Annotated in this window: 43 protein-coding genes; 27 read left to right on the forward strand and 16 right to left on the reverse strand. The window is 73.5% G+C overall.

Annotation, left to right across the window (positions count from 1 at the left end; genetic code table 11):
* Positions 1-89 precede the first annotated feature (89 nt).
* The gene (locus tag ACLQ2N_RS03565; protein WP_425808995.1) at positions 90-659 is read right to left on the reverse strand and encodes an NADAR family protein; all 570 of its coding nucleotides are present in this window, start codon (positions 657-659) and stop codon (positions 90-92) included.
* Between the two features lie 168 nt (positions 660-827).
* Between ACLQ2N_RS03565 and ACLQ2N_RS03570 the strand changes: the two genes are divergently transcribed.
* Positions 828-1,286 carry a hypothetical protein gene (locus ACLQ2N_RS03570; protein ID WP_425808849.1) on the forward strand — a complete coding sequence of 153 codons (459 nt, stop codon included), beginning with the start codon at positions 828-830 and terminating at the stop codon, positions 1,284-1,286.
* Positions 1,287-1,455: 169 nt separating this feature from the next.
* Positions 1,456-3,285, forward strand: a complete 1,830-nt coding sequence (locus ACLQ2N_RS03575; RefSeq protein ID WP_425808851.1) for a chitinase — start codon at positions 1,456-1,458, stop codon at positions 3,283-3,285.
* Here the strand turns inward: ACLQ2N_RS03575 and ACLQ2N_RS03580 are convergent.
* A complete protein-coding gene (locus ACLQ2N_RS03580; RefSeq protein ID WP_425808853.1) occupies positions 3,239-4,057 on the reverse strand; it encodes a phosphatase PAP2 family protein in 819 nt (272 codons plus the stop codon). The genes ACLQ2N_RS03575 and ACLQ2N_RS03580 overlap by 47 nt on opposite strands.
* A 102-nt stretch (positions 4,058-4,159) precedes the next feature.
* Positions 4,160-5,500 carry a 4-aminobutyrate--2-oxoglutarate transaminase gene (gene gabT, locus ACLQ2N_RS03585; protein WP_425808855.1) on the reverse strand — a complete coding sequence of 447 codons (1,341 nt, stop codon included), beginning with the start codon at positions 5,498-5,500 and terminating at the stop codon, positions 4,160-4,162.
* A gap of 248 nt (positions 5,501-5,748) precedes the next feature.
* Here gabT and ACLQ2N_RS03590 point away from each other — a divergent pair, with 248 nt between their 5' ends.
* From ACLQ2N_RS03590 to ACLQ2N_RS03640, 11 genes are all read left to right on the forward strand, one after another.
* Positions 5,749-8,184 carry an ATP/GTP-binding protein gene (locus ACLQ2N_RS03590; RefSeq protein ID WP_425808857.1) on the forward strand — a complete coding sequence of 812 codons (2,436 nt, stop codon included), beginning with the start codon at positions 5,749-5,751 and terminating at the stop codon, positions 8,182-8,184.
* 181 nt (positions 8,185-8,365) lie between these two features.
* A complete protein-coding gene (locus ACLQ2N_RS03595) occupies positions 8,366-9,934 on the forward strand; it encodes a PucR family transcriptional regulator (protein WP_425808859.1) in 1,569 nt (522 codons plus the stop codon).
* Positions 9,935-10,041: 107 nt separating this feature from the next.
* Positions 10,042-11,487, forward strand: a complete 1,446-nt coding sequence (locus ACLQ2N_RS03600; RefSeq protein ID WP_425808861.1) for an aldehyde dehydrogenase family protein — start codon at positions 10,042-10,044, stop codon at positions 11,485-11,487.
* Between the two features lie 197 nt (positions 11,488-11,684).
* On the forward strand, positions 11,685-13,631 hold the full coding sequence (locus ACLQ2N_RS03605; RefSeq protein ID WP_425808863.1) for an acyl-CoA dehydrogenase family protein: 1,947 nt from the start codon (positions 11,685-11,687) through the stop codon (positions 13,629-13,631).
* 80 nt (positions 13,632-13,711) lie between these two features.
* The gene (aroA, locus tag ACLQ2N_RS03610; protein ID WP_425808865.1) at positions 13,712-14,947 is read left to right on the forward strand and encodes a 3-phosphoshikimate 1-carboxyvinyltransferase; all 1,236 of its coding nucleotides are present in this window, start codon (positions 13,712-13,714) and stop codon (positions 14,945-14,947) included.
* A gap of 76 nt (positions 14,948-15,023) precedes the next feature.
* The gene (dxr, locus tag ACLQ2N_RS03615) at positions 15,024-16,286 is read left to right on the forward strand and encodes a 1-deoxy-D-xylulose-5-phosphate reductoisomerase (protein ID WP_425808867.1); all 1,263 of its coding nucleotides are present in this window, start codon (positions 15,024-15,026) and stop codon (positions 16,284-16,286) included.
* Entirely contained in the window at positions 16,283-17,593 is a 1,311-nt protein-coding gene (locus ACLQ2N_RS03620; RefSeq protein WP_425808869.1) for a M50 family metallopeptidase, read from the forward strand. Before dxr ends, ACLQ2N_RS03620 begins: the two co-directional genes overlap by 4 nt.
* 186 nt (positions 17,594-17,779) lie before the next feature.
* Positions 17,780-18,934 (forward strand): flavodoxin-dependent (E)-4-hydroxy-3-methylbut-2-enyl-diphosphate synthase, encoded by a 1,155-nt coding sequence (gene ispG, locus ACLQ2N_RS03625; RefSeq protein WP_164399522.1) that lies wholly within the window; start codon positions 17,780-17,782, stop codon positions 18,932-18,934.
* Between the two features lie 170 nt (positions 18,935-19,104).
* Positions 19,105-19,950 (forward strand): GNAT family N-acetyltransferase, encoded by an 846-nt coding sequence (locus tag ACLQ2N_RS03630; protein WP_425808871.1) that lies wholly within the window; start codon positions 19,105-19,107, stop codon positions 19,948-19,950.
* A gap of 178 nt (positions 19,951-20,128) precedes the next feature.
* The gene (locus tag ACLQ2N_RS03635) at positions 20,129-20,698 is read left to right on the forward strand and encodes a GNAT family N-acetyltransferase (RefSeq protein WP_425808873.1); all 570 of its coding nucleotides are present in this window, start codon (positions 20,129-20,131) and stop codon (positions 20,696-20,698) included.
* A 69-nt stretch (positions 20,699-20,767) separates the two neighbouring features.
* Positions 20,768-22,471, forward strand: a complete 1,704-nt coding sequence (locus ACLQ2N_RS03640) for a proline--tRNA ligase (protein WP_425808875.1) — start codon at positions 20,768-20,770, stop codon at positions 22,469-22,471.
* Positions 22,472-22,531: 60 nt separating this feature from the next.
* Here ACLQ2N_RS03640 and ACLQ2N_RS03645 read toward each other — a convergent pair whose 3' ends face one another.
* From ACLQ2N_RS03645 to ACLQ2N_RS03655, 3 genes are read right to left on the reverse strand one after another with little or no spacing between them, the layout of a single operon-like run.
* Complete coding sequence (locus tag ACLQ2N_RS03645; protein WP_425808877.1) at positions 22,532-23,455, reverse strand: aminoglycoside phosphotransferase family protein; 924 nt, start codon at positions 23,453-23,455, stop codon at positions 22,532-22,534.
* Positions 23,456-23,497: 42 nt separating this feature from the next.
* Positions 23,498-23,980 carry a ferritin-like domain-containing protein gene (locus ACLQ2N_RS03650; protein WP_425808879.1) on the reverse strand — a complete coding sequence of 161 codons (483 nt, stop codon included), beginning with the start codon at positions 23,978-23,980 and terminating at the stop codon, positions 23,498-23,500.
* Positions 23,977-24,489 (reverse strand): hypothetical protein, encoded by a 513-nt coding sequence (locus tag ACLQ2N_RS03655; RefSeq protein WP_425808997.1) that lies wholly within the window; start codon positions 24,487-24,489, stop codon positions 23,977-23,979. The genes ACLQ2N_RS03650 and ACLQ2N_RS03655 overlap by 4 nt, the downstream gene beginning before the upstream one ends.
* Before the next feature lie 175 nt (positions 24,490-24,664).
* Here ACLQ2N_RS03655 and rimP point away from each other — a divergent pair, with 175 nt between their 5' ends.
* The 9 genes from rimP (at position 24,665) to ACLQ2N_RS03700 (ending at position 36,509) form a co-directional block, all read left to right on the forward strand.
* Positions 24,665-25,162 (forward strand): ribosome maturation factor RimP, encoded by a 498-nt coding sequence (rimP, locus tag ACLQ2N_RS03660; RefSeq protein WP_383301147.1) that lies wholly within the window; start codon positions 24,665-24,667, stop codon positions 25,160-25,162.
* A gap of 2 nt (positions 25,163-25,164) precedes the next feature.
* Entirely contained in the window at positions 25,165-26,205 is a 1,041-nt protein-coding gene (gene nusA, locus ACLQ2N_RS03665; RefSeq protein WP_018102330.1) for a transcription termination factor NusA, read from the forward strand.
* Between the two features lie 119 nt (positions 26,206-26,324).
* Positions 26,325-26,603, forward strand: a complete 279-nt coding sequence (locus ACLQ2N_RS03670; RefSeq protein ID WP_328902681.1) for a YlxR family protein — start codon at positions 26,325-26,327, stop codon at positions 26,601-26,603.
* 147 nt (positions 26,604-26,750) lie between these two features.
* Positions 26,751-29,819: a translation initiation factor IF-2 gene (gene infB / locus ACLQ2N_RS03675; RefSeq protein WP_425808882.1), complete on the forward strand. Its 3,069-nt coding sequence runs from the start codon at positions 26,751-26,753 to the stop codon at positions 29,817-29,819.
* Positions 29,820-29,956: 137 nt separating this feature from the next.
* Positions 29,957-30,253, forward strand: a complete 297-nt coding sequence (locus ACLQ2N_RS03680) for a DUF503 domain-containing protein (protein WP_018521454.1) — start codon at positions 29,957-29,959, stop codon at positions 30,251-30,253.
* Between the two features lie 38 nt (positions 30,254-30,291).
* Positions 30,292-30,744: a 30S ribosome-binding factor RbfA gene (gene rbfA, locus ACLQ2N_RS03685; protein ID WP_018521455.1), complete on the forward strand. Its 453-nt coding sequence runs from the start codon at positions 30,292-30,294 to the stop codon at positions 30,742-30,744.
* Positions 30,741-31,637, forward strand: a complete 897-nt coding sequence (gene truB, locus ACLQ2N_RS03690; protein WP_425808885.1) for a tRNA pseudouridine(55) synthase TruB — start codon at positions 30,741-30,743, stop codon at positions 31,635-31,637. Before rbfA ends, truB begins: the two co-directional genes overlap by 4 nt.
* Positions 31,638-31,843: 206 nt before the next feature.
* Complete coding sequence (locus ACLQ2N_RS03695) at positions 31,844-35,506, forward strand: trypsin-like peptidase domain-containing protein (protein WP_425808887.1); 3,663 nt, start codon at positions 31,844-31,846, stop codon at positions 35,504-35,506.
* A gap of 43 nt (positions 35,507-35,549) precedes the next feature.
* Positions 35,550-36,509 (forward strand): bifunctional riboflavin kinase/FAD synthetase, encoded by a 960-nt coding sequence (locus tag ACLQ2N_RS03700; RefSeq protein ID WP_425808889.1) that lies wholly within the window; start codon positions 35,550-35,552, stop codon positions 36,507-36,509.
* A gap of 47 nt (positions 36,510-36,556) precedes the next feature.
* On the opposite strand, the gene ACLQ2N_RS03705 is transcribed toward ACLQ2N_RS03700, so the two are convergent.
* The 8 genes from ACLQ2N_RS03705 to eccE form a co-directional block, all read right to left on the reverse strand.
* Positions 36,557-37,558 (reverse strand): ABC transporter ATP-binding protein, encoded by a 1,002-nt coding sequence (locus tag ACLQ2N_RS03705; protein WP_425808891.1) that lies wholly within the window; start codon positions 37,556-37,558, stop codon positions 36,557-36,559.
* Complete coding sequence (locus tag ACLQ2N_RS03710) at positions 37,555-38,583, reverse strand: ABC transporter ATP-binding protein (protein WP_425808893.1); 1,029 nt, start codon at positions 38,581-38,583, stop codon at positions 37,555-37,557. The genes ACLQ2N_RS03705 and ACLQ2N_RS03710 overlap by 4 nt, the downstream gene beginning before the upstream one ends.
* A complete protein-coding gene (locus tag ACLQ2N_RS03715) occupies positions 38,580-39,530 on the reverse strand; it encodes an ABC transporter permease (protein WP_425808895.1) in 951 nt (316 codons plus the stop codon). The genes ACLQ2N_RS03710 and ACLQ2N_RS03715 overlap by 4 nt, the downstream gene beginning before the upstream one ends.
* Entirely contained in the window at positions 39,527-40,606 is a 1,080-nt protein-coding gene (locus ACLQ2N_RS03720; RefSeq protein ID WP_425808897.1) for an ABC transporter permease, read from the reverse strand. The genes ACLQ2N_RS03715 and ACLQ2N_RS03720 overlap by 4 nt, the downstream gene beginning before the upstream one ends.
* 101 nt (positions 40,607-40,707) lie before the next feature.
* Positions 40,708-42,591 carry an ABC transporter substrate-binding protein gene (locus ACLQ2N_RS03725; protein WP_425808899.1) on the reverse strand — a complete coding sequence of 628 codons (1,884 nt, stop codon included), beginning with the start codon at positions 42,589-42,591 and terminating at the stop codon, positions 40,708-40,710.
* 196 nt (positions 42,592-42,787) lie between these two features.
* The gene (locus ACLQ2N_RS03730; protein ID WP_425808901.1) at positions 42,788-45,631 is read right to left on the reverse strand and encodes an SCO5717 family growth-regulating ATPase; all 2,844 of its coding nucleotides are present in this window, start codon (positions 45,629-45,631) and stop codon (positions 42,788-42,790) included.
* Between the two features lie 323 nt (positions 45,632-45,954).
* On the reverse strand, positions 45,955-46,677 hold the full coding sequence (locus ACLQ2N_RS03735) for a hypothetical protein (RefSeq protein WP_425808903.1): 723 nt from the start codon (positions 46,675-46,677) through the stop codon (positions 45,955-45,957).
* On the reverse strand, positions 46,677-47,846 hold the full coding sequence (gene eccE, locus ACLQ2N_RS03740; RefSeq protein WP_425808905.1) for a type VII secretion protein EccE: 1,170 nt from the start codon (positions 47,844-47,846) through the stop codon (positions 46,677-46,679). The genes ACLQ2N_RS03735 and eccE overlap by 1 nt, the downstream gene beginning before the upstream one ends.
* A 268-nt stretch (positions 47,847-48,114) precedes the next feature.
* Here eccE and eccB point away from each other — a divergent pair, with 268 nt between their 5' ends.
* The 4 genes from eccB (at position 48,115) to ACLQ2N_RS03760 (ending at position 51,639) form a co-directional block, all read left to right on the forward strand.
* Positions 48,115-49,641, forward strand: coding sequence for a type VII secretion protein EccB (gene eccB, locus ACLQ2N_RS03745; protein ID WP_425808907.1), 1,527 nt, complete (start codon positions 48,115-48,117; stop codon positions 49,639-49,641).
* A gap of 1 nt (position 49,642) precedes the next feature.
* Positions 49,643-50,827, forward strand: a complete 1,185-nt coding sequence (mycP, locus tag ACLQ2N_RS03750; protein ID WP_425808908.1) for a type VII secretion-associated serine protease mycosin — start codon at positions 49,643-49,645, stop codon at positions 50,825-50,827.
* A 117-nt stretch (positions 50,828-50,944) separates the two neighbouring features.
* The gene (locus tag ACLQ2N_RS03755; RefSeq protein WP_425808909.1) at positions 50,945-51,295 is read left to right on the forward strand and encodes a hypothetical protein; all 351 of its coding nucleotides are present in this window, start codon (positions 50,945-50,947) and stop codon (positions 51,293-51,295) included.
* A 38-nt stretch (positions 51,296-51,333) separates the two neighbouring features.
* Positions 51,334-51,639, forward strand: coding sequence for a WXG100 family type VII secretion target (locus ACLQ2N_RS03760; RefSeq protein WP_425808910.1), 306 nt, complete (start codon positions 51,334-51,336; stop codon positions 51,637-51,639).
* A 90-nt stretch (positions 51,640-51,729) separates the two neighbouring features.
* Here ACLQ2N_RS03760 and ACLQ2N_RS03765 read toward each other — a convergent pair whose 3' ends face one another.
* Both ACLQ2N_RS03765 and eccCa read right to left on the reverse strand, forming a co-directional pair.
* A complete protein-coding gene (locus ACLQ2N_RS03765; RefSeq protein WP_361029265.1) occupies positions 51,730-51,963 on the reverse strand; it encodes a DUF397 domain-containing protein in 234 nt (77 codons plus the stop codon).
* 99 nt (positions 51,964-52,062) lie between these two features.
* Positions 52,063-55,983: a type VII secretion protein EccCa gene (eccCa, locus tag ACLQ2N_RS03770; RefSeq protein WP_425808912.1), complete on the reverse strand. Its 3,921-nt coding sequence runs from the start codon at positions 55,981-55,983 to the stop codon at positions 52,063-52,065.
* Positions 55,984-56,191: 208 nt separating this feature from the next.
* On the opposite strand from eccCa, the gene eccD reads away from it, so the two are divergent.
* The gene (gene eccD, locus ACLQ2N_RS03775) at positions 56,192-57,634 is read left to right on the forward strand and encodes a type VII secretion integral membrane protein EccD (protein ID WP_425808914.1); all 1,443 of its coding nucleotides are present in this window, start codon (positions 56,192-56,194) and stop codon (positions 57,632-57,634) included.
* Positions 57,635-57,671 lie beyond the last annotated feature (37 nt).

The raw sequence follows: 57,671 nt of genomic DNA on the forward strand, positions 1-57,671 counted from the left end.
GCGCCCACCCGCGGCCGCGTCCCGGCCGGCCCCCCCCCCGCCCGGGGGGCCCGGCGCGCGCCCCGCCCCCCCCCCCCCCCCCCCCCGTCTCATATGGACCCGGCCGCGCTCCGCAGCTCGTCCCGGGCCGCCATCAGTGCGAACCCCAGCAGATTGAGCCCCCGCCACTGGGCCGGCTCCTGCGCGCGCGGGTCGTCCGCCGCGAGCCCGATGCCCCAGATCCGGTCCATCGGGCTCGCCTCCACCAGCACCCGGTCACCGGTGCGCAGCAGGAACGCGGCCAGCTCGGCGTCCTGGCCGAACTTGTGCACGCTGCCCGCCACCACCAGGCCGTACCGCTCACGCTTCCAGACGGCGTCGTCGAAGCCCCGGACCAGCCGGCCGATCTTCTTCGCCTCGGCGGGGCTCTTCGCGGCCACCGCCCGCTCCGCCGCCTCCGCGTCGCCGAACAGGCGGGCCTTTTCGGCCATCATCCAGTGCTCCGCCGACGCGTACGTCACGCCGTCGACCGTGAACGGCGAGGGCCACCACTGACTCAGGCAGCTCGCGCCGATGCTGCCGTCCGGGCGCGGCCGGTGCCCCCAGAAGTGCAGGTACGTCACCTTCTCGCCGCGGCCGGCCAGCTCGACGAGGTCTTCGACACTGCGCACGTCCCCCATGTGTTCCATGCTCCGGAGTCTGCCACCCGCCACTGACAACGGGCCCGCGTGACCCAGATCACCGCCCATGGGGAGCCGAACCCGCGTCATGAACCGGCCCCGGCCCGCTCTCCCCGGTGAACGCGCCCGCCACCCGGCCGGCGCGACACGGACTTAGGGAGGCGGGCCATGAAGGGCTCGGAGGTCGGGGCAGCGGTCGAGTGGCTGGCATCGGCGGCGCCCGATCCGGTCGCCTGCCGGTGGGACTGGGAGCGCGATCCGCGGGGGATCGCGCTCCTGCCCGCCGGCAGGCGCTGGGACGTGCTCATCCTGCCGGGGGAGCTGGGCTACCCCACGCTCGACGTGCTCACCCGGCTCATCGACCGGCCGGGGCCGGTCCTCGCGGACTTCGGCGAGTCCCGGATGGGGTTCTTCGTCCCTCCGGGCACCGCCGCCCGCTGGGTCGGCACGGGCGTCCGGGGGGCCGGGCGCGGCACCTGGATCGTCGTCCCGCACCCGGGCCGCCCGGCCGGGAAGGTGCGCTGGCTCGTCCCGCCCGACGGCTCGGGCACCCTCACCGACGCCACTCTCCTGGAACTCGCGATGCACGAGGCGGCGGCGGGCCCGACGGGAGGCGAGGGGGGCTGAAGCGGCCCGCGTGACGAGTCGTCAGCGTCCGCGGGGCGGGTTCGCCGCAGGAGGTCCCCGTACGCCGGTCGCTGCCAGAGGTCTTGACAACCCGATTGGTCTGGACCATGTTGTGCGCGCCGCATCAATTCCCCGCGCCGCACCAATTCCCCCCTGTACGGAGGCCGTTGTGGAACGCACAAGACCCCCCGCCCGCATGACCGGACTGGTGGCCGCCTTCTCGGCCGCCCTGCTCGCCGTCGGCGGCCTCGCCGCATCGGCGCCCACCGCCGCCGCGGCCGACATCGAGGTGGCGAGCAACGGCACCTTCGAGGCGGGGCTGTCCGGCTGGAACTGCTCCGGCGGCAGCGGAGCGGCCGTCAGCACCCCCGTGCACGGCGGGACGTCGGCGCTGAAGGCCACCCCGGCCGGCAGCGACAACGCCAAGTGCTCCCAGTCCGTGAAGGTCAAGCCCGGCTCCACGTACACGCTGAGCGCCTGGGTGCAGGGGAGTTACGTCTACCTCGGTGCCTCGGGCACCGGCACGACGGACGTCTCCACCTGGACGCAGTCCGCCCCCGGCTGGCAGAAGCTGACGACCACCTTCACGACCGGGCCGTCCACCAGCTCGGTCGGCATCTACACGCACGGCTGGTACGGGACCCCGGCCTACTACGCCGACGACGTCAGCCTGATCGGCCCCGGCGGCGACCCGGTCGTGCTCCCCTCCGTCCCCACGGGCCTCAAGGCCGGTACGGTCACCGCCTCCTCGGTCGCCCTCTCCTGGGCGGGCTCCCCCGGGGCCACCGGCTACAACGTCTACCGGGGCGGCACCAAGGTCCAGAGCGTCACCGGGACCTCGGCGACGGTGACGGGCCTCAGCGCCTCGACCGCGTACAGCTTCCAGGTCAGCGCGGTGAACGAGGCGGGTGAGTCCGCGAAGTCCGCCGCCGTGCCGGCCACCACCGCCCAGGGCGGCGGAGGCGACGGCGGTACCGGTACCCAGCTGCCCGCCCACGCGCTCGTCGGCTATCTGCACGCCAGCTTCGCCAACGGTTCCGGCTACACGCGCATGGCGGACGTGCCCGACTCCTGGGACGTCATCGACCTGGCCTTCGGCGAGCCGACCTCCGTCACCTCGGGCGACATCCGCTTCAAGCTCTGCCCGGTCACCGAGTGCCCGAACGTCGAGTCCGAAGCCGAGTTCAAGGCGGCCATCAAGGCCAAGCAGGCCGCCGGCAAGAAGGTGCTGATCTCCATCGGCGGTCAGAACGGCCAGGTGCAGCTCGCCACCACCGCCGCGCGGGACATGTTCGTCTCCTCGGTGAGCAAGATCATCGACGAGTACGGCCTCGACGGCCTGGACATCGACTTCGAGGGCCACTCGCTCTCGCTGAACACCGGGGACACCGACTTCCGGAACCCCACCACCCCGGTGATCGTCAACCTGATCTCGGCGGTGAAGACCCTCAAGGCCAAGTACGGCGAGAAGTTCGTCCTCACCATGGCCCCCGAGACCTTCTTCGTCCAGCTCGGATACCAGTACTACGGCTCCGGTCCCTGGGGCGGCCAGGACCCGCGCGCCGGGGCCTACCTGCCGGTGATCCACGCGCTGCGCGACGACCTCACCCTGCTGCACGTCCAGGACTACAACTCGGGCTCCATCATGGGTCTGGACAACCAGTACCACTCCATGGGCGGCGCCGACTTCCACATCGCGATGACCGACATGCTGATGGCCGGCTTCCCCGTCGCCGGCGACCGGACGAAGGTCTTCCCCGGGCTGCGGCCCGACCAGATCGCGATCGGTCTGCCGGCCTCCACCCAGGCGGGCAACGGACACACCTCGCCCGCCGAGGTCACCAAGGCGCTGAACTGCCTCACCAAGAAGACCGACTGCGGTTCCTACGCCACCCACGGCACCTGGTCGGGCCTGCGCGGCCTGATGACCTGGTCCGTCAACTGGGACCGCTTCAACAACTGGGAGTTCTCGAAGAACTTCGACGCCTACTTCGGCTGACCAGCCCGTACGGCAGCAGGAGCAGCAGCCCGCACAGGAACCAGCTGCCCAGCACATCCAGCGGCCAGTGATAGCCGCGGAGCACCAGACCGATGCCCGTCATCGCCGTCAGCAGGACGGCGATGACGGGCATCATCCACGCCGGCCGCACCCGCCCGGTCAGCAGCAGCGCCGAGGCCCCGTACGCCACCGCGGCCGTCGCCGCGTGACCGGACGGGTAGAAGCCGGTGGCGTCCGTGAGCGGCCCGGGCCGGGCGATCCAGGCCTTCAGCGGTACGACGAGCAGGGGCACCGCCGCCATCGCGAGGGCAGCGCCCAGCACCTCCCACCGCCGTTCGCGCAGCAGCGACCAGCCGATCGCGCAGGCCAGCACCGGAAGGGCGACCTGCATGTTGCCGAGATCGGCGCAGAACTCGGTGAGCCACCGGGGACCGTGGCCGACGAGGGCCCGTCCGGCGCGCTCGTCGAGGCCGCGCAGTGGGCCGTCGGCGGCGATCTGCCAGGTGGTCAGCGCGAAGAGGGCCGACAGGCCCGACACCAGGGAAAGGAAAAAAGCCGTCCGCCCCGGAACTGGGGGGGTTGTTCCGGAGCGGACGAGTGGACCGGTTTGCCGCGCGCCCCGGGGGGTGTGGGGCGAGCGGCCATCCGATCGGTGAGGAGTTCCGGAGCGTGATGCCCCAGTGGTGTGCGCGAAGGCACGCCCGGGACGGTGCCGAGGAAGCCCCGACCCGGATTCACCCGCAGTCCCCTGCGGGCGGGGTGTTTCTCTCATCTGCGAAAACCGTACGTCAGGCGAAGGGGGGACCGATAGCGGGTACGGTATCCCGCCATCGGCCCCCCACCTTTTCTTCACAGGCGCACACGGAACCCGGGTTCAGATCCCGGCGAAGGCGCCTTCCAGGACGTCCAGGCCCTCGTTCAGCAGATCCTCGCCGATCACCAGCGGCGGCAGGAAGCGCAGCACGTTGCCGTACGTGCCGCAGGTCAGGACCAGGACGCCCTCGGCGTGGCACGCCTTCGCGAGCCGGGTGGCGGCCTCGGGGTTCGGGTCCTTCGTGCCCGGCTTCACCAGCTCGATGGCGATCATCGCGCCGCGGCCCCGGATGTCGCCGATCAGCCCGCCGTTCGGCAGCTTCGCGCGCATCCCTTCGAGGCGGCCCTTCATGACCTCCTCGATCCGCTTCGCCTTCTTGTTCAGGTCCAGCTCGCGCATCGTCTCGATCGCCCCGAGGGCGCCCGCGCAGGCCACGGGGTTGCCGCCGTACGTACCGCCGAGGCCGCCCGCGTGCGCCGCGTCCATGATCTCGGCGCGGCCGGTCACGGCCGACAGCGGGAGACCGCCCGCGATGCCCTTGGCCGTGGTGATCAGGTCCGGGACGATGCCCTCGTCCTCACAGGCGAACCACTGGCCGGTCCGGCAGAAGCCCGACTGGATCTCGTCGGCCACGAAGACGATGCCGTTGTCCTCGGCGAACCGGGCGATCGCCGGCAGAAAGCCCTTGGCCGGCTCGATGAAGCCGCCCTCGCCGAGCACCGGCTCGATGATGATCGCGGCGACGTTCTCCGCGCCGATCTGCTTGGTGATCTGGTCGATGGCCTGGGCGGACGCCTCCGCGCCGGCGTTCTCGGCGCCGGTCGGCCAGCGGTAGCCGTACGCCACCGGCACCCGGTACACCTCCGGCGCGAACGGGCCGAAGCCGTGCTTGTACGGCATGTTCTTGGCGGTCAGCGCCATCGTGAGGTTCGTTCGGCCGTGGTAGCCGTGGTCGAACACGACGACCGCGGTCCGCCTGGTGTACGCGCGGGCGATCTTCACCGCGTTCTCGACGGCCTCGGCGCCCGAGTTGAACAGCGCGGACTTCTTCGCGTGGTCCCCCGGGGTCAGCTCCGCGAGCCGCTCGCAGACCTCCACGTACCCCTCGTACGGCGTGACCATGAAGCAGGTGTGCGTGAAGTCCGCGAGCTGCGCGGAGGCGCGGCGCACGACGGCCTCGGCGGAGGCGCCGACCGAGGTCACGGCGATACCGGAACCGAAGTCGATCAGGCGGTTGCCGTCCACGTCCTCGATGATCCCGCCGCCCGCCCGCGCGGTGAACACCGGCAGCGTGGAGCCGACGCCCGCGGCGACCGCCGCGAGCCGGCGGTCTTGCAGCTCGACCGACTTCGGACCGGGGATGGCGGTGACGAGTCGGCGCTCCTGCGGGATTTCGGTCATGCGGGGCTCCTGGGGGTGTTTCGGACGCTTCTTCGCTGTGCAGGCTAGGCGCGGGAGCGTGGGCGGGGCATGCTCCGATCGGTAGTGGTCGCGTACGTGTCGTTGTCCACGAAGGACAGAAGGCGGCGCGGAGGTACGGGGCGTCATCCCGGCGGTCACTATCCGGGCGCGTTGCTGAACTCACCGTGTGCGCGCACTAGATTGGCCGTTGCAGCGACGGACCTGGCTGGTCAAGGGGGCAACGGTTCATGGACAACGACGGTACGCACGGCGCGTGGGAGACGCGGGGCACGCAGCCGCCCGAGGCGCGCGCCAAAGGCTCCGTACCGCGTCCGGCGGGTCCGCCCCCCACCGCCCCGCCCGCCTACCCGCCCGCGGTCCCGCCGCCCGCCCGGCCCCCCGCCGTGCCGCCGCCCCTCCCGCACACCCCGGCCCCGGGCACCGCCGCGCCCACCGCCGACTGGTTCAACGCGCCCCGCCCCGAGGCGGGACCCGGCGTCTGGCGGTACGGATTCACGCCCCGGCCGGCCGAGCGCCCGCCGCGCCCCTCACTGGTGGGCCCGGCCGCGACGCTCGTCCTGTGGCTCCTGCTCTGGCTGCTGCTCACCGAGCGCAGCGTCCCCTACGTCAGCAAGCCGATCGAGATCATCACCGGCCCCGAGTGGTGGACCTTCGGCGGGCTCAGGGACGACGCCCCCGCCCTCGTCGTCAACTCCACGACCCTCTATTACCAGGTGCTCGTCCTCGGCCTCGGCTTCTGGGCCGCCCGGGTCGGCGGCTGGGCAGGCGTCTTCCGCTACTTCGCCGGCCCGAACCTCGCCCGCGCCCGGCTCGTCCTCACCCTGGGCGGCGCGCTGCTCACCCTGTGGCTCGTCTGGACGCGCCGGGTCCCCCTCGCCGACCTCGTCTTCCCCGCGGTCCCCACCAGCTGGATGCAGGGCGGCGGCAACAAGTACGCGGCGCTGCTCGTCGTGCTCGTGCTCTACGCCCTGATCGGCTCCGCGATCGCCTGGCCGTTCGCCCGGACCGGCCACTGGTCGACGGAGCTCGGCCCCTTCCTCCGCCGCGAGCCCGCCCCGCAGGAGCCCACCGCCGCCCCCGCCCCGGCGGACGGCCCCCTGCGCGCCCACTGGCCCGACCTGCGTGCCGCCGGTTCGGCCGACGCCGCCGAAGCGCTGACCGCCGCCGTCTACGCGGGCCGGATGAACGACGTGGACTGCGTACGGGTGGGCCACGCCTGGAACGGGGCGCGCGGCCGCCCCGACCGGCTGGCCTCCTTCACGGAGACCGTGCTGCGCAAGGGGGCCGACGCCTTCCTGCACCCCTCCGGCTTCCGGGACGTGCCCCGGCGCACCGCCACCCACGACCCGCTCACCGGCCAGGTCCGCATCGGGGAGTGCGCCGACGACCCGCGCAACCCCTACCCGCGCCGGGGCTCCGGCATGGCGCTGGAACCCGCGTCGCTCGGCACCTCCCTGCTGGCCGTCGGGCCGCCGGGGTCCGGCAAGACCGAGCGGGTCGTCCGGCCCGTCGTGGAAGCCCTCGCGCTGCGGGCGCTCACCGGCCAGGCGGCGGTGCTCGCCGTCGGCGGGGCGGGCGGCGGGCTCGGCCCGGACGACGCCTACGACGTCGTCATCCGCATCGGCGATCCCGCGTCCCTGCACGACTTCGACCTGTACGGCGGCACCACCGACCCGGACGAGGCCGCGGCCGCACTCGCCGAGGGGCTGGCCGGGGACATCCCCACCCTGGACACCCGGCGCGCCGCGACCGCCCTCGGGCAGCTGCTCGGCCCGTTCCGCACGGTCCACGGCCGCTTCCCCTCCGTACCCGAACTCCGCGAACTCCTCGAAGGCTCCGCCACCGCGCTCGGCGCCCTGCGCGAGGCCCTGGAGGCCGGGGGCCACCAGGCGATGCTGCGCGAACTGGAGGCCAGGGCCCGGCAGGCGGGCGGCGGCGCCGACCCGGCCGCCGTCCTGGCCGACCGGATCGCCGCGCTCGACCGGCCCGCCTTCGCCGGGTTCTTCGCCACCGGCGAGGACGCCCGGCCGTTCTCGCTGCGCTCCCTGGGCAGGCACCCGCTGCGGGTCCGCGTCGACCTGCCGGAGCGGGTCCACGCCGAGGCGTCCCGCATCCTGGCCCGCCTGGTGCTCGCCCAGTTCAACGCCGTCGCCGCCGCCCGCACCGACCGCTCGCTGTTCGTCTGCCTCGTGCTGGACGACGCCACCCACACCGTCACCGCCGACACCGTCCGGGGCATCCGCCGCCTCCGGTCCGTCAACGCCGGGGCGGTCCTCGCCCTGCGCACCCTGGACGACGTGCCGGAGGGGCTGCACTCGGCGCTGCTCGGTGCGTTCGGCTGCACCATGGTCTTCCCCGGCCTCACCACCTGGGACGGCAAGCGCTTCGCGGAGGCGTGGGGCAAGGAATGGGTGGAGGTCCGCGAGGTCGCCCAGCACGGCGTCTTCGCCGACCAGCCGCTCACCCGCGCCCTGCACTCCCTGCGCAAGATGGCCACCGGCAAGGCCGTGACCACGGACGCGGTGACCGTGCGCCAGGTCGAGCGGGAGCGGTGGTCCGCCTCCGCGCTCGCCTACGAACTGCCGCACGGCCACGCGGTGCTCTCCCTGACCACGGTCGGCGGCGAGCACATGCCCCCGCTGCTCGTGCGGCTGGCCGGCTGACGACAGGGGAGGGGCGGCAGGTGTCCCGGGGGACACGAGTGGCAGCGGTGAGGGGAAAGGCGGCAGGGGCGCGAGGGACACGAGTGGCAGCGGTGACAGGAACTCTGCCACCCTGGCAGAATCGAAGTGAGCCGTTCATACGGGACGGCGAAATCGCCCCCTGCCGAAGGCCCTCATCCCCATGCCGCCCACGCTCGCCTCGCTCGTCCAGCACTCGGCGCTCAAACTCACGGTGCGCGCGGGGGCGGACCGCCTCGACACCCCGGTGCGCTGGGCGCACGCCAGCGAGCTGACCGACCCCGTCCCCTACATGGAGGGCGGCGAACTGCTACTGGTCACCGCGACCAACCTGGACGCCGACAACCCCGAGGCGATGGGACGTTACGTGCGCCGGCTCGCCGACGCCGGGGTCGCCGGGCTCGGCTTCGCCGTCGGCGTCAACTACGACGAGGTGCCCCGGCCCCTGATCGGTGCCGCCGAGGAAGCCGGGCTCCCGCTGCTCGAAGTGCCCCGTCGCACCCCCTTCATCGCCATCGCCAAGGCCGTCTCCTCGCACATCGCGGCCGACCAGTATCGCGCGGTCACCGCCGGCTTCGAGGCGCAGCGGGAGCTGACGAGCGCGGCGCTCGCCGGGGACGGTCCGGCCGCCCTCCTCGCCCGCCTCGCCGCCCACGTCAACGGCTGGGCCGCCCTCTACGACACCGCCGGAGCCGTCGTGGCCGCCGCGCCCGACTGGGCGGCCCGCCGCGCAGCCCGGCTCACCCCCGAGGTGGAACGGCTGCGGGCCCGCCCGGCCCCGGCCAGCATCGTCGTCGGCGACACCGACGACCGCGTCGAGCTCCAGTCCCTGGGCACCGGCCGCCGGGTCCGCGGCGCCCTCGCCGTCGGCACCGGGGCGGCCCTCGGCACCGCCGAGCGCTACGCCGTGCACTCGGCGGTCGCCCTGCTCACCCTCACCACCGCCCGCTCCCGCGCCCTCCAGGGCGCCGAACAGCGCCTCGGCGCGGCGGTGCTGCGGATGCTGCTCGCGGGCCAGCCCGACCATGCCCGCGCGGTCGCCGGGGACCTCTACGGCGGGCTGCTCGACGCCCCCTTCCGGCTGCTCATCGCCGAGGGCCAGGACCCCTCGGCCACGGCGCTCCTGGCCGACGCGCTGGACACCGCCGCCGACCGGTCCGGCGAGACCCTGCTGATGGTGCCCGAGGGCGAGCGCCTGCTGGTGCTGGCCGCCGACGGCGGCGCGGCGGTGACCGCCTGCCAGACGTACGCCGAGGCGCAGGACCAGCTGACGCCGCGCGAGCCGGCCGCCGCCCAGGAGACCGATGTCGTGGTGGGCATGTCCGCACCGGCGGGCCCGGTCGCCGTGTCCGCCGCGTACAAGCAGGCCGAGCAGGCCCTCTCGGTGGCCCGCCGCCGGGGCAGGGCCCTGGTCGAGCACGCGGAGCTGGCTACCGGGTCCGTGCTGCCGCTGCTCGCCGACGACGCGGTGCGGGCCTTCGCGGACGGCATGCTCCGCGCCCTGTACGAGCACGACGCCAAGGGCCGGGGCGATCTGGTCGCCTCCGTGCGCGCCTGGCTCTCGCACCACGGCCAGTGGGACGCGGCCGCAGCCGACCTGGGAGTCCACCGGCACACCCTGCGCTACCGGATGCGGCGGGTGGAGGAGATCCTCGGGCGCTCGCTGGACGACCCGGACGTCCGGATGGAGCTCTGGCTCGCCCTGAAGGTCACCTCGGCCCCTGGCCAATAAGGCGCGCTCCGGACCCGCTCTGCTCCACGCAGGACAAGCGCCGGGCGGCCTTCCCGGCCCTACCGTGGGGGCGGACACACCCCACGCCATCGAAGGGCCGGAACTCCATGACCTCCACCCACGCCTTCTGGCTGGCCGGCCGCCAGGCCACCGGCGAGGAAAGCTTCGACGTCACCAACTCCTGGGACGGGCGCCTCGTCGGGGCGGTCTCCGTCCCGACGGAGGCCCAGGTCGAGGAGGCCGTCGCCGCCGCGCACGCCGTGCGCGAGGAGTTCGCCGCGACCCCGGCCCACGTCCGCGCCGCCGCGCTCGACCACGTGGCCCGCCGGCTCGCCGAGCGCACCGAGGAGATCGCCCGGCTGATCTCCGCCGAGAACGGCAAGCCCATCAAGTGGGCGCGCGGCGAGGTCGGGCGGGCCGTGTCCGTCTTCCGCTTCGCCTCCGAGGAGGCCCGCCGGTTCAACAGCGGCGAGGCCCAGCGCCTGGACACCGACGCCGGCGGCACCGGCCGGCTCGGCCTGACCCGGCGCTTCCCGCGCGGCACGGTCCTCGGCATCGCGCCCTTCAACTTCCCGCTGAACCTGAGCGCCCACAAGGTCGCCCCGGCCATCGCCGTCGGTGTCCCGATCATCCTCAAGCCGGCCCCGGCCACCCCGGTCTCCTCGCTGGTCCTGGGCGAGCTGCTGGCCGAGACCGGCCTCCCGGCCGGCTCCTGGTCCGTCCTCACCGTCCCCAACGACCGGATGCCCGCCCTGGTCCAGGACGAGCGGCTGCCCGTGATCTCCTTCACCGGGTCGGCCCCCGTCGGCTACGCGATCATGGACTCGGTGCCCCGTAAGCACTGCACGCTGGAGCTCGGCGGCAACGGGGCCGCCGTCGTCCTCGGCGACTACGCCTCCGACGAGGACCTGGACTGGGCGGCGAACCGCATCGCCACCTTCTCCAACTACCAGGGCGGCCAGTCCTGCATCTCGGTCCAGCGCGTCATCGCCGACGCCGCGGTCTACGACCGCCTGCTGCCCAGGATCGTCGCCGCCGTGGAGGCCCAGGTCACCGGTGACCCGTCCGACCCCACCACCGACGTCGGCCCGCTCGTGGACGAGGCCGCCGCCCGGCGCGTCGAGTCCTGGGTCGACGAGGCCGTCGCGGCGGGCGCCCAGCTCCTCGCGGGCGGCAGGCGCGACGGATCGACGTACGCCCCGACCGTCCTCGCCGGGCTGCCCGACGGCGTCACCCTCGCCACCGAGGAGGTCTTCGGCCCGGTCCTGTCCGTGCAGAAGGTGACCGGCGAGGCCGAGGCGTTCGCCGCCGTCAACGCCTCGCAGTACGGCCTCCAGGCAGGCGTGTTCACCCACGACATCCAGGCCGCCTTCCGCGCCCACCGCGCGCTGGAGGTCGGCGGCGTGATCATCGGCGACGTCCCCTCGTACCGCGCCGACCAGATGCCGTACGGCGGAGCCAAGCAGTCCGGCGTGGGCCGCGAGGGCGTCCGCTACGCGATGGACGACTACACCTACGAGCGCGTCCTCGTCCTCACGGGCCTCGCGCTCTGACGCCCACGCGGGCGCATGCCGCACCCGGCGGCGGGCAGTGGAGTGGCGGCCGACCCGATCGGCGCCCCGAGGCTGGTCGGGGCGGCGGGAATCGGGTACATACGGACGAGTAGAACCGGACAGGTACGCACGGGCGGCGCTCCCGCCCGTGCGCCTGCCGGGTACTCCCACCCGACGACGCGGCGAGGTGAGCCCTCATGTCCGCTCCATCCGCACAACAGCCCACGCCCAAGGTCACCGAACGCGAAGCGCGCCAGGTCGCCGAGGACGCCCGGGAACAGGACTGGCGCAAACCCAGCTTCGCCAAGGAACTCTTCCTCGGCCGCTTCCGCCTGGACCTGATCCACCCGCACCCGCAGCCCGCCGGCGAGGACGTCCGGCGCGGCGAGGAATTCCTCGCCCGGCTCCGCGAGTTCTGCGAGACCCGGGTCGACAGCGCCCTCATCGAACGCGAGGCGAAAATTCCCGACGAGGTCGTGAACGGCCTCAAGGAACTCGGCGCGCTCGGCATGAAGATCGACGTCAAGTACGGCGGCCTCGGCCTGACCCAGGTCTACTACAACCGCGCCCTCGCCCTGGCCGGCTCCGCGAGCCCCGCGATCGGTGCGCTGCTCTCCGCCCACCAGTCGATCGGCGTGCCGCAGCCCCTGAAGACCTTCGGCACCCAGGAGCAGAAGGACACCTTCCTGCCCCGGCTGGCCCGCACCGACATCTCGGCCTTCCTCCTCACCGAGCCGGACGTCGGCTCCGACCCGGCGCGGCTCGCCACCACCGCCGTCCGGGACGGCGACGACTACGTCCTCGACGGAGTCAAGCTGTGGACCACCAACGGCGTCGTCGCGGACCTGCTGGTCGTCATGGCACGCGTACCGAAGTCGCCGGAGGGCAAGGGCGGCATCACCGCGTTCGTGGTCGAGGCGGACGCCCCCGGCATCACCGTGGAGCACCGCAACGCCTTCATGGGCCTGCGCGGCATCGAGAACGGCGTCACCCGCTTCCACCAGGTGCGCGTGCCCGCCGCCAACCGCATCGGGCCCGAGGGCGCCGGACTCAAGATCGCGCTCACCACGCTCAACACCGGCCGGCTCTCGCTGCCCGCGATGTGCGTCGGCTCCGGCAAGTGGTGCCTGAAGATCGCCCGCGAGTGGTCCGCCGTCCGCGAGCAGTGGGGCAGGCCGGTCGCCCGGCACGAGGCCGTCGGCTCCAAGATCGCCTTCATCGCCGCGACCACCTTCGCCCTCGAAGCCGTGGTCGACCTCGCCTCGCAGATGGCCGACGAGGACCGCAACGACATCCGCATCGAGGCGGCGCTCGCCAAGCTGTACGGCTCCGAGATGGGCTGCCTGATCGCCGACGAACTGGTCCAGATCCGCGGCGGACGCGGCTTCGAGACCGCCGCGTCCCTCGCCGCCCGGGGCGAACGGGCCGTGCCCGCCGAGCAGATGCTCCGCGACATGCGGATCAACCGCATCTTCGAGGGCTCCACGGAGATCATGCACCTGCTCATCGCACGTGAGGCCGTCGACGCCCACCTCAAGGTCGCCGGCGACATCATCGACCCCGACAAGCCGCTCTCCGCCAAGGCGAAGGCCGGTGCCAACGCGGCCGGCTTCTACGCCACGTGGCTGCCCAAGCTCGTCGCGGGCCCGGGTCAGCTCCCCACCGCCTACGCGGAGTTCCACCCGGCCGGCCACCCGGACCTGGCCACGCATCTGCGGTACGTCGAACGCGCCTCGCGCAAGCTGGCCCGCTCCACGTTCTACGCCATGTCCCGCTGGCAGGGCCGGATGGAGACCAAACAGGGCTTCCTCGGCCGGATCGTGGACATCGGCGCCGAACTCTTCGCGATGAGCGCCGCCTGCGTCCGCGCCGAGCACCTGCGCGCCACGGACGAGCACGGCCGCGAGGCGTACCAGCTCGCCGACGCCTTCTGCCGCCAGGCCCGCATCCGCGTCGAGGAGCTGTTCACCCGGCTCTGGTCCAACACCGACGACCTCGACCGGCGCGTCGTGGAGGGCGTTCTGTCCGGCACGTACGGCTGGCTGGAGGAGGGCGTGGTCGACCCGAGCGGCGAGGGCCCCTGGATCGCCGACGCGACCCCCGGCCCGTCGACGCAGGAGAACGTGCACCGGCCCATCCGCTGAGCGGCCGGGGCAGGATGGGGCGCGTCCAGTCGCTGGACGCGCCCCGCCGCATGCCCCGGTCCACGGCAGGATGGGCGCCCGTGACCGTCATCCATGTCCCCGGTTCCAAGTCCGTCACCGCGCGCGCCCTCTTCCTGGCCGCCGCTGCGAACGGCCGAAGCACGCTCGTACGCCCGCTCCGCTCCGACGACACCGAGGGGTTCGCGGCCGGTCTCACCGCGCTCGGCTACGAGGTCGAGCAGGAGGCGGAGGCCTGGCACATCACCGGCCGCCCCGCCGGGCCCGCCGCCACCGAGGCCGAGGTCTACTGCCGTGACGGGGCCACCACCGCCCGCTTCCTGCCCACCCTCGCGGCGGCCGGCGCCCGCGGCAGCTACCGCTTCGACGCCTCCGCGCAGATGCGCCGCCGCCCCCTGGCCCCGCTCACCGAGGCCCTGCGCACCCTCGGCGTCGACCTGCGCCACGAGGAGGCCGAGGGCCACCACCCGCTGCGCATCGAGGCCGCGGGCATCAAGGGCGGCGAGCTCACCCTGGACGCCGGGCAGTCCAGTCAGTACCTCACCGCCCTGCTGATGCTCGGCCCGCTCACGGAGACCGGGCTGCGGATCACCGTCACCGACCTCGTCTCGGCGCCCTACATCGAGATCACCCTGGCGATGATGCGCTCCTTCGGCGCCCGGGTCACCCGGAGCGGCCCCGAGGGCGCCGTCTTCACCGTGGAGCCCGGCGGCTACCGCGCCACCACCTACGCCGTCGAACCCGACGCCTCCACCGCGAGCTACTTCTTCGCCGCCGCCGCCCTCACCGGCCGCGAGATCACCGTCCCCGGACTCGCCGAGGGCGCACTCCAGGGGGACCTGCGGTTCACCGACGTCCTGCGCCGCATGGGCGCCGACGTGACCATGAAGGACGGCGCCACCACGGTCCGCTCGACCGGCACCCTGAGCGGCCTCACCGTCAACATGCGCGACATCTCCGACACCATGCCCACCCTCGCCGCGATCGCCCCCTTCGCCTCGGGGCCCGTACGCATTGAGGACGTCGGCAACACCCGCGTGAAGGAGTGCGACCGGCTGGAGGCGTGCGCGGACAACCTGCGGCGCATGGGCATCACGGTCACCACGGGCCCCGACTGGATCGAGATCCGGCCCGGCACGCCCCGGCCCGTCGAGATCGAGACGCACGGCGACCACCGCATCGTCATGTCGTTCGCGGTCGCCGGCCTGCGCACCCCCGGCATCACGTACGACGACCCCGGCTGCGTACGCAAGACGTTCCCCGGCTTCCACGAGGCGTTCGCCGCCGCCACCGGCTGAGGAGGAGCGCGGGGAGGGGGACACGGACGGGCCGGCCCGGGGCACCCTGTCCCCGCGCACAGGGGGAGCGGCGACAATGGGGCGCATGACCGACAGCCCTGCCCCTCTCGCCGACCCGCACCTCGTCTTCGACGCCGTGGAAGGACGCCGGGATCTCGTCATCCTCGGCTCCACCGGGTCCATCGGCACCCAGGCCATCGACCTGGTGCTGCGCAACCCCGACCGCTTCCGCGTCACCGCGCTGTCCGCGGCCGGCGGCCGGGTCGCCCTCCTCGCCGAGCAGGCCCGCCTGCTGAAGGTGCGCACCGTCGGCGTCGCCTCGCCCGAGGCCGTACCCGCCCTGCGCGAGGCGCTGCGCCAGGAGTACGGGGCAGGCGAGCCGCTCCCCGGGATCCTCGCCGGACCCGACGCGGCGACGGAGCTGGCCGCGAGCGACTGCCACACCGTGCTCAACGGGATCACCGGCTCCATCGGACTCGCCCCCACCCTGGCCGCCCTGAAGGCGGGCCGCACCCTGGCGCTCGCCAACAAGGAGTCCCTGATCGTCGGCGGCCCCCTGGTCAAGGCACTGGCCGCCCCGGGGCAGATCATCCCCGTCGACTCGGAGCACGCCGCGCTCTTCCAGGCGCTCGCCGGCGGCACCCGCGCCGATGTGCGCCGGCTCGTCGTCACCGCGTCCGGCGGCCCCTTCCGCGGCCGCACCAGGAGCGAGCTGGCCGACGTCACCCCCGAGCAGGCCCTGGCGCACCCGACCTGGGCCATGGGCCCGGTCATCACCGTGAACTCGGCCACCCTGGTCAACAAGGGCCTCGAAGTCATCGAGGCGCACCTGCTCTACGACATCCCCTTCGACCGCATCGAGGTCGTCGTCCACCCCCAGTCCTACGTGCACTCCATGGTCGAGTTCACCGACGGCTCCACGCTCGCCCAGTGCACCCCGCCCGACATGCGCGGCCCCATCGCCATCGGCCTCGGCTGGCCGCTGCGCGTCCCGGACGCGGCGCCCGCGTTCGACTGGACGAAGGCGTCCACCTGGGAGTTCCTCCCGCTGGACACCGAAGCCTTCCCGTCCGTCGGTCTCGCCCGGCACGTCGGCGCGCTGGGCGGCACCGCGCCCGCCGTGTTCAACGCGGCCAACGAGGAGTGCGTCGACGCGTTCCTGTCCGGGAAGCTGCCCTTCAACGGCATCATGGACACGGTCACCGCGGTGGTGGGCGAACACGGCACACCGGAATCGGGAACTTCTCTCACCGTCGCGGACGTACTCGAAGCGGAGACCTGGGCGCGGACCCGGGCCCGGGAACTCTCGGCCAAGGCCATTGCGGAGGCACGCGCATGAGCATGACGACGATCCTGCTGACGATTCTCGGCATCGCCGTCTTCGCGTTCGGTCTGCTCTTCTCCATCGCCTGGCACGAGCTGGGCCACCTCTCCACCGCCAAGCTCTTCGGCGTCCGCGTGCCCCAGTACATGGTCGGCTTCGGCCCCACCATCTGGTCCCGCAAGAAGGGCGACACGGAGTACGGCATCAAGGCCATCCCGGCCGGCGGCTACATCCGGATGATCGGGATGTTCCCGCCCGGCCCCGACGGGAAGCTGGAGGCCCGCTCCACCTCGCCCTGGCGCGGCATGATCGAGGACGCCAGATCCGCCTCCTTCGAGGAGTTGCAGCCGGGCGACGAGGACCGCCTCTTCTACACCCGCAAGCCGTGGAAACGCGTCATCGTCATGTTCGCCGGCCCCTTCATGAACCTGGTGCTGGCCGTCGCGATCTTCCTCGGCGTCGCCATGTCCTTCGGCTTCCAGACCAACACCACCGAGGTCGCCGGCGTCCAGAAGTGCGTCATCCCGCAGAGCGCCAAGCGCGAGACCTGCGAGAAGTCCGACGCCGTCTCGCCCGCGCAGGCCGCCGGGCTGAAGAAGGGCGACCGGATCGTCGCCTTCGACGGCGAGCGGATGGACTCCTGGGACACCCTCTCCGACCGCATCCGCGACACCGTCGGGCCCGCCACCATCACGGTGGAACGCGACGGACAGGAGAAGGACCTGCACGCGGTCCTCCTGAAGAACGCCGTCGCCAAGAAGGACTCCCACGGCGAAGCGGTCGCCGGCGAGTTCGTCACGGCCGGCTACCTCGGCTTCGCCGCCCAGACGAAGATCCTCCCGCTCTCCTTCGGCGACTCGGTCGTCCGCATGGGCGACATGGTGGAGAACGGCGTCGACTCGATCATCGCCCTCCCCTCCAAGATCCCCGCCCTGTGGGACGCCGCCTTCGGCGACGGCGAGCGAGCGGCGGACTCCCCGGTAGGCGTCGTCGGCGCGGCGCGCATCGGCGGCGAGGTGATGACGCTGGACGTCCCGGCGGAGAACCAGATCGCGATGATGCTGTTCCTGCTGGCCGGCTTCAACCTCTCGCTGTTCCTCTTCAACATGCTGCCGCTGCTCCCGCTCGACGGCGGCCACATCGCGGGGGCCCTGTGGGAGGCGCTGCGCCGGAACACGGCCCGCATCTTCAAGCGCCCCGACCCCGGCCCGTTCGACGTCGCCAAGCTGATGCCCGTCGCCTACGTGGTCGCCGGGGTCTTCATCTGCTTCACCCTGCTCGTCCTCGTCGCCGACGTGGTCAACCCGGTCAAGATCTCCTGACCCGGGCACGCCGGACGTGTCCGGTGCACCGCGAGTGACCGGCGGTGTGCGGGGCGCGTCCGGCGGGCCGACATTCCGTACGGGGCCGGACGCGGTGTGCTCCCGGCCGCTTCCGGTGACGTAACCTCGAAGGCCGGAGCCCGCCGATACCGGGACCTCGATCCACACCTTGGGGATGCTCAGCGCATGACTGCGATTTCTCTCGGAATGCCCGCCGTTCCGACCAAGCTCGCCGAACGGCGGGCCAGCCGGAAGATCCAGGTCGGATCGGTTGCGGTCGGCGGGGACGCGCCCGTCTCGGTGCAGTCGATGACGACGACCCGTACGTCGGACATCGGCGCGACGCTTCAGCAGATCGCCGAACTCACCGCCTCCGGCTGCCAGATCGTGCGTGTGGCCTGTCCCACGCAGGACGACGCGGACGCCCTGAAGACCATCGCGTCCAAATCGCAGATCCCGGTGATCGCGGACATCCACTTCCAGCCCAAGTACGTGTTCGCAGCGATCGACGCCGGCTGCGCGGCGGTGCGCGTGAACCCGGGCAACATCAAGCAGTTCGACGACAAGGTCAAGGAGATCGCGCGCGCCGCGAAGGACGCCGGCACGCCGATCCGGATCGGCGTCAACGCCGGCTCCCTGGACGCCCGGCTGCTGAAGAAGTACGGCAAGGCCACCCCCGAGGCGCTGGTCGAGTCCGCGCTCTGGGAGGCGTCCCTCTTCGAGGAGCACGACTTCCGCGACATCAAGATCTCGGTCAAGCACAACGACCCGGTCGTGATGGTGAACGCCTACCGCCAGCTCGCCGCCCAGTGCGACTACCCGCTGCACCTAGGCGTCACCGAGGCCGGCCCCGCCTTCCAGGGCACCATCAAGTCGGCCGTCGCCTTCGGCGCCCTGCTCAGCGAGGGCATCGGCGACACCATCCGCGTCTCGCTCTCCGCGCCGCCCGCCGAGGAGGTCAAGGTCGGCATCCAGATCCTGGAGTCGCTGAACCTTCGCCAGCGCCGCCTGGAGATCGTCTCCTGCCCCTCCTGCGGCCGCGCCCAGGTCGACGTCTACAAGCTCGCCGACCAGGTCAGCGCCGGCCTGGAGGGCATGGAGGTCCCGCTGCGCGTCGCCGTCATGGGCTGCGTCGTCAACGGCCCCGGCGAGGCCCGCGAGGCCGACCTCGGTGTCGCCTCCGGCAACGGCAAGGGCCAGATCTTCGTCAAGGGCGAGGTCATCAAGACCGTGCCCGAGTCGAAGATCGTGGAGACCCTCATCGAGGAAGCCATGAAGATCGCCGAGCAGATGGAGAAGGACGGCATCGCCTCCGGCGAGCCCGAGGTCTCCATCAGCTGACCCTGAAGCCCCCGGCAGCGCCCCACGAGGAACGCAGGACCTCCTCGGCGGGGCGCTTCCGCGCGCGGCCTCGGGGCGGGTGCGCACAGCCGTTCCCGGGCACGGGCGGCGTCGCTCAGGGTCTTCGGTTAAAGTGCGGAAATCAGCAGACCGCATGGTGAGGCCCCCTCGTGTTGACGCACACCACCACCCGGGTCCTCGAACCCAGCGACCTCGGTGCCGCGCTCGCCGTCCTGGAGAGCGAGCCCGTGGCCAACGCCTTCGTGACGTCCCGCGTCCAGATCGCCGGACTCGACCCCTGGCGCCTCGGCGGCGAGATGTGGGGCTGGTACGCCGACGGCCGCCTCCGCTCCCTGTGCTACTCGGGCGCCAACCTCGTCCCCATCTGCGCCGGTCCCGAAGCCGTCCGCGCCTTCGCCGACCGCGCCCGCAGGGCCGGCCGCCGCTGCTCCTCGATCGTCGGACCCGCCGAGCCCACCGCAGAGCTGTGGCGCCTCCTCGAACCCGGCTGGGGCCCCGCCCGCGACGTCCGGGCCAACCAGCCCCTCATGGTCACCGAGAGCCCGTCCGCCGACGTGGAACCCGACCCGCTGGTCCGCCGCGTCCGCAAGGACGAGATGGACGTCCTCATGCCCGCCTGCGTGGACATGTTCACCGAGGAGGTCGGCGTCTCCCCGCTCGCCGGCGACGGCGGACTCCTCTACCAGGCCCGCGTCGCCGAACTCATCGGCGCCGGCCGCTCCTTCGCCCGGATCGACGACGGCAAGGTCGTCTTCAAGGCGGAGATCGGCGCCACCACCCCCCAGGTGTGCCAGATCCAGGGCGTGTGGGTCGCCCCCGAATACCGCGGCCGCGGCCTCTCCGAGACCGGCATGGCCGCCGTACTGCGGTACGCGCTGGCCGACGTCGCCCCGGTCGTCAGCCTGTACGTCAACGACTACAACACCCCCGCGCGCAAGGCGTACCGCCGCATCGGCTTCCGGGAGACCGGCGCCTTCATGAGCGTGCTCTTCTGACCGGCCCCCGCCCAGGGAGCCTGTCGTCCGGATCATGCCGGGCTCGCGGGGCGTGCACGCACCCCTGCCGCGTTGTCGCCCCCCCTCCGCCTCGCAGCCGCACGCACCACGCCCCGCTCCCCGATCCGGCCTGATCCAAACGAAAGACCCCGGGCGGCCCGGACAGTAGGGTCGGCCCATGGCAGCAGATTCCGGGGGCGGCCCCCGCACCACCGGCGTCCGGGTCGGGCCGATCGACCTCGCGGCCCGCGTCGACGAGGCACTGGCCGTCCAGGCCGTCGCCTTCGGCCTGAGCGCCGCGGAGGTCGAAGTCCGCCGGCACATCGTGCTCCGGCACCTCGACCACCCGCACGCCCGCGCGCTCGGCGCCCTGACACCCGAGGGACGGCTCGTCGGCTTCGTCTACGGCATGCCCAACGACCGCGGCCACTGGTGGTCCACCGTGGTCGAGCCCTACCTCCGCGCCACCGGCAGCGCCCACTGGCTGGACGACGCCTTCGTGATCACCGAGCTCCACGTCCACCCGGACTTCCAGAACCGGGGCCTCGGCCGCGCCCTGATCACCACCGTCACCGACGCCGTCGCCCAGCCCCGCTCGATCCTCTCCGCGATCGACACCGACAGCCCGGCCCGCGGCCTCTACCGCTCCCTCGGCTACCAGGACCTGGCCCGCCAGGTGCACTTCCCCAGCGCCCCCAGGCCGTACGCGGTCATGGGAGCGCCCCTGCCGCTGCGCCGCGCTCGCTGAATGGATTTCCGCCCGCACGGGCCGCCCCGCTAACCTCGGGCCCATCACCCTTCCGAGCAGGAGTTCACCATGGCCCAGGTCCAGCGCATGTCCCGATTGATGATCAAGACACTGCGCGACGACCCGGCGGACGCCGAGACGCTCAACCACAAGCTCCTCGTCCGAGCCGGCTACGTACGACGCACCGCTGCCGGAATCTGGTCCTGGCTGCCGCTGGGCAAGAAGGTCCTGGAGAACATCACCCGCGTCGTCCGCGAGGAGATGGACGCCATCGGCGGCCAGGAGGTCCTGCTCCCCGCGCTCCTGCCCAAGGAGCCCTACGAGGCGAGCGGCCGGTACGACGAGTACGGCGACCTGCTGTTCCGGCTCCAGGACCGCAAGGGCTCCGACTACCTCCTCGGCCCCACGCACGAGGAGATCTTCACCCAGGTCGTCAAGGACATGTGCTCGTCCTACAAGGACCTGCCGGTCATCCTGTACCAGATCCAGACCAAGTACCGCGACGAGGCCCGCCCCCGGGCCGGTGTGCTGCGCGGCCGCGAGTTCCAGATGAAGGACTCGTACTCCTTCGACACCACCGACGAGGGCCTGGTGGAGGCGTACCAGCTGCACCGCGCCGCGTACATCCGCATCTTCGAGCGGCTCGGCCTGGACCACCGCATCGTCTCCGCCGTCTCCGGCGCCATGGGCGGCTCCGCCTCCGAGGAGTTCCTGGCCCCGGCGCCCGCCGGCGAGGACACCTTCGTGGACTGCCCGAACTGCGACTACGCCGCCAACACCGAGGCCGTCACCTTCAACGCCACCCCCGGCGACGCCTCGGGCACCGGCCCCGTCGAGGAGCTGGACACCCCCGACACCCCGACCATCGAGACCCTGGCCGCCCACCTCGGCGTACCGGCCTCCGCCACGCTGAAGAACCTGCTGGTCAAGGTCGACGGCGAGATCGTCGCCGTGGGCGTCCCCGGCGACCGCGAGGTGGACCTCGGCAAGCTGGGCGAGCACCTGGCCCCGGCCGTGGTCGAGCTGGTCACCGCCGAGGACTTCGTGGGCCGCCCCGACCTCGTACGCGGCTACGTCGGCCCCCAGGGCCTGGAGAAGGTCCGCTACATCGCCGACCCCCGCGTCGCCGCCGGCACCGCCTGGATCACCGGCGCCAACAAGGACGGCAAGCACGCCAGGAACGTCGTCGCGGGCCGCGACTTCGAGGTGGACGACTACCTCGACGTCGTCGTGGTCGAGGCGGGCGACCCCTGCCCCAAGTGCGGCACCGGCCTCCAGGTCGACCGCGCGATCGAGATCGGCCACATCTTCCAGCTCGGCCGCAAGTACGCCGACATCTTCGCGCTCGACGTGCTCGGCCAGCAGGGCAAGCCCGTCCGCGTCACGATGGGCTCGTACGGCATCGGGGTCTCCCGCGCCGTGGCCGCCCTCGCCGAGCAGACCGCCGACGACAAGGGTCTGTGCTGGCCCCGCGAGGTCGCCCCGGCCGACGTCCACGTCGTCGCCGCCGGCAAGGCGCTCCAGACCGAACTGGCCCTGGAGGTCTCCGACAAGCTGGCCGCCGCCGGACTGCGCGTCCTGGTGGACGACCGCGCCGGCGTCTCGCCCGGCGTCAAGTTCACCGACTCCGAGCTGATCGGCGTCCCGAAGATCCTGGTCGCCGGCCGCCGCTCGGCCGAAGGCGTCCTGGAGCTGAAGGACCGCCGCACCGGCGAGCGCGAGGAGCTGACGGTCGAGGAGGCCATCGCCCGCCTCTCCGAGCAGCAGGACTGACGCTCCGCACGTGGAGGGGCCCCGCACGGAAACAACTCCGTGCGGGGCCCCTCCACGCGTTTACAGCCAGCCGGCGAACTCGAGGGTCACCTCGCCCTCCTGGCGGCGCCCGGCCGCCAGGGCCCGGGTGCCCGACTCCACGGCACGGAACAGTGTCCAGCCGTGCAGCCGCTCCCGGTCCACGTCCAGCGAGTCCGCGAGCTTCTTGACCCTGCGCCGGGCCGTGGTCGCCCCGGCGGGCGACGCGATCAGGTCCTCCACCCGGTCCCGGACCAGCCGCGCCAGGTCGTAGGCCCGCTCACCGACCAGCGGCTCCGGCCCGACCGTCAGCCAGGGCGCCCGCTCAGCCGCGAGCACCTTGCTCTGCCGGAAGTTGCCGTGCAGCAGCAGCGTCTCGGGGGAGCCGGCGACCAGCTCGTCGCGGGCCGCCAGCGCGGCGGTGACCAGGGGCTCAAGTGCGGGATCGGACGCGGCGGCGGCGCGCATGGCGTCCACCCGCCGCCCGGTCCGCTCGGTCACCGTCTCGAAGCCGTGCCCGGCCGGCGGGTCGACCCACAGCCGGCGCACCGTCCCGGCCGCCTCCAGCAGCGCCTTCGCCTCCGGCAGGGACCGCAGGGACATCTCGGGGTGCAGCCGCTCCAGGAGCAGCGCGCCCGCCACGGGGCGTCCGCCGTCCGCGGGGTCGAGCAGCCGCACCGCGCCCCAGCCGTTCCAGTGCGCCAGCGCCGCCTGTTCGAGCCCCGGCGCGGCCCCGGACGGGGCCAGCTTCAGGGCGGCCGGGGTGCCGTCGGCCCCCCGGACCAGCAGAACCAGACTGCTGCGCCCGCCGGGGGCCGCGACCCGCTCCACGACCGGGGCGCGGCCGGTCGCGGCCAGCGCCTGCTCGGTCAGTGCGGGAAGCCCCGCGAGCCAGTCCCCGGCGGCCGTATCCCCGTACAACTCCCCGAGCGCTCGCACCAGACGCTGCGGCGGTTCAAAACCCATACGTGCTGTGTTCCCTTTCAAGCCTTCTGCAGTGCGCGCGTGTCAGCGCCGGGCACCGGCTCCGGCCTGCGCGTCCGTCCCGGCCTTCGCCCCGGCCCGCTCCGCGAGCCCGGGAAAGGGTACGCCGCCGCCCCGCCAGCGCGCCGCGCGTACCGCGGCCTCCCGCAACGCGTCCGCCGCGCTGCGCCGCAGTGTTCCGTCGGCGGCCCGGACCAGGTCGGAGTAGACGTACCCGACGCGGTCCTCGAGCACCGCGGCGAGCCGGACCGCCGCCGCCGCGTCCGGCACCGCGAACGGCAGAGCGTACGCGGCGTCCGAGGCCACCGGCTCACCGCCCAGGTCCCGGACCGTGCGCACCAGGGCGTCGCGGCGGGCGCGGTGGGCGTGGAACGCGGCGGTGGCCTCCGCCCGGCGCTCCGCCGCGACCCGGCCGCCCGCGACCCCGTAGCCGTAGACGGCGGCGTGCTCGGCGGCCAGCGCCGCCTGGGCCGCTTCCAGCGGGCCGTCGTTCCTGCCGTCGCTCATGCCGGGGTCTCCTTGGCCAGTTCGGTCAGCAGGTAGGCGTGTGCCGCGCAGGCGGCGGCGACCGAGGCCAGCAGCCGGGCCAGCTCCCCGGGCGCCTCCATGAGCAGCGCGGTGTACGCGTCCGCCGCCGAGCGCTCCGCCGCCGCCAGCTCCTTGACCGCGGCGGAGGGTCCGGTGGCGCGCGAGCGGGCCATGCCGAGCGCGGGGGTCTTCTCCGGGGAGAGTGCCTTGAGATGGGCGCGGACCGCGTCGCGCAGGGGGGTGAGGGCCGTCGCCGTCGTCGGGTGGGCCCGGAGCACGTGCTCGTAACCGGCGAGCAGGGTCGCCGTGGTGCGGGTGGCGCTGCCGCGCAGTGCCTTCTCCACGCGCACCGAGGAAGCCCCGTGCGCGGAGCCCTTGGTGCCCCCGCCCGTGTCGTCGTCGCTTCCGCAGCCGGACAGCACCGCCCCGGCGGCCAGCGCGCCGGTCGCCGCGAGCGCGCCCCTGCGCGTCGTCCCCGTACGCCGCACTTGTTCTCCTTCGGGCTGGACCTGTCTTGACTGGATCTGTCCGGAAGTGATCACCGCCTGTGAGCGTACCCGCGCCGGGGGGACCGGCGGACAGCAACACCCCTTGCGACCGGATACCCTTTGACCAGACACGCGAGATCCCCACAACAGCACACGCGGCCGAGGAGTCACCCGGATGAGCACCACCCAGAGCGAGAGGCTGCGCGGGCTGGTCGAACCGCTCGTCAGCGCCGAGCAGCTGGAGCTGGAAGAGATCGAAGTCTCCCGGGCAGGCCGCCGCAGGGTGCTGAGGATCGTCGTGGACTCCGACGAGGGCGTCGAGCTGGACGCCTGCGCGGAGTTGAGCCGCGCGATCTCCGCGAAGCTGGACGAGACCGATGTGATGGGCGAGGACGAATACGTCCTCGAGGTCAGTTCGCCCGGCGCCGACCGCCCGCTCTCGGAGCACCGTCATTACGTACGCGCCACCGGGCGCCTCGCCAGGCTGACCCTGCGCGAGGGCGGCGAGCTGGTGGCCCGCATCCTCGCCGTGGACGAGGACGGTCTCGACCTGGAGGTGCCGGGCGTCAAGGGGCGCAAGCCCACCGCCCGCCGGATCGCCTTCGACGAGATCGCCAAGGCCCGCGTGGAGCTGGAATTCAACCGCAAGGACAAGAAGGAAGAGGAGGCGTAGCCGTGGACATCGACGTGAAGCTCCTGAAGGGCTTGGCGCAGGACAAGGAGATCCCGTTCGACGTCCTGGTCGAGGCGATCGAGTCGGCCCTCCTCATCGCGTACCACCGCACGGACGGCAGCCACCGCAGGGCGCGCGTGGAGCTGGACGAGCGCGGCCATGTGACGGTGTGGGCCAAGGAGGACCCGGCCGACCTGGAGGAGGGGCAGGAGCCCAAGGAGTTCGACGACACCCCGTCGGGCTTCGGGCGGATCGCCGCGACCACCGCCAAGCAGGTCATCCTCCAGCGTCTGCGCGACGCCGAGGACGACCGCACGTTCGGCGAGTACGCGGGCCACGAGGGCGATGTCGTCACCGGCGTCGTCCAGCAGGGCAAGGACCCGAAGAACGTCCTGGTCGACATCGGCAAGCTGGAGGCCATCCTGCCGGTGCAGGAGCAGGTGCCCGGCGAGGAGTACACCCACGGCCTGCGGCTGCGTACGTACGTCGTGCGCGTCGCCAAGGGCGTGCGCGGCCCCTCCGTCACGCTGTCGCGGACCCACCCCAACCTGGTGAAGAAGCTCTTCGCGCTGGAGGTCCCGGAGATCGCCGACGGTTCCGTCGAGATCTGCGCGATCGCCCGCGAGGCCGGCCACCGCACCAAGATCGCGGTCCGCTCGACCCGTTCGGGGCTCAACGCCAAGGGCGCCTGCATCGGCCCGATGGGCGGACGTGTGCGCAACGTGATGGCGGAGCTGCACGGCGAGAAGATCGACATCGTGGACTGGTCGGACGACCCGGCGGAGATGGTCGCCAACGCGCTCTCACCCGCGCGGGTGAGCGAGGTCGAGGTCGTTGACCTCGGCGCCCGCTCCGCCCGGGTGACCGTGCCGGACTACCAGCTCTCCCTGGCGATCGGCAAGGAGGGGCAGAACGCCCGCCTGGCCGCCCGGCTCACCGGCTGGCGCATCGACATCCGCCCGGACACCGAGACCGACGCCGAGCGCGACGTCGCCGACCGCGAGCGTGCCGAGCGGGCCCGGGAGCGCTCGGACCGGCGCTGACGGGCCCTGAGCGGCGCCGGGGGGAATAGATCCCCTCGGCGCAGCGCTGAGATCACGACAACGTACGTTCGATTTTTGCCCCAAAGGGGTGAGGTCGGTGCGGGGAGGTAGACTTAACCGTGTCTGGCCGGACGCACGCCCGCGCTTGCCCTGAGCGAACCTGTGTGGGATGCCGGGAGCGGGCGGCCAAGAACGAGCTGCTGCGCATCGTCGCGGACGGGGACGCCTGCGTCCCCGATCCTCGCGGTACGCTGCCCGGCCGGGGTGCGTACGTGCATCCCGTCCCCGACTGTCTGGACCTGGCGGTTCGCCGCCGGGCATTCCCCCGGGCCTTCAAGGCCAAGGGGCCGTTCGACCCGACCGCGGTACAGCGGTTCGTCGAGCGGGTGACACCGTAAGAAGTGAACGGCACGGGTCCCCGTGCGGTCAGGTACCTCGCGAGTTGGAAGTAGGTCGAGATTGCGATGAGCACTCGATGAGTACGCGATGAGTACGCCCATGAAGTAGCGACGGTCCGGCGGTAACCCGGACCTAAAAGGAGCGAAGTGGCTAAGGTCCGGGTATACGAACTCGCCAAGGAGTTCGGTGTGGAGAGCAAGGTCGTCATGGCCAAGCTCCAAGAACTCGGTGAATTCGTCCGTTCGGCGTCCTCGACGATCGAGGCGCCGGTCGTGCGCAAGTTGACTGACGCACTGCAGGGGCCCGGCGGCAACGCCGGCAAGCCCGCTGCCAAGCCGGGCGCGCCCCGCAAGGCCGCCCCCAGCAAGCCCGCGGCGCCGTCCCCGGCCCCCGCGGCACGTCCCGCTGCCCCGAAGCCCGGCGCCCCGGCCCCCAAGCCGGCCGCCGCCGAGGCCCCGAGCAGCACCCCCTCCGCCCCGTCGGCGCCGGCCTCCGGCCCGCGTCCGGGCCCGAAGCCCGCGCCGAAGGCCCCGGTCACACCGGTGCCCGCCGCGGAGTTCTCGGCCCCGGCCCCGGCCCAGCCGGCCGCGCCGCAGGCACCGCGCCCCACCGGCGCGACCCCCGGCCCCCGTCCCGCGCGTCCGGCCCCGGCCGGTCAGCAGGGCGGCGGCCAGCGTGACGGCGGCCGTGGCGGCGAGCGCCCCGCGCGTCCCGCCGGCCAGGGCGCCCCGCGCCCCGGCGCCCGTCCGGCCGGTCCCCGTCCGGGCAACAACCCCTTCACCTCCGGTGGCTCGACGGGCATGTCCCGTCCGCAGGCACCCCGTCCCGGCGGCGCCCCGCGTCCCGGTGGCGGCCAGGAGCGCCCCGGCGCCCCGCGTCCGCAGGGCGGCCCCGGTGGCGCCCCGCGCCCGCAGGGCCAGGGTGGCGCGCCGCGTCCGACCCCGGGCGGCATGCCCCGGCCGCAGGCGCCCCGTCCGGGCGGCGGCCCCGGTGGTAACCGACCCAACCCGGGCATGATGCCGCAGCGTCCCGCTGCCGGCCCGCGTCCCGGTGGTGGCCCCGGCGGTGGCCGCGGCCCCGGCGGCGGCGGTCGTCCGGGCGGCGCGGGCCGTCCCGGTGGCGGCGGCTTCGCGGGTCGTCCGGCCGGTCCCGGCGGCGGCGGCGGCGGTTTCGCCGGCCGTCCCGGTGGCGGCGGTGGCGGCGGCGCGGGCCGTCCCGGTGGTGGCGGCGGCTTCGGCGGTCGTCCCGGCTTCGGTGGCCGTCCCGGCGGTCCCGGTGGCCGTGGTGGCACGCAGGGCGCCTTCGGCCGTCCCGGCGGTCCCGCGCGTCGTGGCCGCAAGTCGAAGCGGCAGAGGCGCCAGGAGTACGAGGCCATGCAGGCCCCGTCGGTCGGCGGCGTGATGCTGCCTCGCGGCAACGGACAGGCCGTCCGGCTGTCGCGCGGTGCCTCGCTCACCGACTTCGCCGAGAAGATCAACGCCAACCCGGCTTCGCTGGTCGGCGTCATGATGAACCTCGGCGAGATGGTCACCGCCACGCAGTCCGTCTCCGACGAGACGCTGAAGCTCCTCGCGGACGAGATGAACTTCGTCCTGGAGATCGTCAGCCCGGAGGAGGAGGACCGCGAGCTGCTCGAGTCCTTCGACATCGAGTTCGGCGAGGACGAGGGCGGCGACGAGGCCCTGCTGCCGCGTCCGCCGGTCGTGACCGTCATGGGTCACGTCGACCACGGTAAGACGCGACTCCTGGACGCGATCCGCAAGACGAACGTCATCGCGGGCGAGGCCGGCGGCATCACCCAGCACATCGGTGCCTACCAGGTCTCCGCGGACGTCAACGGCGAGGACCGTCGGATCACCTTCATCGACACCCCGGGTCACGAGGCGTTCACCGCCATGCGTGCCCGTGGTGCGAAGTCGACCGACATCGCGATCCTCGTGGTGGCGGCCAACGACGGTGTGATGCCCCAGACGATCGAGGCGCTGAACCACGCCAAGGCGGCCGACGTGCCGATCGTGGTCGCGGTCAACAAGATCGACGTCGAGGGTGCCGACCCGACCAAGGTGCGCGGCCAGCTCACCGAGTTCGGTCTGGTGGCCGAGGAGTACGGCGGCGACACGATGTTCGTCGACATCTCCGCCAAGCAGGGTCTGAACATCGACCAGCTGCTGGAGGCCGTCGTCCTCACCGCCGACGCCTCGCTCGACCTGCGGGCCAACCCGGACCAGGACGCGCAGGGCATCGCGATCGAGTCCCACCTCGACCGCGGCCGCGGCGCCGTCGCGACCGTCCTGGTCCAGCGAGGCACGCTGCGGGTCGGCGACACGATGGTGGTCGGCGACGCCTACGGCCGTGTCCGCGCGATGCTCGACGACAAGGGCGAGAACGTCGAGGAAGCGGGTCCCTCGACCCCCGTCCTCGTGCTGGGTCTCACCAACGTCCCGGGCGCCGGCGACAACTTCCTCGTCGTGGACGAGGACCGTACGGCCCGCCAGATCGCCGAGAAGCGTGCCGCCCGCGAGCGCAACGCCAACTTCGCCCGCAAGGGTGTCCGGTTCTCCCTGGAGAACCTGGACGAGGCGCTCAAGGCCGGTCTGGTCCAGGAGCTCAACCTCATCATCAAGGGCGACGCGTCCGGTTCGGTGGAGGCCCTCGAGTCCTCGCTGCTCCAGCTCGACGTCGGTGAAGAGGTCGACATCCGGGTCCTGCACCGCGGTGTGGGTGCGGTCACCGAGTCGGACATCGACCTGGCGACCGGCTCCGACGCCATCGTGATCGGCTTCAACGTGCGCGCCGCCGGGCGTGCGCAGCAGATGGCCGACCGCGAGGGTGTGGACGTCCGCTACTACTCGGTCATCTACCAGGCGATCGAGGAGATCGAGGCGGCCCTCAAGGGCATGCTCAAGCCGGAGTACGAAGAGGTCGAGCTGGGTACGGCGGAGATCCGCGAGATCTTCCGCTCGTCCAAGCTGGGCAACATCGCCGGTGTGCTCGTCCGGTCCGGCGAGGTCAAGCGCAACACCAAGGCGCGGCTGCTGCGCGACGGCAAGGTCGTCGCGGAGAACCTCACCATCTCCGGTCTGCGCCGCTTCAAGGACGACGTCACCGAGATCCGCGAAGGCTTCGAGGGCGGTATCAACCTCGGAAACTTCAACGACATCAAGATCGACGACGTCATCGCGACGTACGAGATGCGCGAGAAGCCGCGAGGCTGACCCGTACCTCAACAGTCGGGGCCGGTCGACGGGACCTATTTCCGTCGATCGGCCCCGGCCGTTCCGTGTACGGTTCTTGTGTCCCCGCCGATCATCGGCGGGGCGCGAACCCGAACCGGCGGGACATCCGGGCGTACATGTATGTGGGGACACTGTCCTTCGACCTGCTTCTCGGCGACGTACGGTCGCTGAAGGAGAAGCGTTCCGTGGTCCGTCCGATCGTCGCCGAACTCCAGCGCAAGTACGCGGTGAGCGCGGCGGAGACGGGCGGCCAGGACCTCCACCGCAGGGCCGAGATCGGCCTCGCCGTGGTCTCCGGGGACACCCGGCACCTCACAGACGTACTCGACCGGTGCGAGCGCCTCGTCGCCGCCCGGCCGGAGGTGGAGCTGCTGTCCGTACGACGGCGGCTGCACAGCGACGAAGACGATTGAGCAGGTCCGGTCGGACCAAGGCATAAGGAGACGGACCAGTGGCCGACAACGCGCGGGCTAAGAAGCTGGCGGACCTCATCCAGGAGGTGGTCGCCGGGAAACTGCAGCGCGGCATCAAGGACCCGCGCCTGGGGACCCACGTGACGATCACGGACGTCCGCGTCACCGGTGACCTGCGGGAGGCCACGGTCTTCTACACGGTCTACGGCGACGACGAGGAGCGGGCCAGCGCGGCGGCCGGGCTGCAGAGCGCCAAGGGCATCCTGCGGTCCGCGGTCGGCTCGGCGGCGGGGACGAAGTTCACCCCGACGCTCACCTTCGTGGCCGACGCCCTCCCGGAGAACGCCCGGGCCATCGAGGACCTGCTCGACCGGGCGCGGGCCTCGGACGCCAAGGTGCGCGAGGCGTCCTCGGGCGCCGCGTACGCCGGCGACGCGGACCCGTACCGCAAGCCGGAGGACGAGACCGACGAGGACGCAGCCTCCGAATGACGCAGAACAGGACGCCGGACGGACTTGTCATCGTGGACAAGCCGTCCGGCTTCACTTCGCACGACGTCGTCGCCAAGATGCGCGGCATCGCCCGCACCCGCCGCGTCGGCCACGCCGGCACCCTGGACCCGATGGCGACCGGTGTGCTCGTGCTCGGCGTCGAGAAGGCCACCAAGCTCCTCGGCCACCTCGCGCTGACCGAGAAGGAGTACCTGGGCACGATCCGGCTCGGCCAGGACACGGTCACGGACGACGCGGAGGGCGAGATCACCTCGTCCGCCGACGCCTCCGGGGTCACCCGCGAGGCGATCGACGCCGGGGTCGCCGCCCTGACCGGCGCCATCATGCAGGTGCCGTCCAAGGTCAGCGCCATCAAGATCGACGGCAAGCGGTCCTATGCGCGGGTGCGCGGCGGCGAGGAGTTCGAGATCCCGGCCCGGCCGGTGACCGTCTCGTCCTTCCGCGTGTACGACGTCCGCGAGGCGGTCGCCGAGGACGGTACGCCGGTCCTCGACCTGGTCGTCTCGGTGGTCTGCTCCTCGGGGACGTACATCCGGGCCATCGCCCGCGACCTGGGCGCCGGGCTCGGCGTGGGTGGCCATCTGACCGCCCTGCGGCGCACCCGCGTCGGCCCGTACGGGCTGGACGCCGCGCGCACGCTGGACCAGCACCAGGCGGAGCTGGCCGTGATGCCGGTGGCCGAGGCCGCCGCCTCGGCGTTCCCCCGCTGGGACGTGGACGAGAAACGGGCGAAGCTGCTGCTGAACGGCGTACGGCTGGACATGCCCGCGTACCCGCCGGGGCCGGTCGCCGTCTTCGGGCCGGACGGGCGCTTCCTGGTCCTCGTCGAGGAGCAGAAGGGCAAGGCCAAGAGCCTCGCCGTCTTCGGCTGACCGGGTGCCGGCGCGCACACGGACCCTCATCGTGGAGCGGGCAGAGCCCCCGGGTGCCCGCTCCACGATCCCCCACCCCTTTCTGTCCACCGAACGCCCCTGATTCACCCCAACGGGCAGGCGCTCGGAGTGAATCAGGGGGGTGACGGGGGCGCTTTCGCCCGGAGTGGTCCGCGCGGGGATCTTCGGCGGCCTACCGTCGGATCATGGGATGCGGGGACCGGGTGACGCTGGTACGACTGTGCGATCCGGCCGGCCGGCCGCGGGGGACCGGCTTCGTCGCCGACGACCGGGGCACGGTCGTCACCAGCCACGAGGCGGTCGACGGCCTTCCGCACCTCCTGCTGCACGGTACGGACGGCCGCAGCCGCCGCGTCGACGCCGCCGACATCACCCCCGTGCCCGAATGGGACCTCGCGCTCCTGTCCACCGGCGGCCCCGACACCCTGGGCGTACGGCCGCTGCCCATCCGCGTACGGGAGCGCATCGACCCCGGTACGTATGTGACGGTCGCCGCGCACGGTCTGCGCGAGGCGCGCGTCCTGGGCCGCACGCCGGTCACGTACACCAGCCGCGGCCGCACCCACCGCATCGACCGGGCCCTGGAACTGGCCCTGGGCACGGACGGCAGCGACGCGCTCCGGCTGGGCGGCGCGGCGGTGGGCGGGCCCGTGCTCGACCCGGACAGCGGGGCCGTCATCGCCGTCCTCGGGCTCGCCCTGCGCGCCTCCCACGCCACCGCCGGCTGTGCGTCGCCGCTGGCCGGGGCACCCGCCGACGGGCCGCTGGGCGAGCTGCTGCGGCGCAACGCGGCGACCGTCCCCGGCTACGGCCCCGATCTCAACCTCGCCGGCGCCCTCCAGCTCACCGCCATGTCCGTCGGCTCGGCGGGCGGCCGGGGCGAGCGCCACGAGCCGGTGGAGCGGCCCGACGTCCGCGCCGAGTCCGAGGCGTTCGCGGCGGCCGGACCCCACGCGGCGGCCGGACCCGGGGAACCGCCCGTGGTCCTCGGTCTCGTCGGAGAGCCGGGCACCGGCCGCACCACCGAGCTCGCCGCGATCGCCGCGCGCCGGGCGACGGGCCCGGTGCCCGCGCCCACGCTGTGGCTGCGCGGCGCCGACCTCCTCGCGGACGACACCTCCGTCGCCGACGCCGTCGCGCGCACGCTCCGGCAGGCCGGGCGGATCGTCGGCGCCGCGGGGGCCCGGGGCGACATGGCGAGCGCCACGCCCGAGCGGGTGGCCCGGCTGGCCACGGGCTCCGGCGTCCCGCTGCTGGTCCTGCTGGACGCCCCGGAGGAGATGCCGCCCGTCCTGGCCCACCGGCTCGCCGACTGGACCACCGGCACGGCCCGCTGGCTCCGCGAGAACGGCGTCCGCCTCGTCGTCGGCTGCCGCCCCGAGCACTGGGAGACGGCCGGCGCGCTCTACCCGCCCGAGGCCCTGCACCGCCCTTCCGAGCCCGCCCGGCGGCTGCCTCCGGCGGTCCGCGTCACCGACTTCACCGCCGGCCAGGCCGAACGGGCCCGGGAAGGGCTCGGCCTCCCGCCCGACGCCCTCGCCGCCGGCCACGACCGGCACCCGCTGACCCTCCGCCTGCTCGCCGAGGTACGCGAGGCCCTGCCGCCGGGCACGCCCGGGCGTCCCGGCAAGGAGGAGGTCTTCGCCGCCCACCTCGACCTGATGTGCCTGCGCGTCGCCGTTCGCATCGCCGCCGGGAGCCGCCCCGGACCGACCGCGGTGCGGCGCCTGGCGGCCCGGGTGGCCGGACAGGTCCACGAGGCGGCCCGCCGCTGCCTCGGACCCGGCCAGGGCGAGCTGGACCGGGCCGCCTTCGAGGAGCTGTTCCCCTGGCGTACGGGGTGGGCCCCGGCGGTCCTCACCGAAGGGCTCCTCGTCCCGGCCGGCGCCGGCTACCGCTTCGCCCACGAGGAGGTGGGGGACTGGATCCAGAGCACGCACCTCGATCTGGACGCGGCCCTGCGGGCGCTGGTGCACCGGTGGCACGCGGAGCCGGCGGAGGACGGCGCCCGGGTGCCGCGCCCCCGCCGGGGCGAACCCGTTGAGCACCCGGCTCCGGCCGGACCGCGCAGCCTGCCCGTGCCCCGGCACCGGATCGGCCCGGTGATCCAGGCCCTGCTCCTGCTGTCCCGCCGCCAGGGCACGGCCGCGCTGGCCCATCGGCTGGCGGACCTCATCGAGGCGCTGGACCGGCTGCCGGATGCGGTCGACGGCGAGTCGGCCCTGCCTCTCTCCGACCCGCGTTGGTGGGCCGCGCACCTGCTCGCCGAGACGCTGCTGAGGGTGCCCGACGCCCGCCCGTACCTCGGTGTGCTGCGACTGCTCGCCGGGCGGGTCGTGCGGAGTTCCGCCGAGGCGGGCGGGGGAGGGGCGCGCGGGGCGCATGCGGAGTTCGGGCCCTGGTTCTGGCGGAGGCTGCGGCTTCCCGAGGCGGACCGGATGGACCTCCTCCGCCGTCTGGTGCCGGCGGACGGGCCGCCGGGGGAGGGGGACGGCGACGCGCGGTTCCTCGACGCCGTCGCCCGGCGGCTCGCCGCCCATCCGCGTACGGTGCAGCCCCTCCTGTGCGCCTGGTTCACGGACGAGCGCCCGCTGCCGGCCGCCGGGGCGGAGCCGCCCGTCGACGACGAGGACGGTGCGAAGGAGCGGCCCGCGGACGCCGTTCCCGGGCGTCCCACCGTCGCCGCCGCCGCACAGGCCCTGCTGTACGCCCGCCGGGACCTCGCCGCCGATGACCTGACCGACGCGCTCGCCGACGCCGGGCACCCCCGGGCCGACGAGCTGCTCGCCGCCCTCGCCGAGGACGAGCCCGGCGTGCTGTGCCGGGCCGTCGAGCGGTGGGCCGGGGACGAGGACCGGCGCGCGCGCCGGGTCGCCGCCGTCTCGTACGCGACGCTCGTCGCCCCCCGCCTGACCCTGGACGCGGACCGCGACCGGGTGCGCCGGGCCGCGCTCGCGGTGCTGGCCCGCCCGGCCGACAGTGAGCTGCACGGGCCGGTCCTCGCCCTGCTCGTCGCGGACCCCCGCACCCGGGCCCGCTACCTCCCGCAGGCCGTCCGGGCCTTCGTCGCCGAGGGCCCGCAGGACGTGCGCGTGCCCGCCACCGCGCTCGCCGCCGCCCTGCCCACGCACGCCGACATCGTGGTGACCGCCTACCGGGACCGGCTCGCACGGCCGGACCAGGGCGCCGGCGAGGTGCTGCGGGCCCTGGCCGGGATCGACGCCCCGGAGCTCGCGCTGCACGCCGCCGGACTCGTACGCGCCTACGCCGCGGGCCACCCGGAGGACACGGCGCACACCGCCGCCTACCTCGACCGACGCCTGGAACACGGGCCCGCCGCGCGCGCCCTGCTGCTGCCGCTGCTCACCGCGCTGCTCCGGGACCCTCCGGCGGCGGCGCCGGTCCGGGGCTCGCTGGCCGCGGTGCTCGCCTCGCCCGGCAGCCCCGCGTCGCAGCCCGCCCGCGACGAGCTCCTGGAGGTGCTGCTGGACGCCGAGCAGCGCGGGGGGACCCCGGACCCGGTGGTCCTGGAGGCCCTGCTGCGGGCCGCCGCGGCCGGGTGCGCGAGGCGGTCGCCGGTGCGCACCAGGGCGCTGGTGCACCGGACCGGGATGCTCCTCGTGCGTACCCCGGAAGGGGCCGCCCTGTTCGACCGGCGGCTCGTCGCGCTGGTCCGCGAGGTGCCCGGGTTCGGCGCGCTGGTCGCGGGCTGGCTGGCCGGGGCACCGCAGGAGTGGGCGGCCGTCGTCGGGCCCAGCGCACGCCGCACGGTTGAGGCGCTGAGGGCTCCGATGCCCATGCCGATGCAGGCCGCAGGGCGTGAGCATGGCAGTCTTAGACCTGCGTAAGCGAGAAATCCACGTACACAGGTTCGGGCGAGGAGCGGTCAGAGTGCAGCGCTGGCGAGGCTTGGAGGACATCCCCCAGGACTGGGGGCGCAGCGTCGTCACCATCGGCTCGTACGACGGGGTGCACCGCGGACACCAGCTGATCATCGGGCGCGCCGTCGAGCGGGCGCGCGAACTGGGCGTGCCGTCGGTCGTCGTGACCTTCGACCCGCACCCCAGTGAGGTCGTCCGGCCCGGCAGCCACCCGCCGCTGCTCGCCCCGCACCACCGCCGCGCCGAGCTGATGGCGGAGCTGGGCGTGGACGCGATGCTGATCCTGCCGTTCACCACGGAGTTCTCGCGGCTCGCCCCGGCCGACTTCATCGCGAAGGTGCTGGTCGACAAGTTGCACGCCCAGCTGGTCATCGAGGGCCCCAACTTCCGTTTCGGCCACAAGGCCGCGGGGAACGTCGAGCTGCTGGCCGAGCTGGGCGCCGAGCACGACTACCGCGTCGAGGTCATCGACCTGCGGGTGAGCGGCGAGGCCGGCGGCGGCGAGCCGTTCTCCTCCACGCTCACCCGGCGCCTGGTGGCCGAGGGGGACGTGGCCGGGGCCGCCGAGATCCTGGGGCGCCCGCACCGCGTCGAGGGCGTCGTCGTCCGGGGCGCGCAGCGCGGCCGCGAGCTCGGTTTCCCCACCGCGAACGTCGAAACCCTCCCGCACACAGCGATCCCCGCCGACGGCGTCTACGCGGGCTGGCTGCACGCGAACGGCGAGGCGATGCCCGCCGCGATCTCGGTCGGCACCAACCCGCAGTTCGACGGCACCGAGCGCACCGTGGAGGCGTACGCCATCGACCGCGTCGGCCTCGACCTGTACGGGCTGCACGTGGCCGTGGACTTCCTGGCGTACGTACGCGGGATGCTGAAGTTCGACACGATCGACGACCTGCTGGTGGCGATGGCCGCCGACGTGAAGCGGTGCGGCGAGCTGGTCGCCGCCGCCGAGGCCGGACAGGACTGACCGCGCGGGTTTCCCGGCCCGCTCGGCCGGGAAACCCGTACCGCCCCTCAGGCAGTCGGCGCGGTGACCTTCGCGGTGGCCCAGTGACACGCCACCTGCGTCTCCCCGCCGCCCGACAGGACCGGCAGGTCCTGCGTACGGCACGCGTCCGCGACGCCCGCCCGCTCCGCCTCGCCGGAGGCCAGCACCTGGCAGCGGGCGTGGAAGCGGCAGCCGGACGGCACCCGGGAGGGGTCCGGCGGCTCACCCGTCAGCACCACCGGATCGCCCGGCGCCTCCGGCAGCACCGACAGCAGCGCCTGGGTGTACGGATGGCGCGGGGCCGTCAGGATCTGCTCGACGTCACCCGTCTCCACGATGCGGCCCAGATACATCACCGCGACCCGGTCCGCGATGTTCCACGCCAGACCGAGGTCGTGCGTCACGACCAGCGCGGAGAGCCCCAGCTCCTCGCGCAGCCGCAGCAGCAGCGCCAGGATCTCGCCGCGCACCGACGCGTCCAGCGAGGCCACCGGCTCGTCCGCCACGATCAGCTCCGGCTCCAGGACCAGCGCCCCCGCGATCACGACGCGCTGACGCTGACCGCCCGACAGCTCGTGCGGATAGCGCAGGAAGAACCGCTCCGGCGGACGCAGCCCGGCCCGCGACAGCGCGTCGTGCACCGCCTGCCGCTCGTCGCCCGCGTAGCCGTGGATGCGCAGCCCTTCGGCCACCGCGTCGTAGACCGTGTGGCGCGGGTTCAGCGAGCCGCTGGGGTCCTGGAGGACCAGCTGGGCGCGCTTGCGGTACGCCTTGAGCGCCCGGCTCCCGTAGTCCAGCGGCTTCCCGTCGAACGTGATCTGTCCGGCCGTGGGCGGGACCAGGCCCAGCAGGGAGCGGGCCAGCGTCGTCTTGCCGCACCCCGACTCGCCGACCAGGGCCACGATCTCGCCGGGCCTGATGTCCAGATCCACCCCGTCCACCGCACGCGCCGGCTCGGCCCCGTGCCGGCCGGGGAAGGTGATCCGGAGCCCCTGCGCGCTGAGCAGGTCCACGGGGGTCGTCGTCATGATGTGCTCCTCGCTTCCTCGGCGCCCGGCAGGACCGGCGCCGCCGCCCCCTCCGGACCCACCAGCACGCACGCGGCCTGCCGCCCGGGGCCGGCATCCCGCAACTCCTGGTCCAGCGTGGAGCAGGAGTCCAGGGCCAGCGCGCAGCGCGGGTGGAAGGTGCAGCCGGCCGGCAGCGCCGACGGGTCGGGCGGGTCGCCGGGCAGGCCCTGCGGCGCGAACCGGGACGACGGGTCCCCGATGCGCGGGAAGGCGCCCGACAGGGCCCTGCTGTAGGGGTGGTGCGCGCTCTCGTAGACCTCGGAGGCGGGGCCCTCCTCGACGACCCGGCCCGCGTACATCACGGCGAGCCGGTCGCAGGTGTCGGACAGCACCGCCAGGTCGTGGCTGATCATGACGAGGCCGAGGTCCTGCTCGGAGACCAGCTGCTCGATCAGGCGCAGGATCTGGGCCTGGATCATCACGTCCAGGGCCGTCGTCGGCTCGTCGGCGATGATCAGGCCCGGGTCGCAGGCCAGCGCCATCGCGATCATCACGCGCTGCCGCTGCCCGCCGGACAGCTCGTGCGGATAGGCGTCCGCCCGGGCCGCGGGCAGCCCGACCTGTTCCAGCAGCTCACCGGCGCGCTTCCGGGCCGCCGCCGGGGTCGTCTTCCGGTGCAGCAGGATCGGCTCGGCGATCTGGTCCCCGATGCGGTGCACCGCGTTCAGCGAGTGCATCGCGCCCTGGAAGACGATCGACGCGCCCGCCCAGCGCACAGCCCGGACCTGGCCCCACTTCATCGCGAGGACGTCCTCGCCGTTCAGCAGGATCTCGCCGGTCACCTTCGTCCCCGCGGGCAGCAGCCGCAGCAGGGCCAGCGCCAGTGTGGACTTGCCGCAGCCGGACTCCCCGGCGATGCCCAGCTTGCGCCCGGCCTCGACCCGGAGGTTCACGCCGCGGACGGCCTGCGCCCCTCCGGCGTACGTCACGGTCAGGTCGCGTACCTCCAGAAGAGGCGCCTTGCGGATGCTCGTCGTGCTCAACGGGCCACCCCCAGCTTGGGATTGAGGACGGACTCGATCGCGCGGCCGCACAGCGTGAACGCCAGGGCCACCAGGGCGATGGCGATACCGGGCGGTGCCAGGTACCACCAGTCGCCGGCACTCACCGCCCCCGCGGCGCGCGCGTCCTGGAGCATGCTGCCCCAGGAGGTGATGGTCGGGTCGCCGAGGCCGAGGAAGGCCAGCGTGGCCTCGCTCAGGATCGCGTTGGAGATGGTCAGCGTGGTCTGGGCGAGCACCAGCGGCATCACATTCGGCAGGACGTGCCGGAGCATGATGTGGCCGTGGCCGCCGCCCAGCGCGCGGGCGCGCTCGATGTACGGGCGGGACTCCACGGCGAGGGTCTGCGCCCGCACCAGGCGAGCGGTGGTCGGCCAGGTCGTGACGCCGATCGCGATGACGATGGTCCACAGGGAGCGGTCCATCACCGAGGCGAGGGCGACCGCGAGGACCAGCGTCGGCATCACCAGGAACCAGTCGGTCACCCGCATCAGCACCGTCGAGTACCAGCCGCGGAAGTGACCCGCGACGATGCCCACGATCGTGCCGATGGCGACGCACAGGAACGCCGCGAGCAGCCCCACGGTCAGCGAGACGCGCGCGCCCCACACCAGGAGCGCGAGCACGCTGCGCCCGAACTGGTCGGTGCCGAGCGGATACGCACCGCTCGGCGATTCGAGCGCGCCGCCGGACGCCTCGGTGACGCTCTCCGAGTCGGCGCCGACGAGCTGGGGCGCGGCCAGGGCGATCAGCGCGATCACGACCAGGCCGGCCAGGCCCCACATGCCGCCCTTGTGGCGGCGGTACTCCCGCCAGAAGCGGGCGGCCGACTGGCGTTTGCGGGCCCGGGCCAGGGCGCGGGCGCTCCGGACGGGCTCGGGCGGGGCCGGCGCCGGGGCCGGCGTGGGCATGGAATCGGTCGTGGTCATCGGCCCACCCGGGGATCGAGCAGCGGATACAGCACATCGGCCAGGGTGTTCGCCAGGATCACCGCGGTGGCGAAGACGAAGAACAGGCCCTGGACGAGTGGCAGGTCGGGGGTGCTGAGGCCCTGGTAGAAGAGGGAGCCGAGGCCCGGCCAGGAGAACACGGTCTCCACCAGGATCTGCCCGGCGACCACCTGCCCCAGGTTGACGAACATCAGCGTGAAGGTGGGCAGCATCGCGTTGGGCACGGCGTGCTTGCGGCGCACGACGTCGTCCCGCAGCCCCTTGGCGCGCGCGGTCGTCAGGTAGTCGCTGCCCATCTCGTCCAGCAGCGAGGACCGCATCACCAGCAGCGTCTGCGCGTACCCGACCGCCACCAGGGTGATGACCGGGAGCACCATGTGATGCGCCACGTCGATGACGTAGTCGAGGCCGCTCGTGTCGCCCGACGACATCCCGCCCGTCGGGAACATGCCCGGGATCGGGCCGACGCCGACCGAGAAGACGATGATCAGGAGCAGCCCGAGCCAGAACGACGGCACCGAGTACAGTGTGAGCGCGAGCGCCGTGTTGAACCGGTCGCCGGCCGAGCCGTTGCGCCAGGCGGTGCGGGTGCCGAGCCAGATGCCGATGATGCTGTAGAGGACGTAGGCGGTGCCGGTGAGCAGCAGCGTCGCCGGCAGTTTCTCCACGATCTTGTCGATGACCGGTGCGTGGTATGCGAACGAGTCACCGAAGTCGCCGGTGAGCGCGTCCCCGATGTAGCTGGTGAACTGCTGCCACATCGGCTGGTCGAGCCCGAACTGATGACGCATCGACTCCAGCTGTTCGGCCGAAACGCGCCGGCCGCCCGTCATCTGTTTGACCGGGTCGCTCGGAATGAGCCGGAACAGGAAGAAGCTGGTGACCAGAACCGCGAACAGCGAGACGACGGCGCCCGCGATCTTGGCGGCCACGTATTTCAGATAGGCCGTGGTGTTGCGCGCCCGTGGACCGCGTGCGGCCGAGGGGCCGGCCGGAGGGCCGCCCGTGGCCGCGTCCGCCGGTTGCACGAGCGCCGGAGTGCTGTCAGCTGTCATGGGGAACTCTCGTTACTCGTGTCGTTCCTGGAAAGAACCGGCCGGCGCGGGTCTGGCTACCGCACCCGCGCCGGCCGGTTCCTCACATCCCGTTCGAGAACCTACTCGCGATCGTCCGCGGTGGTGCGGCGGCGCCGCGAGATCAGGAACCCGCCACCTGCGAGGACCACGACCGCCACCACGATTCCGATGATCACACCGCTGGAGGAGTCCGAGCTGCTGCCCTCCGAGCCGCCGTTGCCGCTCGCCGGCACGGCCGACCACCAGCTCCAGTAGCCGTCCTGGCCGTAGATGTTGCCGGCCGCCTCGGGCATGGTCGTGATCGACTTGATCTGGTCGGTGCGGTACGCCTCGACCGCGTTCGGGTAGGCCATCACGTTCATGTACCCGGAGTCGTACAGCCAGGACTGCATCTGCCCGACGATCTTTGCCCGCTTCGCGGGGTCGTACTCGGCGAGCTGCTTCTTGTAGAGCTCGTCGTACGTCTTGTCGCAGATGAAGTTGTCGGTGGCCGCGCTCGCCTTGGCCTTGGTGGGCAGGGCGGCGCAGGTGTGGATGCCGAGGACGAAGTCCGGGTCCGGGTTGACCGACCAGCCGTCGAAGGCGAGGTCGTACTCACCGGCGTACCAGGGCACGGAGACGTCGTCCAGGCAGTCGACCTTCAGTCCGATGCCGAGCTTGCCCCACCACTCCTTCAGGTACTTGCCGACCGCCTTGTCGTTCGGGTCGGTGGCGTGGCACAGGATGCGCAGGTCGAGCGGCTTGCCGTCCTTGCCGACGCGCTGGTCGCCCTTGAGCTTGTAGCCCGCCTCGTCCAGCAGCTTCGCCGCCTTGTCGGGGTCGTAGCCCAGCGCCTGGTCGGCGGAGGGCTCCCAGGCGTACGCCGAGAAGCGCGGCGGGATGTAGCCCTTGCCCTCGACGGCGTGCCCCTGGAACACCCTGTCGATGATCGTCTCGCGGTCGATCGACAGGAACAGCGCCTGGCGCACCTTCCGGTCGAGCAGCGCCTTGTTGCCGTTGCCGAACTTCTTGCCGTCCTTGGTCTGCGCGCCGGGGTTGGTGGCCAGCGCGTAGAAGCGGCGGCCGGGACCCTCGTTGACCTTGATGTTCTTCTCGCCCTTGAGCGAGTTCGCCTGAGCGGGGGTCAGCGCCGGCGAACCGGCGACGAAGGAGACCTCACCCTTGCGGAGGGCGGCGACGGCGGCGTCCTGGTCCTTGTACGTCTTGAAGACCAGCTCGTCGAACTTGGGCGCCCCGCGCCAGAAGTCCTTGTTGGCCTTGAGCTTCACGTACTGGTCGACCTTGTAGTCCGTCAGGATGAACGGGCCGTTGCCGACGACGGGGAACTTCGTGTCGTTGTTGAACTTCGAGAAGTCGCCGACCTTCTCCCACACGTGCTTCGGCACGATCGGCACGTCGAGCGCGGCCATGGTGGCCTGCGGCTCCTTGAGCTCGATGACCAGCTTGGTGGGGCTGGGCGCCGTGACCTTCTTGAAGTTGGTGACGAAGCTGCCGTTGGCCTGGGCCGCGGCCTCGTCGTCCATGATCTTGTTGAACGTCCAGGCGGCGTCCTCGGCGGTCGCCTGCTGCCCGTCGGACCACTTGGAATCGGTCCGAATGGTGTACGTCCACGTCAGCTTGTCGGCGGAGGGTTCCCACTTGGTCGCCAGGCCGGGGACGGCGTGGTTGTCCTTGGCGTCGTAGTTCGTCAGGAAGTCGTACATGAGCCGCGAGACGCTGGTGCTCAGAAGCTTCTGGGCGAGGAACGGGCTCAGGGAGTCGACGCTCTGCGCGACCGCGACGGTGAGTGTCGTGTCGGCTTTGCCACCACTGTCGGCGGCCTGCGCCTGCTGGGGCGCGGCCCCGAGGGGCATTCCCGGCACGACGGACGCGGCCGCGAGAGCGAGGGCGGCGGCACCGGAGGCCAGGAGGACACGCAGACGTGAGCGTGGCGGGGCGGAGGAGGACAGAACTCTTACGACCATGGTCTGGGACCTCGTGTCATGACTCGCACGGGAAGGCTGGTTGAACTTCGGTTCGCCGACTGGTGTTGCGAAGGTCTATCAGCGGTGGTCGAGCCACGTCAACGGTCCTCGAAACGGCGTGTGGTCTGCGGATATGCCAAAAGGGTCCGCATCGCGGAGGCGATGCGGACCCTCATTGGTTCAGACCTCTGACGCCTTACTGCTGAGGCGCTGGCGGAGGCTCCTGCTGCCATCCGGCGGGCGGTACGGGACCGTGCAGCTCGGCATGTCCTGGCTGGTCGGGCTGTCCTGGCTGGTCGGCCTGGGGGTGCGGCCGGGCCTGGGCCGGGGGCTGCTGGTACGGCTGCTGGGTCCGGTCCGGCTGCTGCTGCCAGGTCTGCCCGGCGCCGGGGCCCGGCTGCGGGGCGTAGGGCTGCTGGCCGCCGTACGGCTGCTGCGGGTGCGGCTGTTGGGGCTGCGGGTAGGGCTGACCGGGTTGCTGCGGCGCGTACGGCTGTCCGGGGTACTGGGGTTGGCCGGGGTGCTGTGGCTGCTGGGGCTGCTGGGGTGCGTACGGCTGCTGGCCCGGGGCCTGCTGTCCGGGGATCTGCTGTCCGGGGATCTGCTGGCCCGGCAGCGGCGGGGCGTACCGCGGCGGCGGGCCGCTGCCGTCCGCCGTCCACAGCCCCTGCTGCTGCTGGGCGCGCGCGAAGTCCTCGGCGACCAGGGCGGAGAGGTCGAAGTACGCCTCCCGGGTCTTCGGCCGCATCATGTCGAGGTCGACCTCCGCACCGGCCGAAAGGTGCTCGTCGAACGGCACGACGACCACCCCGCGGCAGCGCGTCCGGAAGTGCTGCACGATGTCGTCGACCTTGATCATCTTGCCGGTCTCGCGGACGCCGGAGATCACGGTGATGGACCGTTGGACCAGCTCCGCGTACCCGTGTGCCGACAGCCAGTCCAGGGTCGTGGACGCACTGGACGCGCCGTCGACCGAGGGCGTCGAGACGATGATCAGCTGATCGGCCAGGTCCAGCACACCGCGCATCGCGCTGTACAGCAGACCGGTCCCCGAGTCCGTGAGGATGATCGGGTACTGCTTGCCGAGCACGTCGATCGCGCGCCGGTAGTCCTCGTCGTTGAAGGCCGTGGAGACCGCCGGGTCCACGTCGTTGGCGATGATCTCCAGCCCGGAGGGCGCCTGCGAGGTGAACCGCCGGATGTCCATGTACGAGTTGAGGTGCGGGATCGCGTGCACCAGGTCGCGGATGGTCGCGCCGGTCTCGCGGCGCACCCGGCGGCCCAGCGTGCCGGCGTCCGGGTTGGCGTCGATCGCGAGGATCTTGTCCTGCCGCTCGCTGGCCATGGTCGCGCCGAGTGCGGTGGTCGTCGTGGTCTTGCCGACGCCGCCCTTGAGGCTGATCACCGCGATCCGGTAGCAGGAGAGCACCGGCGTACGGATGAGCTCCAGCTTGCGCTGCCTCTCCTGCTCCTCCTTCTTCCCGCCCAGCTTGAAGCGCGAGGCGCCCGAGGGGTTGCGGCTGCTCCGGGTCTTCTGCTTGCCCCGGATGAGCCGGTCGGAGGTGAGCTCCACGGCCGCCGTGTACCCCAGCGGGGCGCCGCCCGCAGCACGCGGATCGCGGGGGGCGGGGGTGGGCCATGAGGTGCCGGCCCGGGGGTCGACGGGCTGCTGCGGCTGCGGCTGCGGCTCCGGCTGGACCTGCGCGGGGAGGTTCGGGGTGCCGGCGTCGGCGGTGGGTGCCGGGGTGCCTTGTGCGGGGGCGCCCTGGGCCGGGGGCTGGGTGCCCTGCGGGAAGCCGTAGCCGCTTTGGGGCTGGGGCTGTGGCTGCTGTGCCGACTGGGGCTGCTGCTGTGCGGACCAGGGGGCCTGCGGCTGGGGTGCCTGAGGGCTCTGGGGTGCCTGAGGGCTCTGCGACGCGGGCGGTTGCGGGCGCTGTGCCGGGAGGTTGGCGGCCGGGAGGGGCTGCTGGGGCTGAAGTTCCGGCTGGTGCGGCTGCGGTGCCTGCCGGGGGAAGCCGTAGCCGGACTGCGGGGCGGAGGGCTGGGGCTGGGGCTGGGACACCTGGGGCCGGGCCGGCTCGGGCTGCGGTGCCTGCGGCTGCGGTGCCTGCGGCTGTTGGGCGGCCGGCTGGAAGGCGGGCGGCAGCGGCGGGAGACCGCCCTGCGAGGGGGCGGCCGGTGCCCAGGGGGACGGCGAGGCGTTCTGCGGCGCGCCGTCCGCCGGGACGTCGCGGGGTGCCGCGTCCGAGGTGGCGTCGGTCGCCGGAGCCTCGTCGGCCGGCTCGGGGGAGTCCGCCTCGCCGGAGACCGCGGGGGCCTCGTCGGAGGACGCGGCGCCGGAAGGCGCGGCTTCGGAGGGCGCGGCCTGCGACGGTTCCGCGTCGTGCGGCTTCAGGCTGTACGGCTCCGAGGGCGCGCCGGCCGACGTGAGGCCGGCCTTGTCGCTCTCCCCGCCTTCCTCGGCCGCGGAGGCGCTTCCGGTCGCGTCCGCGGGCGTCGGGCTGTCCTTCGCCACCTCGGGCTCGAAGTCGAAGACCCTTCCCAGGACGTCGTCCCAGGACTCCTCCTGGTCCGCGCCGGACGTACCCGCCGCCGCGTCGTCCGAAACGGCGCCGGTGGCCTCGGACGCGTCGTCGGCACCGGACGGCGCGTCGCTGCCCGCCGCCTCGGCGTCCGCCTCCGCCTCGTGCTCCGCACGTTCCCGCTCCTCGATCTCCCGCTTCAGCGCGGAGGCCGAGAAGCGCATGGTGGCGCCGCTGTCGAGGTCGCCGGTGTCCGGCGGGGCAGGGGTCCGGTCGGGGTCGAAGCCGCGGTGCGCCGGGGGCGGCGGCAGCGGCACCGGGTCCCCGCTCGGCGGCGGGGGCGATGCCGGCGGCGTACCGGTGCCGCCCGAGGAGTCGCCCGGCGCGTTCTGCGTGTACCAGGCGGGCGGGGTGTAGTCGATGGTGAACTCACCCGTCGTCTCGGCGGGCTCCGCGTCGGACGACTCGTCGACAGGCTTGTCCCAGCCCCCGCGCATCTCGTCCCGATCGCCGTTCACTTTGCCTCCTGGTGTGGTCGAGCACCCTTGTGCCGTGGTGGGTGGGGGCGTTCCCGCAACGCGAACCGCCCGGCTCTCCCCCTGGGACGCACATGGCCTGCCCACAGGTTCTCCGCCGCGTCCGGACCCAGCCTAATCGCCATGGGCCCCGCCACGGCAGGCCGTACAGCGCCGTGAAAGCTGTCCCGTACGTCACGTAGTGCACCCAAGTGGACTGAGTGCGACAGGGAGTGAAACCCAAAGCGGTCAAACAGGCACAACTGCATCGGAATTCCGTCAGTCGCGCCCGGAGCGCGCCCTTGCATCCGCCAGGTGTACGCCCGTCAGTCCACCCGGCGCGCGGCGCCCAGGAGTCCCGTCTCCACGTCGGTCGCCCGGGTCGTCACCAGCCGGCTCTCCCGCCGCGTGCACCAGAGGGTGACCCCGTCCGCCAGGGCGGGCAGCGCGCGCACCGCGCCGGCCGGCAGCCTCAGGAGGCGCCCGGCCGTCTCCGCCTCACCGGGTGACACCCGCTGCACGCCCACCAGCGAAGCCTTCTCCGTCAGTGCGGGCGCGGCCGGCCCCAGATACGGCAACAGGGTCAGCACCGACTGCCACGGCCCGGACACGGCCCGCCCGGGCGGCGGACGCATGCCGCAGTCCCGTACGACGACGACCGGCGAGGCCGCCGACGGGCCCAGCGGCGGCACCCGGCCGACCTCGTGCAGCGCGACGCATCCGCTGCCGGCGGCGGCCCGGACCAGGCCGGCCCAGGCGTGCGCGCGCCCCGTCTCCACCGCGATCCGCGCACCCGTCGCCGCTGCCCGCAGCGCGAGCACCTGCGCCGTCCACAGCCCGCCGACGAGTGTGACGTCGTACGAGGAAGGGCGGTTGAGGCCGAGTACGGCGGGGAAGCCCTCCTCGTCCACGCCGATCACCACCCCGTCGTCGCCCACCGGCATCTCCAGCGAAGCCAGCTGCTCGGGGCCGATCGTGTACCGCCGCCGGCGCGGGCCGACCGGACCGAAACCCAGCCGGCCCCGCACCCGTCCGCGCGCCGCCGCCATCAGCGGGCCCCGCCGAGCGGGAGCGTGGCGAGCACTCCGGGCAGCTGCTCGCGGTCCAGGCGTACGAGCGAGACCCGCACCGCGCGTGCCACGCGCTCCAATTCCCTTCGCGCGGAACGGAGTTCCTCATCGGTGCGCGCGCTGATCCGCAGGTAACCGGCGGCGGCGACCTCCTGCCGGTCGCCCCGCGCCAGCGTCAGGCTGAACGTCGTGGCCAGCGCCGGTACGGAGGTGAGCAGCGCGACCAGCCGGGGCATCGGCGCATCGCCGGAGCGCGGCCACCGGCGCACCCAGTACGCGGTGTGCCGGCGCCCGTCGCAGCTCCACGTCCGCGAGGTCTCCCGCGTGCGGCGGGCGGGCCGCAGGGACCCGTCGGCGCGGGGGGCCGTCGTGGGGTCCGCGCAGGCGGCGGCGGCGAGCGCGGCACCGAGCTCCTGCTCCGTCAGCACCGTCGCGCCGAACCCGGCCCCGGCCAGCCGGCCGGACAACTGGTCGGCCGCCCGCAACAGGCACCGCCGCGCCCCGGCCGGGCCGCCGCCCCGCATGCGCACGGCCTCCGGGCAGAGCTCGGGGTCGAGCGTCAGCGTGACCCAGGTGATCCGCACCGCCGGTGACCCCGTACGGGCCTGGAGCGGCGCGTAGTTGAGCGCGGCGACCGCGTCACCGGGCAGGTGCGGGGCGGGGGCGGGCCGGGTGTGCTGCACGATCCGTGCCGATTCCAGGCGGATGCCGTCGACGTCCATCACGTCCCGGACGAGCCCCGGTGGCAGCGGACGCACGGTCCGGTCCGCCCGCAACACCGTGTCGTCCGCGTCCACCCGCACCACCACGGTGAGGTGTGTGCCGTCGCCGACCATGCCCACCGGCCGCCGGTCCCGGTGCGTGAACGAGCAGGTGCGCAGGGCCGGTACGCACTCGCTCAGCGGCGCCACCGGGGACCAGGAGCCCGGTCCGGCGGCCGGCAGCCGCGAGGCGGCCCTCCGGTTCCGCGCCCGGAACGCGACGACCGTGCCCAGCCAGGCCGGCAGGGACCGGCGGCGTCTGCGCACGACGGCGAGGACCACGAGCAGCGCGGCCGTCATCCCCGCAGGGCCCAGGAGCGCGGGTCCGGCGACCCAGGCGCACAGCAGGACCGCCACCGCCACTTCGAACAGAACAAGCTGTTGCAATCGAAAAGTGCCGATCGGCCCGGCGCGCCGGTTCAACCGCGCGCCGCCCCTGTCCGCCATCGTGCCCTGCCCCCGTCCGCGCCGTTCCGACCCGCGCCGCACTCGTCCTGCCGAACGCTCCGGCGGAAGCGCACAGCGTACCGGGCTTCGGACAACACCCAGGTACGGGCGGCATAGTGGTCGCCGACAGCGGGAAGCCCCGCCGAAGCGCGTGCGGTGAGCGCCCGCGGGTGTGCGGCGCGGGCGGAGAGGGAAGGCGGACCGGGCCATGGTGACCCGACGGGACGAGCTGAACGCGTACACATTTGCGAAGAAAAGAGCCCTGGCCGCCTTCCTTCAGCCCTCACCGGACGGCTCCGACGAGGGCGCCCCACGCCCACTGCGCGCCGTCCTCCCCGGTGTGCTCACCGGCGCCCTGCTCCTCGCCGGATTCGGCGCGTACGGCATGTTCCGCCCGGTCGCCCCCGAGGGCTGGGACCGCCCCGGTGCCAAGGTCGTCGTCGGCAGGACGTCGACCACCCGCTACGTGGTGCTCACCACCGGCCGGGGCGCCCATCGCCGTACCCGGCTGCACCCCGTACTGAACCTCGCGTCCGCCCGGCTGCTGCTCGAACCCGGCGACCACGGCGTCGTCCAGGTCGCCGACGACATCCTGGACGCGGGCAACCCCCCGCGCGGACCGGTCATCGGCATCCCGTACGCCCCCGACCGGCTCCCCGGCAAGCGGGACGCGGGCACCGCCAAGCGGTGGGCCGTCTGCGTACGGCCGGGAGGCGAAGGCGCCGGTGTGCGGAAGGCCGGCTTCGTCCTCGCCGCCCGCGACCACCGGCTGACGGAGGGCCCGGACCGGCTCACCGGCGGCCAGGTCCTCTACGTACAGGACCCGCACGGCATCCGCTACCTCGTGGACGCCCGGGGCACCAAATACCGCGTGGACGAACGGCCCGGTGACCTCGGACACCTCACCGACGCCCTGGTCGGGCGCGCCCGGCCGCGAGCCGTCACCGGCGACTGGCTCGCCACCCTGCACACCGGCAGCCCCGTCGCCTTCCCCGTCCTCCCGGGCGAGATCGGCGCCCCCGCCCACGTCGAGGGCCACCTGTCGGCCCGCGAGAACCGTGTCGGCGCGGTGCTGCGGACCAGGAACGGCGCGGGCACCGCGTACCACGTGGTGCTCGACGGCCGGGTCCAGCCGGTCTCCGAGTTCACCGCCTGGCTGATCGTCAACTCCCCGCAGACCGCCGCCCTCGACCAGGCCGGCACCGCCTACCCGGCGGGGCTCCAGGACTTCGTGCCCGACCCGGCACCCTTCGCCGGCCAGGCCGCGCACTGGCCCGCCCGCAAGGCCGTCCGCGTCGACACCGCACACCGGAGCACCGTCTGCTCCGTACTGCGCGCGACGGACGACAGGGGCCGCACCACCCTGAGCACCTGGGCGGGCACCACGTATCCCGCCGCCGTCGGCGAGGGCGGTACCAGCACCTACGTCACCCCCGGCAGCGGGCTCCTCTACACCCAGGTCCGGGGCCACCAGACCACACCCCAGGGATCACTCTTCCTGGTGACGGACACAGGGTTGCGGTACGCGGTTCAGGGGAACGGCGACGGCGGCCCCGGGCACTCACCGCTCCCCGCCGGCGGCACTCCGCACGCTCCGGGGCGGGCCGGCGAGGCGCAGACCCGGCTCGGCTACGAGGACGTGAAGCCCGCCCTCGTCCCCGCCGAGTGGTCGGAGTTCCTTCCCCGCGGCCCACGGCTCGACACCACCGGCGCGCGCCGCCCGCAGGGTTCCTGACGTGGCGCCCCGGACGGCGACGCGGCCGGCGGTGGCCCTCGCCGCGCTGGCCACCCTCGCCGCGGCCCCGCCCGCGTACGCGATCACCGGTCCGGACGGCGGCGCGTGCGTCCTGCCGGCGAACCGCCGGTTCGAGGGCCGCCCATGGCCGCTGCAGCGCGTGCTCCTGGACGAGCTCTGGCACGACACCCGGGGTGAGGGCGTCCGCGTCGCCGTCATCGACACCGGGGTGGACGACACCCACCCCCAGCTCGCGGGCGCGGTCACCGCCGGCGCCGACATGCTGGGCCCGGGCGGCGACGGCACCGGCGACACGGTGGGCCACGGCACCCGCGTCGCCGGAATCATCGCCGCCCGACCCCGCGAAGGGACCGGCTTCGTCGGGCTCGCCCCCGGAGCGACCGTCCTCCCGGTCCGCCAGAACGACGCGCGCGGCCACGGCACCGACGCGTCACTGGCCGCCGCGATCCGCCTCGCCGTCGCCCGGCACGCCCAGGTCGTCAACATCTCGCAGGAGACCGTCCGCCCGCAGACCGCCGACTCCGCCCTGGGCCGCGCGGTGGCCGAGGCCGTCCGCCGGGACGTCGTGGTCGTCGCCTCCGCCGGCAACGACGGCACCCACCCGACCCGTACGCCCGCCTACCCGGCCGCGTTCGACGGGGTCATCGCCGTCGCCGCGTCCGGCCGCGACGACGAACGAGCGCCCTTCTCCCGGCCCGGGAGCTTCGTGGACGTCGCCGCGCCGGGCGTCGACATCGTCTCCACCGCCCCCGGCCGGGGCCACTGCACGGACAGCGGGACCAGCTACGCCGCCCCCTACGTGAGCGCGGTCGCCGCACTCATGCGCGCCAAGTACCCGCACTGGACGGCCGCGCAGATCGCCGCCCGCATCGAACAGACCGCGGAGCGCTCCGTCAACGGGCGTGACGAATTCGTCGGATGGGGTGTAGTCGACCCGGTCCGCGCACTGTCCGGCGACGACACCCCGCAGGACGCGCCGCACCCCGACGAGCCGCCCTCCGGCGCCCGCGCACCGGACCCGGTGCCGCTGTCCGCCGCGGACACGCGGCAGCGGCGCGACCGCCGCTACGCCGCCTGGGCCATGGCCCTCACGGTCCTGCTGACCGGCGCGGTGGCGGGCGCGGCGGCCGTCGCGCGGGAGCTGCGCCGACGTCGTACGGGATGAGCCCGAGGGCCCAGGAATCCGTCCTCGCGCACGATCGAGGGGCCTCCACGGCGGCCGGGAACGCAGGCCGGACTGGCTAGCCTGAGCCGCCTGAACGGCCCAGAGAGAGGACCTCGTATGACCAGCCCCACCAGTGGATTCGCGCTTGCCGACGATCCGGTCGTCCAGGCCAGGAACAAGATCGTCCACACGGCCGAGGCGGTGTCCCGGCAGGCTCGCGAGCTGGCCGACGTCCTCGCGACGGTGGGGGCCGGCTGGACCGGCGCGGGCGCCTCGGGCTTCACCTCCGCGCAGCTCGTGGTCAACGAGGACCACGACGAGATCCGGCGCCTCCTCGGCGTACTGCTCAACGCCGTCGACGGCACCAGGAACCTCAGCAACGCGAACGACGAGGAGGTCCGCGCCGCCTTCAAGGCGGTGCGGGAACCGGCCTCCGCCGGCGGTGGCTCCGCCCTGAACGGCGTCTGAACCCGGCGCTGTTCCCCCGACACGACCAGAGGAAACCGATGGGGTACGACCCGCACACCAAGGTCAGGTACGAGAGCGTCCAGGAGGTCGCCAACCGCATCCGCGCGGTCTCGCGGAACATCTGCCGGGACCTGGAGGAGATGGACGGCGCGCTCAAGGTCGTCACCGACACCTGGGACGGCCAGGCGCACGCCGAGTACGTGACGCTCCAGCACAAGTACCGGAACAAGGCCGACCACATGAGGGGCCGGCTCGACGAGGTCGCGAGGCTCATCGAGAGCGGCAAGGACCACTACCGGGCCACGGACCTCCGGTCCTCACGCCTGTTCACCGAGGCCTACTGACAGGGCCGCGGCCGACGGCCCGGGCCCCCGGGCCCGGACGTACGAAGGGGCACGTTCACTCGAACGTGCCCCACACCTACCCGGTGACGACTACGGAAGGTCGAACTCGCCGTCCCTCGCGCCGAGGACGAACGCGCGCCACTCGGCCTCCGTGTACCTGAGCACCGTGTCCGGGTCCAGAGAGGACCGCATGGCCACCGCGCCGCCGGGAAGGTGCGCGATCTCGACGCGCTCCTCCTCCTGCTCCGTCCCGGGAGCACACAGCCATTCCACCCCCGAGATGTCGAGTGCGTACAGCTCGTCCTTCTCCGCCTGCGTGCCCATCGTGAGAGCTCCTTTCCGTACCTGGCTCTGCACGGCACCGTACAGGCAACACGGCGGCCGGGGACCCGCTCCGCCGAACCCCCGCGGACGCCCCGACGCTCACCCCCGTTCCGGCAGCCAGCCGGTCTGCACGAGGCTCTTCCCGCCGCGCCGCGTCGCCATGCACGCGCGCCCCGGCGGCATCGGGCGGGCGCGCACCGAGCCGACCAGATCGCCCTCCCCGGGATCACCCGACAGCACGACCCCCTGCGCGCCCAGCTCCTTGATCCGCTGCAGGAACGGCTCGTACATCGCGCGGGACGCGCCGGCACAGCCGCGCGCGACGACGAAGCGCACCCCGGTGTCCCGCGCGAACGGAAGACAGTCCGCGAGCGGGGCGAGAGGGCTGCCCGTGCCCGTCGCGACGAGGTCGTAGTCGTCCACGACGACGAAGATCCTCGGACCCGCCCACCAACTGCGCTCCCGCAACTGCCGGGGCGTGACATCGGCCGGAGGCCGGCGCCGCGCGAACACCCCGGCCAGCGCCTCCATATGCGTCGCGAGCGCGTCCGGCGTCGGCGCGTACTCCAGCAGATGGCTCTCCGGCAGGGCGCCCAGCAGCCCTCGCCGGTAGTCCCCGACGACGAGCTTCGCCTCGTCGGGGGAGTAGCGGCGGGCGATCTGCCGGGCGAGCAGCCGCAGCAGAGCCGTCTTCCCCGATTCACTCTCCCCGAACACCAGAAGGAACGGATCGGCGTCGAAGTCCACGAACACCGGCTCCAGATCGGATTCGGCGATGCCGATCGCGACACCCCGCTCCGGGAACTCGTCCCCCTTGGGCAGCCGCTCGGCGGGGAGCACCGCGGGCAGCAGCCGTACGGGCGGGGTCGGCGGCCCCGCCCAGTCCGCCCGGATCCGCCCGGCCAGCTCCGCCGTACGGTCCGGCAGTCCGGCCGGGTCCTCCACCGGGCCCAGGCACGGCGCGGCGGCCAGGAAGTGCAGCCTCTCCGCCACCTGCCCCCGGCCCGGCACCCCGGCGGGAACCCGCGCGGCGACCCTCCGGTCGAACTCGGAGTCCGACACGTCACCGAGCCGCAGTTCGAGCCGCCCGGCCAGGTGGTCCTTCAGCGCGGCCCGCACCTCCAGATAGCGGGCGGCGGTGAGCACCACATGCACCCCGTAACCGAGGCCCCGGGCCGCGATGTCGGTGACGACGGGCTCCAACTCCTCGTACTCCGTACGGAAACCGCCCCAGCCGTCCACGACGAGGAAGACGTCGCCCCATGCCTCACCGGGCAGACCGCCACGGGCCCGCTCGCGCCGGTACGCGGCCATGGAACCGATGCCCCGCGCCCGGAACGCCTCCTCACGGGCCCGCAGCACCCCGGCCACCTCCGCGACCGTACGCCGCACTCGCTCGGGATCCAGCCGTGAGGCGACCGAGCCGACATGCGGCAGACCCGACAGCGACGCGAGCGCGCCACCACCGAAGTCGAGTCCGTAGAACTGGACTTCACGCGGGGTGTGGGTGAGCGCGAAGGACATGACCAGCGTGCGCAGCACCGTGGACTTGCCGGACTGCGGCCCGCCGACCACCAGCATGTGCCCCGCCGCCCCGGAGAAGTCCTGGAACAGCACCTCGCGCCGCTGCTCGAACGGCTTGTCCACGAGCCCGAGCGGAACGACCAACCCGCCACGCCCGCCGCCCCCCGCGACGGTGAACCCGCGCTCCGGGTCCGCAGCGAGGTCCGGCAGCAGCGCGTCCAGCCCCGGCGCCCGGTCCAGCGGAGGCAGCCACACCTGATGGGCGGGCACGCCCCGCCCCTCGAGCCGCCGCACCACCACGTCGAGCACGGACTTTGCGACCGCGTCGGCCCCGCGCACCTCAGCCACGGCCACAGGCGCGGACACCGGCACCGGCAGCGCGCTGAACAGCGCCGCCGTAAGGCCCCCCGGCCCCTCCCCGGCAGCCCGCCCGGCCCCACCCGGCCGGTACGGCCCCGAGACGTACGCCGCTTTGAAGCGGGTCAGTTCCCGCGTACCGGTCCTCAGGAACCCCGAACCGGGCACCGGCGGCAGGTCGTACGCGTCCGGCACACCCAGCGCGGCCCGCGACTCCTCCGCCGAGAACGTGCGCAGCCCGATCCGGTACGAGAGATAGGTCTCCAGCCCCCGCAGCCTCCCCTCCTCGAGGCGCTGGGACGCCAGCAGCAGATGCACACCCAGCGACCGGCCGATGCGCCCGATCCGGATGAAGGTGTCGATGAAATCGGGCTGAGCGGTCAGAAGTTCGGAGAACTCGTCGATGACCAGCACCAGCGTCGCCAACGGCTCCAGCGCGGCGCCCGCCGCCCGGGCCCGCTCGTAGTCATGGATGCCGGCGAAGTTGCCCGCCGCCCGCAGCAGTTCCTGACGACGCTGGAGCTCCCCGCGCAGCGCGTCGCCCATCCGGTCGACCAGCGCCAGGTCGTCCGCCAGATTCGTGATGACGGCGGCCACATGCGGCATCCCCGCCATCCCCGCGAACGTCGCCCCGCCCTTGAAGTCGGCGAGCACGAAGTTCAGCGTTTCGGAGGAATGAGTGACGGCAAGACCGAGCACCAGCGTCCGCAGCAACTCGGACTTCCCCGAACCGGTCGCGCCCACACACAGCCCGTGCGGCCCCATCCCGTCGAGCGCCGACTCCTTCAGGTCGAGCACCACCGGAACACCGTCCTCGCCCACCCCGATCGGCACCCGCAGCCGCTCCGCCACCGGCCGGGGCCGCCAGGTCCGCTCCACCTCCACCGCCCCCGCGTCGCCCAGGTCCAGCAGATCGGCGAAGTCCAGCGCGGCCAGCAGCGGCTCGTCCCCGTCCCGCCCACCGGCCCGCAACGGAGCGAGCCGCCGGGCCAGCGCCTCCGCCTCCGGCAGCGACAGCCCGTCCGGCACACCCACCCCGCACTCCGCCTCCAGCACACCGGGGCGCACCCGCACACACAGAGCACCGCGCGGTCCCTCCGCATCACCCGGGGCCACCTCGACCAGCGTCACCCCCTCCACGCCCCCCGCCGCACCCAGCACCGAACCCCGGGCCACCCCCGCCCCGTCCAGCACCACGACGACATGCGGCCGGTCCGGCAGCGGCAACCCCTCCGAAGCGAAGCGCCCGCGCCCCTCCAGCAGAGGGCCGAGCAGCGGTTCCAACCCGCCCGGCTCCCGGGCGAACAGCCTCTTCGCACCGGCACCGTCCACCTCACCGGGCACCTGGACATGTGGCAGCCACTTCACCCACTCCCAGCACACCGCCGCGTCCCGCGCGGCCACCACCGCCACCACCAGGTCCCGGGGGGAGTGCAACGCCGCCAACTGCGCCACCAGCGCCCGCGCCGCCGCCCTGACGGGCTCCGCCGACCCACTCAGCCGCACCCGGTACGCCTCCCGCAGCGGAACGCACAACGGCAGGCCGTCCAGTGAGCCGTGCACCGCGACGAACCGCCGCACCGCGTCCGCGCACACCGGCTCCGGCTCACCCGGAGCGTGCTCCGGCACGGCCAACGGGGTCGCGAGCCGCTGCCTGCCGAGACCGATCCGCACCACCCCGAAGTCCGCGTCGCCGGGCCGCCGCTCCCACACCCGGCTTCCGCCCGCGACCACCGCCCACAGCTGACCGGGGGCGGGATGAGTGAACAGCAGACCGTCGCGCTGGAGCCGCGCCGTCCGCCGCACCGCACGGCGGGCCCGCGCCAGCCGCGCGAGGTAGTCACCCCGCGCGTCCGCCGTCCGCCCCTGCGTACCGCGCCGGTACCGCACCACCTGGGCCACCACCATCGCCAGCGTCGACACCAGCATCAGCACACCCATGATCCGCATGAACGGCGGCGCCTGCGGCGAGAAGAAGAACACCACCGACGACGCCATGCCCAGCACCGGAAGAAGCTGCATCAGCACCCCCTCGCGCTGCCCGCGCGGCAGCACCGGAGGGGGCTCCAACAACACCTCGTTCGTGGGAATTTCCGGCGGCAGCAGGCGGGGCGGACGCTTCACGACGATCTGACTCACCGGTGCATCGATCCTTGGGTGCGGAGGTGTGTGGGACGGGAGGTAAGGGGGAAGGGCGGGCCGGCGCGTGCGCACACCGGAGGGACACCCCCGCCCCGAAGCGCCCGTGATCCTACGCACTGTCAGTCTTCGCCCCGATCCGCCCGATAGGGTGGCCCGCCCATCGTGCGGACACCGCCGACCAGCGACGAACAGGGGCCCCCGACACGTGAGTCCGACCGCAACGACCGGCTTCTGCCGCGTCACCGTCGTCACGCCCGACAGCCGTATCGACGTCGCCCTGCCCGAGGACATCGCCGCCGCCGACATCTGGCCCGAGATCCTGCGCCTCACCGGACCGGCCGGACCCCCCACCGCACCCCCCGGCCACCACCTCGTGCGGCTCGACGGAACGGTCCTGGACGGCGCCCGCACCCTCGCCGCGCAACGCGTCCTCGACGGCGACATCCTCACCCTGCGGCCCTTCGCCGCCTCGCTTCCCCCGCCCGTCTTCGACGACGTCGCCGACGCCATCGCCTCGGCCGCGGGCCGCGACCGCCACCTGTGGAGCGACGACCTGCTGCGCGGCGCGGCCCCGGCCGCCGGCGCCCTGCTCCTCCTCCTGGCGGCCCTCGTCCTGTGGCGGGCCGACCCGGTCCGCCACGACATGCACGGGCCACCCGGAGCCGTCGCGGGCGTCGCCGGACTCCTGTCCGCCACCGTCGCCGCCGTACGCGCCCGGGTCCACGCCGACCGCGTCACCGCCGCCGCGCTCGGCCTGGGCGCCCTGCCGCTCGTCCTCCTCGCCGGATCCGGCCTCATCGCCCCGGACCCGGGCGGGGGAGCGGGCCGGCTGCAGTTCCTGCTGGGCTGCGCCGCCGTGCTCGTCGTCTCGGCCGCCCTCACCGCGCTCGCCCCGTGCGGCGACGCACCCTTCGCCGGCGCCGCCTTCCTGGCCGGCGCCGGAGCCCTGGCCGCGTTCGCCGCGATCCTCACCGAGGCGTCCGCCACCGCCGCGGCCGCCGTCTGCGTCCCCGCCGCCCTCGGGCTCATCGCGTTCCTGCCCGGCCTCTCGGCCCGTTTCGCCCGGCTCCCGATCGGGTACGCCGCGCCGTCGCCGACGGACCCCTTCAGTGACGAGGGCGAGGACCCCGAGGAGCCCCCTCCCGTCGCCCCGGTCGACACCCGCCTCGTCGCGGACCGGGCCCGGCGCGGCCACGAACTGCTGCTCGGCCTGGCCGGGGGCTGCGCGGGCCTGGCCGCCTCCGCGGCAGCCGTCCTCGGCGCCTCGGACAACATCTGGGCCCGGCTCCTCGCTCTCGCGGCCGGGCCGGCGCTGCTGCTCCGCGCCCGCCTCTTCCGCTACACCGCCCAGGTCGCCTGCCTGCTGGTCGCGGGCATCGGCGCGCTCGCCGCCCCGGTCACCGGCCTCGCCCTCACCACCGGGGGAGACGACCCGGCCCTGTATCCCCGTACGGCCGGACTGTGCGCGGCGCTCGTCGCCGGCGCCGTACTCCTCGCCGCCGCGGGGGCGACCGTCCCGCGCAAGGGCTTCTCCCCGTTCTGGGGCAGATTCCTGGACCTGGCCGAGAGCGCGCTCCTGCTCTCCCTCGTCCCGCTCTGCCTCGCGGTCCTGGACCTCTACACGCGCGCGAGGGCGCTCACCGGCTGACGGCCGGCGGGGCCGGTCCGGGCGGCTGGTAGTCTGG

The organism is Streptomyces sp. DT224, assembly GCF_049844595.1.
Classification (GTDB): domain Bacteria; phylum Actinomycetota; class Actinomycetes; order Streptomycetales; family Streptomycetaceae; genus Streptomyces.

Bases quoted from the DNA above. Each gene is read 5' to 3' on its own strand.
- ACLQ2N_RS03565 (WP_425808995.1), bottom strand. From the start codon at position 659: ATGGGGGACGTGCGCAGTGTCGAAGACCTCGTCGAGCTGGCCGGCCGC.
- ACLQ2N_RS03570 (WP_425808849.1), top strand. From the start codon at position 828: ATGAAGGGCTCGGAGGTCGGGGCAGCGGTCGAGTGGCTGGCATCGGCG.
- ACLQ2N_RS03580 (WP_425808853.1), bottom strand. From the start codon at position 4,057: ATGAGAGAAACACCCCGCCCGCAGGGGACTGCGGGTGAATCCGGGTCG.
- gabT (WP_425808855.1), bottom strand. From the start codon at position 5,500: ATGACCGAAATCCCGCAGGAGCGCCGACTCGTCACCGCCATCCCCGGT.
- ACLQ2N_RS03590 (WP_425808857.1), top strand. From the start codon at position 5,749: ATGGACAACGACGGTACGCACGGCGCGTGGGAGACGCGGGGCACGCAG.
- ACLQ2N_RS03595 (WP_425808859.1), top strand. From the start codon at position 8,366: ATGCCGCCCACGCTCGCCTCGCTCGTCCAGCACTCGGCGCTCAAACTC.
- ACLQ2N_RS03600 (WP_425808861.1), top strand. From the start codon at position 10,042: ATGACCTCCACCCACGCCTTCTGGCTGGCCGGCCGCCAGGCCACCGGC.
- ACLQ2N_RS03605 (WP_425808863.1), top strand. From the start codon at position 11,685: ATGTCCGCTCCATCCGCACAACAGCCCACGCCCAAGGTCACCGAACGC.
- dxr (WP_425808867.1), top strand. From the start codon at position 15,024: ATGGGGCGCATGACCGACAGCCCTGCCCCTCTCGCCGACCCGCACCTC.
- ACLQ2N_RS03620 (WP_425808869.1), top strand. From the start codon at position 16,283: ATGAGCATGACGACGATCCTGCTGACGATTCTCGGCATCGCCGTCTTC.
- ispG (WP_164399522.1), top strand. From the start codon at position 17,780: ATGACTGCGATTTCTCTCGGAATGCCCGCCGTTCCGACCAAGCTCGCC.
- ACLQ2N_RS03635 (WP_425808873.1), top strand. From the start codon at position 20,129: ATGGCAGCAGATTCCGGGGGCGGCCCCCGCACCACCGGCGTCCGGGTC.
- ACLQ2N_RS03640 (WP_425808875.1), top strand. From the start codon at position 20,768: ATGGCCCAGGTCCAGCGCATGTCCCGATTGATGATCAAGACACTGCGC.
- ACLQ2N_RS03645 (WP_425808877.1), bottom strand. From the start codon at position 23,455: ATGGGTTTTGAACCGCCGCAGCGTCTGGTGCGAGCGCTCGGGGAGTTG.
- ACLQ2N_RS03650 (WP_425808879.1), bottom strand. From the start codon at position 23,980: ATGAGCGACGGCAGGAACGACGGCCCGCTGGAAGCGGCCCAGGCGGCG.
- rimP (WP_383301147.1), top strand. From the start codon at position 24,665: ATGAGCACCACCCAGAGCGAGAGGCTGCGCGGGCTGGTCGAACCGCTC.
- ACLQ2N_RS03680 (WP_018521454.1), top strand. From the start codon at position 29,957: ATGTATGTGGGGACACTGTCCTTCGACCTGCTTCTCGGCGACGTACGG.
- truB (WP_425808885.1), top strand. From the start codon at position 30,741: ATGACGCAGAACAGGACGCCGGACGGACTTGTCATCGTGGACAAGCCG.
- ACLQ2N_RS03695 (WP_425808887.1), top strand. From the start codon at position 31,844: ATGGGATGCGGGGACCGGGTGACGCTGGTACGACTGTGCGATCCGGCC.
- ACLQ2N_RS03705 (WP_425808891.1), bottom strand. From the start codon at position 37,558: ATGACGACGACCCCCGTGGACCTGCTCAGCGCGCAGGGGCTCCGGATC.
- ACLQ2N_RS03715 (WP_425808895.1), bottom strand. From the start codon at position 39,530: ATGACCACGACCGATTCCATGCCCACGCCGGCCCCGGCGCCGGCCCCG.
- ACLQ2N_RS03720 (WP_425808897.1), bottom strand. From the start codon at position 40,606: ATGACAGCTGACAGCACTCCGGCGCTCGTGCAACCGGCGGACGCGGCC.
- ACLQ2N_RS03725 (WP_425808899.1), bottom strand. From the start codon at position 42,591: ATGGTCGTAAGAGTTCTGTCCTCCTCCGCCCCGCCACGCTCACGTCTG.
- ACLQ2N_RS03735 (WP_425808903.1), bottom strand. From the start codon at position 46,677: ATGGCGGCGGCGCGCGGACGGGTGCGGGGCCGGCTGGGTTTCGGTCCG.
- eccB (WP_425808907.1), top strand. From the start codon at position 48,115: ATGGTGACCCGACGGGACGAGCTGAACGCGTACACATTTGCGAAGAAA.
- ACLQ2N_RS03755 (WP_425808909.1), top strand. From the start codon at position 50,945: ATGACCAGCCCCACCAGTGGATTCGCGCTTGCCGACGATCCGGTCGTC.
- ACLQ2N_RS03760 (WP_425808910.1), top strand. From the start codon at position 51,334: ATGGGGTACGACCCGCACACCAAGGTCAGGTACGAGAGCGTCCAGGAG.
- ACLQ2N_RS03765 (WP_361029265.1), bottom strand. From the start codon at position 51,963: ATGGGCACGCAGGCGGAGAAGGACGAGCTGTACGCACTCGACATCTCG.